Here is a 56343-nt window from a genome sequence, read left to right as displayed (position 1 = left end):
CTCGATGTCCTGGAGGACGGCTCGTACCTCGCGAGACCGGCCGCCTGGAGGCACGGGGAGGTCCGGGTGGTGGACTACTCCCTGTCCCTCCCGGGGCACGAGGGCGGGTTCACCCGCCGTTAGAGGGTCCGCCAGTAGGGCACTGGCGGACGCTCTCAGTGCGAGCGGTGGTCGGTGGAATCGATTCCGGCCGGCGGTGGCCCCGCTATGCTCCGGCCGGCCGCAGCGAGGTGAGGCGTGCCATCTCGTCTTCCGAGAGCCGCAGTGCGCCGGACGCCACGTTCTGCGCGAGGTGGTCCGGATCACCGGTACCCGGGATCGCCAGCACGTGCGGCCCCTGCTGCAAGGTCCAGGCCAGCCGGACCTGCGCGACGGACACACCGTGCGCGCGGGCGACGGCGCACACCGCCTCGCGGTCGCTGGCAGCCGGACCCGCCTCGCGCCCGGGACCGGCGATCGCGAAGAACGGGACGAAGGCGAGGCCGAGTTCACCGCAGAGCCGCAGGATTGCCCGGGCCTCGCTCGACGCACCGATCCCGTAGGGGTTCTGCACGCAGACGACCGGGGCGATGGCCCGGGCCTCGACCAGTTGCTCGGACGTGACGTTGGAGACGCCGAGGTGGCGGATAAGCCCGGCATCGCGCAGGTCGGCCAACGCACCGAAGTGCTCGCCGATCGAGCCGGTCCGCCGGCTCGGCGGCACGCGCAGGTTCACCACGTCCAGGTGATCGCGACCGAGTTGGCGCAGGTTCTCCTCGACCTGGCCGCGCAACTGCGCCGGCGTGGCCCACCACCACGCGCCTGAGGGATCGCGGCCCGGCCAGACCTTGGTGGTGATGACCAGATCCTCCGGGTATGGCGCCAGCGCCCGGCTGATCAGCTCGTTGGCGGAGCGCGTCGCCGAGAAGTAGAACGCGGCGGTGTCGATGTGGTTCACGCCGAGCTCGATCGCTCGCCGGAGCACGCCGATCGACCGATCGCGGTCACGCGGCACGCCGCGGTCGAAGGGCGCGGTGCCCGTCAGCCGCATCGCGCCGAACCCGATGCGGTTGACGGTCTGGTCACCAAGTTGCCAAGTACCCGTGGCAGGACCGGTGTTCGTGTGTGGGCTCATGACGTGGATCTCCTCTTGCGGCTAGGAACAAAACCGATGGTGGGGCGCGGCGTTCAGGTCGCTCGGCAGGGCGAGGACCTCGACGCGGCTCCACCGGTGTCGAGGCAGACGGGCCCCGGGCATGAAAAAAGCCTCCCCGGCGGATTGGGATCCGCACCGAGAAGGCCTACGTGATGACCAGCATTCTAGCAGGGCAAGGCGTCCACGAGCAGGTCATCGGATACGAGGGCTTCGAGAGCGGGTATCCCAGCGGTAGAGGGACCAGGCGCGTCGGATGAGGCAGCGGACGGTGATGATGACGCTGGCCGGGGCGATGAAGAACTCGATCGGAGCTTCTCGTCGCTCGGTTGCAACGGCGGACCTTGCCGAGTTTGTTCATCCACGAGTTCGTGCGTTCAACCACCCAGCGCCCGCCAGCCTGGATGGGAGTCTTCGCGCCGCGCTTGGCGACCTGCCCGGTGATCCCTCTTGCCGGCAGGTCCTGGTGGACTCGTCGTGGCCTCCCTGATCCTGTGGCTCCGGGAGCCCGCGTGATCATCGGCTCAGTGATGCGGAAGGACTACTCCTCGAACCAGACGACCAGCCGGACGTTCTGGTCGCCGTGAACCCCGGCGAGGGTACGCATGACGGTCCACACCGGCTGCCATGGACCGTCGGCGGGGACGACGTCGCGGCGCCTGGCGCGTTCAGCACGGAAGACCGTGGTGCCCGTGTCCCATTCAGTGCCCTCCGCCCACAGTTCCCCGATGCGGTCGGGGTCGACGCTCAGGGTGTCGATGCCGCTTGCCCTTGCGAACCCTCGACTCCAGTCCTCCTGGTGTACCAGCTCCAGGGTGCCGTCCAGCAGCCGCCGATACCGGGCGATGCTGGTTGCGCGGGGGATTGCCGGCTCGTCCCAGTCGATGGCGAGGATCTCGTTCCAGCCCAGCCAGGTGGCGCCGAAGGCTGTCTCACCCCATGACGCATGCTCGGCACGGGCACTCTCCGAGACGTCAGCAGGCAAGCCGCGGTCGGCAGCGACTGGTTGCCAGTGGCCACTGATGTCACGGACGCCGAACAGGCAGGCGAAGGCGCTGTAGTCCCTGGTCATGCCAAGCATGGACAGCTCGATGGCCGAGTACCACGCCGACTCTCCAATGCTGAGGCCAAAGCCCCAAGTGCGGCACTCCACGGATCCTCGAATGGTCGTTCCCACGGCCCGATTGTGCCGTACCCCACCGATCCACGTACAGAATGATCATTTGTCAGACACGGCCTACCGGGGAGCGGCCCCAGGGATGCTTGAAGGTCGGCGAAGCGGACGAGGGCGGCGGGCAGCAGAGCGTGGTCGCGGGTGTTGGCGTCTCTGTCACCCCGGCGGCGATCCACTCGTCGCGGCGGCGCCGCAGCGTGGTGGCGGAGGCGGAACAGTCCTTGTCAGCCGCGCGCTCGTATCCGCAGCCGACGACCAGGACCTGCACCAGCCGGTCGAAGACCACGGCGTTGCTGATGCGCAGGTTGTGGCAGCCCCACGGATGACGGTCCGTCTGGGGCTCGCGGCCGACCGGCCGACGCGCGTCGGCTCGGGCTGGAGTGTGATCCCGGTTGCGGTCTCGGCCCGGGCGGTGAGGTCGGTGAGGGCCGTCGAACCCCCTGGCCTTCCCATGAGCGGTGACCGTAAGGGTCCTGAGTTCCGAGCAGCGCACGCCGTCGGCGATGGCCCAGCCAGTCGGCGGTCGATGGGCCGGTAGCCATCCGGCGCTGGCACGGAGCTGGCCGTTGCTGTCCTGGCGGATCGGGCAGCCGAAGTCGGGCCAGCTCGCGGCCTGGGTGGTGGTGACTCGTGGGTTGAGGAAGACCGATCCGACCTGCCGGGTGTCCGGGCCGCTCGGGCCGAGGGGCGGGCCCCGCGGCCGGTGGCGAGCACGGCCGCGGTGACCTCCGGTACGGCCGAGCGGGCGCCGACGGAGACGTCGAGTTCGTCCGCGAGTGGGCGGTAGGCGATCGGAGCCGCAGGGGCGTGGGTCAGGCGGAGCGTGGCGCCGACGGTGCCGGTTATCCCGGGGCGTCGTCGGCCTCGCTGATTGGTGCCCGGTGCCCCGGGTCAGGGGTGGACGGCGGTGATGACGTGGTAGTCGAGGAGGCCGTCGCGGTAGGCGGTGAGGAAGTTGCGGGTCCAGTGGGAGGTGGGGACGGTGTCGGTGAGGTAGCGGTCGAGGCCGGGCCAGACGTCGGCGCCGATGGATTCGGTGTGGAGGTCGGTGAAGCCGGCCTTGGTGAGGTCGGTGGTGAAGGCGGTGAGGGGGTGGGGGACGTCGAGGCCGTCGGCGAAGCTGGCGAGGAGGAGGCTGAGGCGTTCGGCGGCGTCGGGGCCGTCGGCGGTGAAGAAGGTGGTGACGGTGAGGCGGCCGCCGGGGCGCAGGACGCGGGCGGCTTCGTGGGCGAAGCCGGTGAGTTCGCGGAAGTGCTGGGCGGCTTCGACGGAGTAGAGGCCGTCGAGGGAGGCGTCGGGGAAGGGGAGTTGGTCGGCGGCGCCGAGGGTGTAGGCGAGGCGGTCGGGGTAGGTGGCGAGGGCCTTGGCATTGACGGCGCGGGCGCGCTCGATCTGGTCGGGGTGGATGTCGACGCCGGTGACGGCGGCGAAGCGGAACTCACGCAGGGCGAGCGCGGCGCCGAGCCCGCGACCGCAGCCGACCTCGGCGAGGCGTAGCTGTTCGCGTGGTTCCGGGAAGGTCCGCAGGACGCGGCGGTAGAGCTGCTCCTGGCTGTGCACTCGGTCCTCGGCGGTCGGGGCGGTCAGGTCGATGCCGTGCCAGTCACCGAAGTTGATGAAGCCACCGGCGAACGACGGCGCCTCGCTGAGGTCGTCGGCGCCGTAGGTCCGGCGTACGGGTGCGGGAATGCGGTTCTGGTCCATCGGTCGCTCGGTCTCCTCCTGCGCATGCGCCCGTCCCTCGGGCGCGCCGAGGTACGTACCCAAACCTGTGTGGTTCCGAACACATTCCGTGACGACGGGGCCGGGGATTCGCTACAGTCCGGCTTCTGGAAGCCGTGAGAGGGAGCGAGGGGGCGAGGGTGGGGATTTCGGATGAGCGGCCGGTTCCGCCGTTGGTCGGTGGGGAGCGGGAGATGTTGCGGGGGTTCCTGGACTTTCACCGGGCGACGCTGGCGATGAAGTGTGCGGGGCTGACGGACGAGCAGTTGAAGGAGCGGTCGAGTCCGCCGTCGACGTTGAGTCTGTTGGGGCTGGTGCGGCACATGGCCGAGGTGGAGCGGGTGTGGTTCCGGCGGGTGATCAACGGGGAGGACCTGCCGTTGGTGTGGTCGGCGGGCGGGGACTTCCAGGAGGCGTACGAGGCGGAGGGGTCCAGTCGGGCGGAGGCGTTCGCGGCCTGGGAGGCCGAGGTCGAGCATGCCCGGCGGATCGAGCGGGAGGCGGAGTCGCTGGATGTGACCGGGTACCAGCCGCGTTGGGAGGCCGAGGTCTCGCTGCGGTTGGTGATGCTGCACCTCGTGCACGAGTACGCGCGGCACAACGGGCACGCCGACTTCCTGCGGGAGGCCATCGACGGGACGGTCGGGGCGTAGCCGGCGGGGGTGGGCGGTGGGCGGCGCACGCGTGCCCACCGCCCGGTGGCGGGCCGGTCACCAGCCGAGCAGGTGGGTGCCGTTCGTGAGGGCGGCGAGCAGGGTCTTGGTGGTGGTCTCGGGGGTGAGGTCCGTGGTGTCGACCGTGTGGGGGGAGCCGGTCGCCGGGCCGGGGTGGAGGACGGCGTAGTGGAGGGCGGCGCCGGTGGCGCGGCTCTCGCGGCGGAAGGTGTCCAGGGCGGGCGGGGCGGCCGCGCACTCGACGACCACCTGGTAGCCGCCGGTGGCGTAGGCGAAGGCCGCCTGCGCGGCGGCGGCGAGGGCGGTGACGTTCTGCCGCTCGGCCTCCGGGAGGTGGGGCGGGAGCTGGCCGCGGCGGATGACCCGCAGGAAGTCGTGCGCGCGCAGGTGGACGCTCGGGTGCAGCTCGGCCGCGAGCAGCGCCGCGACCGGGCTTTTCCCGGCCCCGGACGGGTCGACGAGGACGACGACGCCGCCGGCGCCCCGGCCGCCCCCGAGCTCCGGTCCACCTACGGTCGTACGGTTCACAGCTGCTGATCCCTTCGCGGGCCGGGGACGGGGGAGTACCCGGGGCGAGGCGGCCGGAGCGCGAAAGGGCCGGTCGGACCCGGATGCGGACAGCCGACCGCCTCGTCCCTACGACTGATGCTTTCGAGGATCAACCTAGTCCACGCCGGTGCCCCGAGTCGTCCCCCTCCTGGTCCGGACCGGAACCTAGCGTTCCCGGCGACCCTCGGGGCGGTCCCCGGCGGGGCGGTCCCCGGCGGGACGCTCCCCGGCGGGACGCTCCCCGGCGTCGTCCTCGGTGCGCAGGACGATCGGGTTGGTGAGGGCGGCCATCGGCCCCCAGGGGAGGTCCGGCCCCATCGCGTTGCCCTTGCCGCCCGTGCCGTCCGCCTTCGGGTGGCGCACCTCGGCCCGGACGTACGCGGCCAGCGAGGCGGTGGTCCGCCACACCACGGTGCCGGAGCCGTCGGCGGGCAGCGGCTCCTGGTGCAGCTGGCCCTCGTCGGTGATCAGCCGGACGGTGCCGCCGGGCACCCCGGAGACGGTGAGCCGGACGTCCAGCGGGGCGCCCGCGGGGACGGTCAGCTCCTCGCCGATGCCCGCCCGGCGGCCGTGCCCGGTGACGGTGAACTCCAGGTGAACGGTGGAGCTTTCGGCGAGCCAGCTGCGCCCGGCGCGCAGCCCGTCGAGGACCGCGTCCCGGGTGAGGTCCTCGGCGAGGACCACGTTGTGCGGGGAGCCGATCACCTGCGGGACGCTGTGCGCGTCGCTGTTGCCCATGGCGGGCAGCCAGGAGCGGCCCTCGCGCAGGGCGACGGCGAGCCTGCCGTCCCAGGTGTCCACCGCCGACTCGTCGTCGTACGTCCAGGGCCCGTTCCACACCTCGACGGCGTCGGCCTGCTCGTAGCCGAACTTCCACTGGCAGGCGACGTACGGGCAGTACGGGTGCGCGGGCACCACCAGGCCGCCGGCGCGGTGGACCTCGCGGACGAAGCGCGGGTAGGCCTCGTCGCGGGAGCGGTAGCGCCAGTCGACGAACTGGCCCGGTTCGAGGCCGAGGGCCAGCCAGTGGCCGTTGCGGGTGGTGACCTCCTCGCCGGGGAGGATGAGCAGGTCGGGGCCGGCCAGCGGGCCCCAAACGGCGTGCGAGGAGCTGGTGTTGTGGTCGGTGGAGACGATGAAGTCCAGGCCGGCCGCGCGGGCGCCGGCCGCCACCTCCTCGGGCCGGCGCTGCCCGTCGGAGTGCACGGTGTGCAGGTGGCAGTCGCCCCGGTACCAGGCGCGGCCGCGGCCGCGGGCCCGCTCCGGCGGGTAGGACGGGGCGAACTCCGGCCCGGGCGTGCCGAATCGGAGGGTGACCTGGACGTGGTAGTCCAGCCCTTGCGGCGCGACCTGGTAGGGGCCGATGGCGATGTGCCAGGTGCCGGGGTTGATCGGGCCGGGCAGGTAGCCGGGGGTCGCGGTGTCCCGGGCGAGGCTGAACTCGGTGCGGAAGCCGCCGGACCAGCCGCGGAAGCCGGGGCCGCCGAGGTCGGTGCCGCGCTCGTCGAAGATGCCGATGTCGCAGGAGTTGCCGGGGGTGCCGGCCGGGACGGGGGGCTTGTCGTAGCCGTAGGAGACGGCGATCTCCCGGACGCCGTCGGGGACTTCGAAGGGGAGGTGGACGAAGTCGGGGGCGCCGGTGGGGAGATGGCCGGTGAGGGTGAGGGTCTGCTCGCCACCGGGTGGGGTGGTCGGGGTGGCGGCTGCTCCGCTGGTCGAGGCGAGGCCGAGGGCGGTGGCGGCGCCGGTGGCGAGGCCGGTGCGGAGGAGGTCGCGGCGGGCGGGGTGGGGAGTGCGGGGGTCGGTGGGCATCGGGGCCTCCGGGCTGGGGCGGGCGGGTCCGCTCGCGTGCCTACCCGTGGGGGTGAACCGGGGGTGAGGCAGGGCCCACGGGGATGGGGCGGGTCGGTGAAGGGGGGCGGGGAGGGGCCGGAGCCGGGGAGGGGATGGGGCTGAGGCGGGGGCGGGGGCGAGTTGCGGGGAGCCATGAATGGTCGGTTCATATTCATGGAACCCGATCGGATCGTGGAGCGGAGACGGGCGTGGCACTGAGTCGGCGGGCGCTGCTGGCGGCGGTGGGCGGGAGCGCGCTGGCGGGGTGCAGTCCCTCGGCGCGGGGCCCGGCGGCGGGCTCCATAGCCCCGGCACCGTCCGCGATGCTCGCCGCCCCGTCGGCTCCGGCCTCGGTCACGGCCTCGGCCTCCGCCTCGGCACCACCGGCGGAGAGCGCCGCGCCGACCGAGAGTGCCATGTCGACCGGCAGTGCCGCGCCGACGCCGACCCCCACCGCGAGCGCGGGCAAGGCCGCCGCGCCCCGGGAGCCCACCCGGGCGGAGGTGGTCGACCGCTACGGCGGCGCCGCGCCGGCGGAGTGGGGGCTGGAGGTCGCCGGGGTGATCACCGAGCTCCCCGAGGGCGAGCGCGCGACGGCGCTGACCTTCGACGCCTGCGGCGGCCCCGGCGGGAACGGCTACGACGCCGCACTGATCGACTTCCTCCGGGCGCACGCCGTCCCGGCCACGCTCTTCCTGAACGCCCGCTGGATCGACGCCAACCCGGACGAGTTCGAGCAGCTCGCCGCCGACCCGCTGTTCGAGATCGGCAACCACGGCACCGTCCACCGCCCGCTCTCGGTCACCGGCCGCTCGGCCTACGGCATCGCCGGCACGCGCGACGTCGGCGAGGTGTACGACGAGGTGGCGGGCAACGCGCACAAGCTCGCCGGGCTGCTCGGGCACCCGCCGCGGTTCTTCCGGTCCGGGACCGCCCACTACGACGACGTCGCCACCCGGATCGTCGCCGACCTGGGGGGACGGGTGGCCGGCTTCACCGTCAACGGCGACGGCGGGGCGACGCTCAGCGCCGCCCAGGTGCGGCAGGAGGTGGCGGCGGCCCCGGCGGGGGCGATCGTCATCGGGCACCTGAACCACCCGGGCGGCGGCACCGCCCCCGGCGTGGCGGCGGCGGTGCCGGGGCTGCTGGCGGCGGGGCGGCGGTTCGTCCGGCTGTCGGACGTCCTCGGGTGAACAGCTCCCCGGACGAGGACGGGACCTGAGCCAGCCGAGGACGGGACCTGGGCCAGCCGACGAGGACACGCCCTAAGCCAGCCGGAGGCCCTTCGGGAGCTCCTCCTCGATGATCTCGACCAGCCAGTCGAAGACCGTCGGCCCCTGCCCGGCCCGGGCGGCGGCGAGCTTGGCGGTGACCGTCTCGCGGTGGGTGGGGTGGCAGCGGGTCAGGCGGTCCTCCAGCTGGCGGACCGTCTCCGGGTAGCCGAGGTTGCGCCGGGAGACCTCGTGGTCACGCCACTCGATCTCGTAGTCGCCGTCCTCGGGCGTGCCGAAGCCGCCGCGCAGGCAGTCCGCGAAGGCATCGAGGTTGCGGCCGAAGTAGCCGCCGCAGCCGATGGACTGCCCGACGACCTCCCAGAAGTCCTCCAGCGAGCCGACACGGGTGCCATCGATCACATAGGTCACGGTCACATGGTCGAGGATAGGGCGGGGGTGCGACAGAGGGAGCCCCGGGTGTCAGGACCCGTCCAGCGGAACGGCGATGGCGGTGGCGAGCAGGCCGTCGCGGACCGTCCAGCGGCCGTCGAAGCCGTCCAGGCGGCGGCCGCCGACGACCGGGCCGGGGACGAGCAGGCGGGCGGTGAAGGTGCCGTCGGGGGAGAGGACCAGATCGGCCTCGTCGAAGTCCAGGAACACCTGCATGAGCGGGAACCAGGCCTTGTAGACCGACTCCTTGGCGCTGAAGAGGATCTTGTCCCACGGGGTGTCGGGGTGGTCGGCGAGCAGCTTCTCGAGCCGCTGCCGCTCGTCGGGCAGGGCGACGAGGTCGAGCACGTCCGCGGGCAGCGGCTGCGCGGGCTCGGCGTCGATGCCGACCGAGGCGAGGTCGCCGGCGCGGGCGACGGCCGCGGCGCGGAAGCCCTCGCAGTGGGTGAGGCTGCCGATCACGCCGTCGGGCCAGCCCGGTGCGCCGCGCAGGCCCGGGAGCAGCGGGCGGTAGGGGACGCCGAGGCGGGTGAGGGCGGCGCGGGCGCAGTGCCGGACGGTGGTGAACTCGCGCCGGCGCTTGTCGACGGCCCGGGCGACGGCGGCTTCCTCGGCGGGTTCCAGCCGGGCCTCCGGGGGGTCGTCGTAGGCCACTTCGGTCACCACGACGTCCGGCAGCAGGTCCCCGATCACGTACTCCCCCTCGGTCGGCCGCGCGGGCGGTCATGCGGTCGGCCGCGCGGGTCGTGCGGGCGGTTCGCCGCGCGTGTCGAGCCTAACCCGGGGGCGGGTGGTGCGGGAGGGGCCCGGCCTCGGCCGCCAGGTCGTGCGACCCGGCGGGCGAGGACGGGCCCTCGGTCACTCGAACGCCGCGGCCGCTTCGCGCAGCGCCCGCGCGACCGTCTCCGGGTCGTACGGGGCCGGTTCGCCCGGGAGGTAGGTGACCGCGCGCAGGGCGCCGGTGTAGCGGAACGAGCGGTGTCGTTCGTGCACCGGCCAGGACACCGGTGACTTGCGGTCGATGCCGACGCTGATGCCCTGGAAGGGGGCCATGCCGATCAGTTGGTGCACCGGCCCGAGCCGGCCGCCCTCGACGCCGTCGACGAGCAGCCGGAACTCCCACTTGAGGTCGGCGACGGCGGTGGCCTCGACGGTGACCAGCCGGGCCCCGGCCGGGAGCGGTCCGGCGTCGGCTTCGAGGAGTTCGCCGTACTGGTTGTAGGCGAAGCGCAGTCGGCCGTCCTCGACGTAGAGGCTGTACCCGCCACCCTGGTCCCCGTGCGAGACCAGGACGCCCTGGTCGCCGTCCTGGTGCCGGTCGAGCGCGACCTCGATGACGAAGGAGCGGAAGGAGATCAGCCGGGAGGAGCGGTAGCGCTCCAGTTCGGGCGTGCCGGCGAGCAGGGTGACCGGGCGGCGCAGCCGTTCGGCCTCGGGGCCGCGCAGGGCGAGGGCGCCGCTGCCGTCGGCCAGCGGGAAGACCCCGTCGCGCCAGGCGGCGGCCTCCCAGGCGGCCGACAACTCCTTGACCAGGCCGGGGTGTTCGGCGGAGACGTCATGGATCTCGGTCGGGTCGGTGCGCAGGTCGTAGAGGGCCCACTCGCCGTCGTCGTAGGGTGCGCCGAAGCGGTGCAGGGTGACCAGCTTCCAGCCGTCGCGGTAGTAGCTGCGGTTGCCGGTCATCTCGCAGTACTGCTCGGGGTGGGTGCTGGGCGCCTCGGCGGAGCGCAGGACGGCGCCGAAGCCGATCCCGTCGAGCTCCTGCACGGGCTGCCCGCCGCGCTCGGACGGCCTTGCCACGCCCGCGAGTTCGAGGAGGGTGGGCAGGATGTCGGTGACGTACTGGTACTGCGGGCGGACGCCGGTGTCGCCCTCGGCGCGGGGCAGGCCGGCCGGCCAGGACAGGACGAAGGGGACGCGCACGCCGCCCGCGTAGGTCTGGCCCTTGTAGAGCCGGAACGGGGTGTTGGAGGCCATGCCCCAGCCGCGCGGGTAGTGGACCAGGCTCTGCGGGCCGCCGATGAGGTCGATCTCGCGCTGGACGTCCGGGTTCCAGTCCGCGGGGAGGTTCGGGTGGTGGACGAAGCGGCTGAAGTAGCTGCGGGTGCCCTCGGCGCCGCCCTCGCCGGTGCCGCCGTTGTCGGAGGTGAAGACGATGACGGTGTTGTCGAGTTCGCCGAGCGCGGCCAGGGTGTCGGTGAGCCTGCCGAGGTTCTGGTCGACGTTGTCGACCATCGCCGCGTACACCTCCATGTAGCGGGCGTACAACTTCTGCTGGACTTCGGTGAGTTCGCTCCACGGGCCGACCTCGTACCCGGCCTCGGAGTTGCGTTCGGGCAGCTGCGTGCCGGGCGGGAAGTGGCCGGCGGCCAGCTGGCGGGCGAAGCGGGCGGCGCGCAGCTCGTCCCAGCCGCCGTCGTAGCGACCGCGGTGCCGGGCGAGGTCCGCGGGCTTGGCCTGGAGCGGTCCGTGGACGGCGTTGTGGGCGAGGTAGAGGAAGAACGGCTTCTCGCCGTCGTGGGCGCGCAGCGACTTGACCATCTTGATGGCCTGGTCGGTGATGTCGTCGGTGTAGTAGTAGTCGTCGGGGAACTCGTCGATGTCCAGCGGGCTGTTGTCGCGGACGAGTTGGTGCGGGTGGAAGAGGCTGGTCAGGCCCTCCAGGACGCCGTAGTACTGGTCGAAGCCCTTCTGCAGCGGCCAGTTGGCGCGGTGGTCGGCGGCGTTGGAGGCGGAGTCGCGGGTGAGGTGCCACTTGCCGACGGCGTAGGTGGCGTACCCGGCGTCGTGCAGCAGTTCGGCGAGGGTGGGGATGTCCCCGGCGACCTCCATGCCGTAGCCGGGGAATCCGGGGTCGGCGTTGGCGACGAAGGAGTAGCCGACCCGGTGCGGGTTGAGGCCGGTGAGCAGGGCCGCCCGGGCGGGCGAGCAGAGCGGCATGGTGTGGTAGTTGGCGAGCCGGACACCGGTGGCGGCGAGGCGGTCCAGGGTCGGGGTGGGGATCTCGGAGCCGAACGGGCCGATGTCGCTGTAGCCCATGTCGTCGATCAGCACGACGACGATGTTGGGTGCGCCCTCGCGGGGGCGCACCCGCTGCGGCCAGGCGGGGACGGACTCGCCGAAGGTGCGGCCGACGGTGCCGGAGAAACCGGCGTACGGGTCCCGGCGGTGCGGGTCGGGCTGATGAGGGTTCGAGGGCGTGGTCATGCGGTGCTCCGGGTGGTGGGTCGGGAGGTGGGCGATTCCGAACGCGGTCGGCGCGCCAGCTGGTCCAGGCTCGGCACTGCGGACAACAGCTCGGCGGTGTAAGGATGTTGTGGATCGGTGACGACGCGGTCGGCCGGGCCGGTCTCGACGATCCGGCCGTGGTGCAGCACGGCGATCCGGTGGCTGACCTGCCGGACCACCGCCAGGTCGTGGGCGATGAACAGGATGGCCAGGCCGAGTTCGCGTTGCAGCCGGGCGAGCAGCTCGATCACCTGGGCCTGGACCGAGACGTCGAGCGCGGAGACCGGTTCGTCGCAGATCAGCACGCTCGGTTCGGGCGCCAGCGCCCGGGCGATGCCGATGCGTTGGCGCTGTCCGCCGGAGAAGGCGCGCGGGTGGCGGTCGGCCATGTCCGGGTCGAGGCCGACCTGGCGGAGCAGTTCGGCGACCCGGGTGGCGCGCTGTGCGCGGTCGCCCAGGCGGTGGGCGATCAGCGGCTCGGCGATGATCTGCCCGGCGGTCATCCGGGGGTTGAGCGAGGAGTACGGGTCCTGGAAGACCAGCTGGATCTCCCGGTGCGGGGTGCGCCCCAACTCCTCGCCCCGGAACCGGATCCGGCCGGCCGAGGGCGGGTGCACCTGGACCAGCGCCCGGGCCAGCGTGGACTTCCCGGAGCCGGACTCGCCGACCAGGCCCAGGGTTTCGCCGGGGTGCAGGGCGAGGTCGACGCCGTCCAGCGCGGTGACGGTGCGCCGCCGCGGGCCGTAGGTCTTGCGCAGCCCCTCGACGGTGAGCAGCGGCTCCGCGCTCGGCGTGCTGTTGGCGGCGGCCGAGGAGGGCTCCTCCAGTCGGGGCACTGCCGCCAACAGTGATTGCATGTAGGGGTGTTGGGGATTGCCGAGGACCTCGGCGACGGTGCCCCGCTCGACCACCCGGCCGGCCCGCATGACCAGCAGCCGGCGGCAGGTCCGGGCGATCACCCCGAGGTCGTGGCTGATCACCACGAGCGCGGTGCCGGTCTCCCGGTTGATCCGGGTGAGCAGGCGGAGGATCTGCTGCTGGACGGTCGGGTCGAGCGCGGTGGTCGGCTCGTCGGCGACCAGCACCTCGGCGCGGTGGGCGAGCGCGAGGGCGATCATGATGCGCTGGCGCTGGCCGCCGGAGAACTGGTGCGGGTGGTCGCGCAGCCGGGCGGCGGCGTCCGGGATGCCGACCAGGTCGAGCAACTCGACGGCGCGGGAGGCACGTTCGGCGCGCGGGGTGCTGCCGTGGGCGCGCAGCGCCTCGTCCAGCTGCTTGCCGACGGTGAGCACCGGGTTGAGCGAGGACATCGGGTCCTGGAAGATCATCGCGATCCGGCGGCCGCGCAGGGCGCGCAGCCCGTCCTCGGGCAGGGCAGCGAGGTCCTGGCCGGCGAGTTCCACCGCGCCGGCGGTGATCCGGCCGCCGGACGGCAACATCCGCAGCAGGGCGAGTGCGGTGGTGGACTTGCCGGAGCCGGACTCGCCGACGATGCCCAGGGTGTCGCCGGGGGCGAGGGTGAAGCCGACGCCGTCCACGGCCGGGGCGGCACCTCCGGCCGGGTCGGAGGAGACGGCGCCGGAGGAGACAGCGCCGGAGGAAGCGGTGTCGAAGGAGACGGTGAGGTCGCGGACGTGCAGCACGGGCGTCATCGGCGGATCCCCCGGTTCAGGGCCTCGGCGATCAGGGTGAAGCCGAGCACCAGGGCGGTGGTGGCGGCCAGCGGGGCGGCCGCGAAGGTGGGGTTGGTGGCGAGGTAGGCGACGGACTGGCTGAGGATGCTGCCGAGGGTGGGCTCCGGGGGCCGGACGCCGAGGCCGAGGAAGCTCAGCCCGCCCTCGATGAAGACGCCGATGGACAGCGCGACGGCGCTCTGCACGATCAGTGGGTCGACGGCGTTGGGGACGACGTGCCGCAGCAGCACCCGGGCCCGGGAGGCACCGCCGACCCGCGCCGCCAGGGCGTACTCGCGCTCCCGCTGGACCAGGAGGCCGGCCCGCAACTGCCGCCCGAAGCCCGGGATTTCGGCGAGCGCGATGACGATCACGACCGGCCAGCGGCCGGGGCCGAGGACGGCGGTGACGGCCAGGCCGAGGATCAGCCCGGGGAAGGAGAGCAACAGGTCGAAGAGCCGTTGCACGGTGAGGTCGGCCCAGCGGGAGGTGGCGGCGATCAGCGCGGCCGAGCAGCCGAGCAGGGCCCCGAGCGGGACGGCGGTGAGGATGATCGCGAGGTCGGTGCCGATGCCGTGCAGCACGCGGCTGAACAGGTCGCGGCCCAGGTCGTCGGTGCCGAAGGGGTGTTGGCCGCCGGGGCCGGCCAGCGCCAGCGCGCTCTGGGCGTTCGGGTCGGTGTCGGTGAGCAGCGGGGCGAGCAGCCCGGCGAGGGCGACCACGCCGACCAGGGCGAGGCCGGTCAGGCCGCGCCAGGTGCGCAGGCCGGCCAGGTAGCGGCTGCGCGGGCGGCGCCGGGAGTCGAGGGGCAGGGCGAGGACGGTCATGAGGTCACTCCCACCGGATCCGGGGGTCGAGCCAGGCGTACACCAGGTCGGTGAGCAGCTGGACGGCGACGTAGACGGCGACGACGAGCAGCAGCAGGTCCTGGACCACCGGGTAGTCCCGGCGGAGCACCCCCTGCTCGATCAGCTGGCCGAGCCCGGGCCAGGCGAAGATCCGCTCCACCAGCACGGCCCCGGCGATGAGTTGGCCGATCTGGAGGCCGAGCACGGTGACCGCGGAGGGCAGTGCGTTGGGCAGCGCGTGCTGCCAGACGATCCGCCGCCGGGAGACCCCGAGCGCGGTCGCGGTGCGGACGTAGTCCTCGGCGAGGGCCCGCTCGATGCCGTCCTTGAGGTAGCGGGCGAGGACGGCGGCGCTGGGCAGGGCGAGGCAGACGGCGGGCATCAGCAGGTACTGGACGGCCAGGTCGGGGGCGTCGAGCAGGGACTCGTGCCCGCCGGCCGGGAGCAGCCCGAGCGAGACGGCGAAGACCAGGACGAGGACGATGCCGGTGACGAACGGCGGGACGGCGAGCACGGCGGTGGTGACGGCCTGGACCGCGGCGGCGACCGGTCGGCGCCGGGCGGTGGCGCCCAGCACCGCCAGCGGAAGTGCGATCAGCACCACCAACAGCAGGGCACCGGCGGTGAGTTGGGCGGTGGCGGCGAGCCCGTTGCCGATCAGGTCGGCGACCTGGCCGCCGATCGCGTAGCTGGGCCCGAGGTCGCCGCTCAGCAGGTGGCCGAGCCAGCTCAGGTACTGGCCGAACAGCGGTTGGTCGAGCCCGAGTTGGGCGCGGATCGCGGCGACGGTGGCGGGTGAGGCGTCCGGGCCGGCCAGCGTGGTGGCCGGGTCGCCGGGGATCAGCCGCAGGAGGAGGAAGACCGTGAAGGAGGCGAGGGCGAGGACGAGCAGCCCGCTGGGTAGCCGTTTGAGGAGGAAGGAGCGCATTGGCCGGGGCCCTTTGGTTTCTGTCAGATGCTTCTGGCCGGTGTTTCTGTCGGGGAGTTCGGTCAGGCCGTCAGATAGGCGTCGTCGAGGTTGAGATAGCTGAACTTGTTGAGGGTCGCGCCCCGCACCTTGCTGCCCGCGACCTCGACCAGGCCGGCGATGGCGAGGTCGATGACGAACTCCTCGTCCAGCAGGGTGTCGGTGATCCTCTGGTAGAGGGCCGCGGCCTCGGGGCCGTCGCTGTCGGTGCGGTTCCAGGCCTGCTGGACGATGTCGGTGTAGGCGGGGGAGCTGAAGTGCGAGCTGTTCTTCGCCTCGTTGAACGGGTAGGCGCTCACCGCCAGGGTGGCCGGGTGGAGTTGGGCGAAGCCGTGGCTGAGCGTCCACAGTGCCGGCATGGTCTGCGAGATGAGCTGCTTCTGCATGGTCGGCGAGTCGACGGGCTGGAGGACCAGCTCGATGCCGACCTGCTTGAGGTCGTACTGGAGGATCTGCGCGATGGCGGTGGCGCCGGGCTCGCTGGAGTGCGCGAACGGCAGGGTGATCGACTCCAGGCCGGCCTCCTTGAGCAACGCCCGTGCCCTGTCCGGGTCGTGGCGGTAGTGGCCGGCGGCGGCCTCGCTGTAGGCGGGGGAGGACTTGGGCCACGGGACGGCGGAGACCGTGCCGTAGCCGCCGAGCGCCTGCTGGACGAACCGCTCGCGGTCCACCGCCCAGGCGATCGCCTGCCGGACGCGCTTGTCGCCGACGTGCTCGGCGGTGAGGTTGACGCCGATGTAGTAGGCGCCGGAGCCGGTGTCGTACTGCCTGATCCGGAACTGCGGGTCGTTCTTCAGAGTGGCGACGTCCTTGCCGCGGACGCTGTAGGACAGGTGCGTCTGGCCGGTCCTGAGCGAGGAGAGCAGCGATTCGGACTGCGGGACGACCCGGATCTCCACGCCGTCGAGGTAGGGGCGGCCGGGGTTCCAGTACTTGTCGTTGCGGGCGAAGGCGAGCGAGGAGCCGGGCTTGCGGTCGCTGAGGGTGAACGGGCCGGTGCCGATGAGCCTGGTGCCGGAGACGGCGTCCTCGACGGTGGCCGAGTCAGGGATGATCATGAACTCGAAGAGGTCGAAGAGGTTGCTCACCGGGTGGGCGAGGACCAGGGTGAGCTCGAAGTCGCCGTTCTTGCGGAACTCGGTCACGGTGGCGGCGGTCGAGCGCAACTGGGCCGAGCGGGCCGGGTTCTGGAGGTTCTTGACGGCGAACACCACGTCGTCGGCGGTGAATCTGCGGCCGCTGTGGAAGAGGACGTCCTCGCGCAGCTTGAGCGTGACGGCCTTGCCGTCCGGCGCGACCTGCCAGGAGGTGGCCAGTTCGGGCTGCGGCTGGAGCCGGTCGTCGTAGCGGGTGAGGGTGTTGAACACCAGCCGCTGGACGAGGGTGTTGGCGCTCTGCGCGAACAGCAGGCTCGGCGTGAAGTCCACCCCGGTGGCCACCGAGAGGACGCCGCCGCGGCGCGGGCCGCCCGAGGCGTTCGCGGGGTCCGCGGCGGAGGAGGCGGTGTCGGCGGCCGACCGGCAGGCCGCGAGCGCCAGCAGGCCGACACCGGCGAGGCTCCCGCGCAGCAGGGCGCGGCGGGAGGGGCCGGGGGCGGAGGGTGGGGTGAACGCGGTCATGGCGGGTCCTTCGGTGGTTTGGGGTGGTGCTGCGGGCGGGCCGGCGGGCGTGGTGCGGGCCGGCGGGTGCGGGCTAGCGGATGAGGGGCCGGCGGGTGAGGGCGTGGACGGGGCGGGCGTAGAGCTCGGCGAGCACCGGAGCGCCGGCCGCGACGGCGAGCGCGTCGGCGCCGCGCCGCTGGGCGATCAGTAGGTCGGCGTCCCGGTGCAGGTGCGAGCGGAGCGCGAACTCCTCGCGGACGACGGTGAGGAAGGCGGGGTCGAGGACGGCGAAGGTCTCGGTCAGCACCAGCAGGTCCGGGTTGACCACGTCCGCGAGCAGGGCGAGGGCGCGGCCGATGACCCGGGCCCGGGCGCGGACCAGCCGCAGGGCCCCGGGGTCGCCCTGCTGGACGGCGGCGATCAGCTGGGCGCGGTCGGCGGTGGCGGTGACCCCCTCGGCGACGGCCGCCTCGAACAGGGTGGTGTCCGAGGCGGCGACCGAGAGGCAGCCGAGCCAGCCGCAGTGACAGAGCGCGTCGCTGTCGGCGACCGGCAGGTGCCCGAGGTCGCCGGTCGCCGAGGGCGGCCCGAGGTGGACCGTCCCGGCGACCGCCAGCGCCGCGTCCACCACGTGGCCGACGAACAGGTGCACCATGCTCCGGCGGGCCGCCGGGTGGCCGAACAGGATCTCGGCCTGGGTCAGCGCACGGGCGTGGTTGTCCACCTGGACGGGGAGTCCGGTGGCCGTCTCCAGCAGTTCGCGCAGCGGCAGGTTGGTCCACCGGAGCGGGCCGTGACGGATCGTCAGGCCGCTCGCCGGGTCGACGGCGCCACCGGTGACGGCGCCCAGGCCGACGATCGTCCGGCCGCCGCGCAGGGCGGTGAGCAGCCGGGGCAGCCGCTCCAACAGTGGCTTCAGGACGGCGAATCCGGTGCGGCCGCGGTTGGAGATCTCCTGTCGGTGGAGCACCCGGCCGCGCAGGTCGAGCAGCGCGAAGGTGGTGTACGGGACGCCGATGTGGAGCCCGGCGACGGCGAGCCGGTCGGGGTCGACGTCCAGCGGGAGCTGCGGGCGCCCGAGCGTTCCGGCACCGCCGCCGGCCGCCAACTCCGGTCGCTCGCGCAGCAGTCCGAGCCGGACCAGGTCCACCACCTGCCGGGACACCGCCGAGGCGCTGAGCCCGGTGCGGGCGGCGACCCGGCTGCGGGCGACCGGTCCGTGGTCGAGCACGGTGCGCAGCACGGCCGAGGCGTTGGCGTCCCGGCGGTCGTCCCCGGCGCGCGGGGCCGGGCGGGGAGCGATGGTGGTGGTCATGGTCGTTCCAACTCGGGTTTCCGGTAGATCAGTTGGCTGCTTCGAGCTCGGCGGCGGGGACCAGGCCGGCCACCCGCGGCGGGTCGGCGGGCTCCAGCAGCCGGCTGGGGGCGCCGTGCACGTCCACCGGCAGGTCCCCGTCCAGGGTGATCCGGCGGACCAGGCGCGGCTCGTCGCCGTAGTCGTTGACCGCGTAGTGCTGGGTGGCCCGGTTGTCCCAGAGCGCGACGTCGCCGACCTGCCAGTCCCAGCGGACGGTGTTCTCCAGGCGCTCGACGTACCGCTGGAACAGCTCGATCAGCGCGCGGCTGTCGGCCCCCGAGACGCCCAGGATGCGCTGCGCGAACGCGCCCAGCAGCAGGGACTTCTCGCCGGTCACCGGGTGCACGCGCACCACCGGGTGCTCGGTCTTGAACGCCGTCGAGACGAAGACCTCCCGGAACAGCTTCGCCACCTCGGCGTTGTCGGCGAGCTCCGGCCGCAGGGCGAGGCTGGCGGCGTAGTCGTAGTCGTTGGTGTGCACGGCGCGCAGGCTCTCGGCGAGGGTCTTCAGCGGCGCGGGCAGGTCCTGGTAGGCGGCCGCGGTGTTGGCCCACACCGTGCTGCCGCCGGCCGGCGGGAGCTCCAGCGCGCGCAGGATCGAGGCCTTCGGGTAGGACGGGACGAAGGTGACGTCGGTGTGCCAGTTGTTGGCCCGCACGCCCTTGGTGGCGTCGAGCTCGAAGATGTAGCGGCCGTCCGCGCTGGGGACGGTCGGGTGGCCGACCGGGTCGCCCAACAGGCGGGCGAACGCCTCGTGTTGGGCGTCGTCCAGGTGCTGCTGGCCGCGGAAGAACAGCACCTTGTGCCGGTGCAGCGCGGCCTCGACGGCGGCCACGGTCTCGGCGGGCAGGTCGCCGCCGAGGCGGACGTCGTGGACGAGCGCGCCGATCCGGCCGGCGACGGGCGTGAGGCGCAGTTCGGTCAGGGCGGTGGTCATGGTGCAACCCCTTTGCGGGTGTGGGTGAGTGGCGCCGACCGGCGGATCCCGGGCGGCGTGCGGTCAGGCGTGCAGTCAGGCGAACGAGCAGGCGGACGGGCACTCGGACGCGGATGCGGACGAGCAGGCGAACGGGTGGCCGAACGGCACGGCGGGGCCGTGCGGGGGAGGGCCCGGCCGCGGTGGGCGCGGACGGGTCAGAGCACGAGCGCGCCGCGACAACAGCGGCGCGCGCAACGGGCGGGGGCGGGGCACGGGACACGGCGGACAGCGGTGTGCATCGGCCCTCCTTCCGGCTCGTCGCGAGTGGGCTCGGCGCTCATCGTGCTGAAGGGGCCGGGGTGCTGTCAATCGCCATCTTGGCTGCTGGGAGCGGGTGTTGCCGGTCCGTTGCGGCACGTTGCGGCGGATGACGGGGGTGCTTCAGCCGGGCGTTCGCCCTTGTGACGGGGGCGCGGCGGTGACTAACGTGCGGAGCGGAAGTAAGTCCGGCGACCGCGGCGCGGACCGTGCGCGGGCATGTCGAACGGGCGGACGCGACACAGCGCGTCCGCCCGCTTCGTCGTGCCGGGGGCGGGGGCCTACTGTCCGAGCAGGCGGGCGAAGTCCAGCCCGAGGCTGCCGAGTACCGGCAGTGCGCCGAGGTCGGTGACGGCGCCGACCGGGATGCTGTAGCCCTGGTTCACCTCGCGGGTCGCGGCGGTCGCGGTGGCCGCGGTGGCCGCCTCGCCGACCGGGAGCAGGACGGCGGCGAGCAGCAGGGCGGTGAGGGCGGTGCGCATGGGGCGGGGCCTCCTGGGCGGCGTGACGGCCTGTCAACACCGTCCCAACACCGTCCGTGGTGGTGCGGTCACGTATCTTCGCTCCTTCGGCCGCATTGGTAAAGCTTCTTGCCCTGTGTCCATGACAACAGGCTGGAGGTCTGGACCACATGGGTCCCGGGCGCATACGTTCGCTCCATCCAGGTGGGTGTGCGGTCGCCGAACTGACGTCCGTCCTCGGCGAGTTAGATCTGTCATGCCCACGACGATCCGGCATTCGCCACCGTATCGGAGGGACCCATGCGCGCCATCGCCATCGGCAAGAAGCTCAGGATCCTCGCCGGCGCCCCGCTCGCCGCCGCCGCCCTGATCGCCCTCACCGCCGGCACCGCCAGTGCCGCGATACCGATCAACAAGCCCATGTCCGGCAAGGCCACCTACTACACCGACGCCGGCTTCGGCGCCTGCGGCACCCAGATCAACGCCTCCACCCAGCTGCTCGTCGCCGTCTCGCACACCTGGTGGACCACCGCCAACCCCAACAACGACCCGGTGTGCAAGGGGATTTCGGTCAAGGTCAGCTACCAGGGCAAGACCATCACGGTGCCGGTCAAGGACCAGTGCCCGTCCTGTGACGCTACCCACATCGACCTCAGTCAGCCCGCCTTCGCCCGGCTCGCCCCGCTCGGCAAGGGCGTCATCACCGGGCTCACCTGGCAGTTCGTCAAGACCGGCCTCAACGGCAAGACGGTCGAACTCTCCGAACCCATCGCCGGCTCCACCCTCGGCTGAGCCGACCGGACGCCGCACGCCCGCCCCGCGCACCCGCCGGGGCGGGCGTTCTACTGTGCTGGGATCGCCGAAACGGAGGAGTCGAGCAGTGGGCGAGCAGCGCAAGCGGATGCTGTACGTGGTGGTCTGTGCGGCGGGGGTCGCGGGTGGGGTCGGGGAGCTGATCGCCGCCGCGCAGGAGGAGGGCTGGGAGGTGGGGGTGGTGGCGACGCCGCTCGCGATGGGCTTCATCGACGAGGAGGCGATCGCGGCGCAGACCGGGTACCCGATCCGCTCGGCCTGGCGCCGGCCCGGGGAGCCGCGCCCGCTGCCGGATCCGGACGCCGTCGTCGTGGCGCCGGGGACCTTCAACACGATCAACAAGTGGGCGGCCGGGATCTCGGACACCCTCGCGCTCGGGATCCTCTGCGAGTCGTACGGCTGGGGGATCCCGGTGGCCCTGCAACCGTGCCTGAGCGCGGCGCAGGCGGCGCACCCGGCCTATGAGCAGAGCCTGGCACGGCTGCGCGGGATGGGCGTGCGGGTCGCGGAGTACGTCCCCGGGGAGTACCGCTGGACCCGGGTGCTGGAGCTGGTGCAGGGCCCGTCCGGTGCCTGACAGGGTGGCTGGCCGGGCGGCCGGATCCTGGCACTGTGGCGGTGTCCGGCGGGCGACGGCGGGAGGTAGCGTCCGGGCAGGTCGGCGAGGGTGCGGGAGGTTCCGGTGGCGGTCAACGGCGAGGTGTCGTTCTGGTACGCGGCGAGCGGGCTGCCGGAGCCGGGCCCCGCGCTGCCCGGGGACACGGACGTGGACGTCTGCATCGTCGGCGGCGGCTACACCGGGCTCTGGACGGCCTACTACCTGAAGCGGGCGGAGCCGTCCCTGCGGATCGCCGTGCTGGAGCGCCGGTTCTGCGGCTACGGCGCCTCGGGGCGCAACGGCGGCTGGCTGTACAGCGGCTTCGCCGGCCGCTCGGCCTTCGCGCGGCGGTACGGCCGCGGCCCGGCGGCGGCGATGCAGCGGGCGATGGACGCCGCGGTCGGGGAGGTCGTCGACACGGCCGCCGCCGAGCGGATCGACGCGGCCGTGCTGCGCGGCGGGGTGCTGGAAGTAGCCCGCAACCGTGCCCAGTTGAGCAGGCTGGCGGCCTTCGCCGAGGCCGAGCGGGCGTACGGCGCGGACCGCGTCGAGCTGCTGGGCGCGAAGGAGACGGCCGAGCGGATCAACGTCGCCGGTGCCGTCGGCGGCACCTGGTCGCGGTACGGGGCGCGGATCCAGCCGGCCGAGCTGGCCCGCGGGCTGGCGCGGGTGGTGCGGGAGCTCGGGGTGGCGGTGTACGAGGAGACGGCCGTCACCGGGATCCGGCCGGCCCGGCCGGGCGGGCGGGCCCGGGCGGTGACGCCGCACGGCACGGTCACCGCCGAGTACGTGCTGCGCGCCACCGAGGGGTTCACGGCCGGGCTGCGTGGCGAGAAGCGCACCTGGCTGCCGATGAACTCGGCGATGATCGCCACTGAGCCGCTGCCCGCCGCCTTCTGGGCCGAGACCGGCTGGGCGGGCCGCGAGGTGCTCGGCGACTTCGCGCACGCCTACATGTACGCGCAGCGCACCGCCGACGACCGGATCGCGCTCGGCGGGCGCGGCGTGCCGTACCGGTTCGGCTCGCGGACCGACTCCGACGGGAGCACCCAGGTGGAGACGGTGCGCCAGCTGCGCGCGATCCTGAACAGCTTCTTCCCGGCCGCCGCGACCGCCCGGATCGACCACGCCTGGGCGGGGGTGCTCGGCGTCCCCCGGGACTGGTGCGCCACTGTCGAGCTGGACCGGGCGAGCGGGCTCGGCTGGGCCGGCGGCTACGTCGGCAGCGGGGTGACCACGGCCAACCTGGCCGGGCGCACCCTGCGCGACCTGGTCCTCGGACGCGACACCGAGCTGACCCGGCTGCCCTGGGTCGGGCACACCGTCCGCCGCTGGGAGCCCGAGCCGCTGCGCTGGATCGGCGTGCACGCGCTCTACGCCGCGTACCACGCGGCCGACCGGCAGGAGGCGGCCGGGCGGGCGACCACCTCGCCGATCGCGCGGGTGGCTGACGTGATCTCAGGGCGGCACTGACCCGGGCGGGGTACCGACCCGAGGGCGGTGCCGACCCGGGCGGGGGTGCCGCCCCGGGCGCGACGCCGGCCGGTGCCGGCGTTGACCCGGGCGTGGCACCGGCCGGACCCGGCGTTGACCCGGGCGTGGCACCGGACCTCTGCCATCTGGCGGTTCAGCACTGGTGGAGCGGCCCGGCGCCCGACACCGTGGGGGCGTGCTGAGGACCCCACTGGCGGCCGTGTCCGCCCTGCTGCTCTGTGCGCCCGCCGCCGGCGCGCAGGCCACCTCGCCCTCGCCCGGGTGGGCGGTCGTCGCGGTGGACCAGGCCTCGCGCCGGGTCCTGGTGCTGGACGGCGCGCGGGACCTGATGCCCTACCAGGGGCCGGAGCGGCTGCCCGTCGTCTGGCGCTGGAGCGCCGACACCGCGGCCGACCTCGCCGACCTGGCTCCCGCCCACAGCTGGACCTTCCCGGACGAGGCGAAGAGCCGGGTCCGGCAGGGGCGGAGGTACCTGATCACCACCGCCTCCGGCGGCCTGGCCGCCGTCGTCGACACCGCCACCGGCACCACCCGCTGGGCCGCCGACGTGGGCCGGGCGGCCAACCCGCACAGCATCGAACTGCTGCCGGACGGCAATGTGGCCGTCGCCGCGAGCGACGGCGGGTGGGTGCGCGTCTACGCCGCCTCGCAGGGCCCGCGCGCCACCGCGTTCGCCGCCCACCGGCTCCCGGGCGCGCACGGTGTGCAGTGGGACGAGCGGACCGGCCTGCTCTGGGCCCTCGGTGACGAGGAGCTGACCGCGCTGCGGGTCGGCGGCACCCCCGCCGCGCCCACCCTCACCGTGGCCCGGACCACCCCGCTGCCCGAGAGCGGCGGGCACGACCTCGCGCCGGTCCTGGCCGCGGCCGGGCGGTTCTGGATCAGCACCTCGACCGGGCTCTGGCGCTACGACCCGGCCGCCGACCACTTCACCCCCGTGCACCTGTCGGACCCGGACGCCGAACGGAACGTGAAGAGCATCGGGGACGAGCCCGGCACCGGCCGGCTGCTCACCACTGCCCCCGACCACCGCGGGCCGTGCGACTGGTGCACCTCCTCGCTCACCCTGCACCGGCCCGACGGCACCCGGCCGCTCCCCGGCACCGCGCTCTACAAGGCCCGGTGGTGGGGTGGTCGGCCGCCCACCAGCGGTCACGGTGCGTGACGAAAGCGCGGTGGCCGGGCGGTGATCGTTGGTGATACCAGCAGATCTCCGGACGGCATTCGGCTGACGGGGCATATTGTGTGCCCCGGCAAACTACTCCAATGGTGGTGAGTTTCCGCTCACCGTCCGCAAACCATCCATCGACCGTCCAGGCTGGGATAGCGTCCGTTGTGCCGGGGGGTGCCGACACCGATCCGGTGCATTCGAACACGACCTACTGAGCCGTAATGGCCGTGAAAGTCCTGGGAGAAACACATGCGCAATTGCCTTTCCGAAAACCAGCCGGACACCGTGGCGGATCTGCGGTTCGCGGTGGACTCGCTCGCCGCGTTTCCGGCCCGCAACGCCGCGGGCGGAGCCGATGTGACCGAGCGCCTGGCGGCCGTCGCCGACCTCTGCCGTTCGGTGGACGCGGTGCTCGACAGCCTGGTCGTCCAGGCGGCCGCAGAGGCTGCCGAGGAAGGCTGGACCGCGGCCCGGATGGCGGCCGAACACTCCGGCTACTACGCCCGGTTGCAGCGGGCGCTGCTGCCCGCGGCGGTCGGCGCGCGGCTGACGCAGCAGTGAGCGCGCCGCGCCCGGGCGCGCACGTGCTGTCCTGTCCCACCCGGTGGAGCGACGTCGACGAGAACGGGCACATCAACAACGCCCGGCTGGTGGGCTACGTGCAGGAGGGGATTTACGACCTGTTCTGCCACCACGCGACCGCCGTCCGGGAATCGCTGTTCCCGTCCGGATTCCTTATCGCGCGGCACGAGATCGATTACCTGGAGCAGTTGCACCACCGCCCCGAGCCATTGTCCGTGCAACTGACCGTGGAACGGCTCGGACGGAGTTCCGCACACGTCGTGGTGAATGTCTGCCGGGATCCGCTCACCTTTATGCGGGCCCGTACCGTGGTGGTCGCGCGGGACCGGGAATCCGGCCGTTCGCGCAAACTCAGCCAGAGTGAGCGGCGATTCCTGGCGGCGTTTATGCCGGACGCGGTGCGGGTCGACACCGCGTCACCCGTGGCGCCTTCCGCGGCGCCCCCACTGCGGGTGCCGGTACGGCTCGGCCCGGCGGCGCCGGGGCGCCGCGCCCGTCGGCGGTGTCGGGCCTCGGCGGCCTGAACCGGACCGACGGCAGACCGGTGGCGTGGTCGACAACGGCGTCGATCCGCCCCACCGGGCCCCGTACGGACCGCGGCGGCCTGGGCGCACCGGTGGTCCGGCAGTACGCTGAGCAGCACGGGCGCCGGTTCGTGCTGCGCCGCCCGGGCCGGACCGTGCCGACGGGTTTCGAAGTGTTCCGGAGCGTTTCGGAGCGTTTCGAAGGGCTTCGACGAGCCCCGGCAAAGAGTTCCGATGAGTTCCGAAGAGTTCCGAACCAGTTCTGACAGTTCTGAAGAGTGCGGCACCCCGCCAGTCCGGGTGGCGGCCCCGTCCGGCGGGACCGGAAGGAGGACGCGATGACCATCTCCTGGGGCGACTTCCTCGCCCGCGTCGTCGAACGCGGCGAATACCGGAGTGAGGCGGAGGCGGACCACGCCGCCCGCGTGGTGCTGGCCCTGCTCGGCGAGCACCTGGTCGGGGCGGAACGGAACGAGCTCGCCGCGCTGCTGCCGGGCACCTACGCCCCGCTGCTGCGCGACGCCCGGCCCGCCGCCGAACCGCTGACCGCCGAGCGCTTCGTGCAGGGCGTGGTCGGCTGGATCGACGGCGCGACCGAGGCGACCGCGCAGTGGGACATCGGGGCGGTGCTCAGCACCCTCGCCGACCTGGCCCCGGCGGAGCTGATCGACGGGGTGATCGAGCAGCTGCCGGACGGCTACGACATGCTGTTCGGGCACCCGCTGCCGGCCTGAGCCCGGACGGCGGCGACGGCCCGGGCGGCGGCGACCGCCCGGGCGGGTACCCGGCGCGGACCTCGGCGGACCGGGCGCCGTGCGGCTTCGGTACGGCCGCCGTGCGGCGCTGCCACGCCTCGGCGTCGGGCCCCGGGGGAGGTCAGCGGCAGAGCCCGGCCGCGGTCACCGGCAGAGCGCGGCCGCGCCGATCAGCCCGGCGTCGGTGCCGAGTTCGGCGCGGCGGACGTCCAGGCCGCGGATGTAGGACAGCGCGGCGTAGCGGTCGAGGTGCCGGGCGAGCGGGGCGAACAGCAGCTCGCCCGCAGTGGCGACCCCGCCGCCGATCACCACCCGGTCGAGGTCGACCAGCGCGGCGGTCGCCGCGATCCCGGCGGCCAGGGCCTGGGAGGCCCGGTCGAAGGCGGCGAGCGCGACCGGATCGCCCGCCTCGGCGTCGGCGGCGACGGCGCGGGCCGAGCGGTCCTCCCCGGCCGGGTGCCAGCCCTCGGCGAGCGCCCGCCGCGCGATCGCGGTGCCACTGGCGATGCCCTCCAGGCAGCCCCGGGAGCCGCACGGGCAGGGCTCGCCGTCCAGGTCGACGGTGATGTGGCCGAGGTGGCCGGCGTTCCCGCTGGGGCCCGGCCGGACGGCGCCGTCCAGCACCAGCCCGGCGCCGACCCCGGTCGACACCACCAGGCAGAGCGCGTTGTCCGCGCCGCGCGCGGCGCCCCGCCAGTGCTCGGCGGCCGCCATCGCGACGCCGTCCCCGGCCAGCCGGACGGGCAGGCGCCGCGCGGCCACCGCCGGATGCGCGGCGACCTCGGCGACCAGCGGGAAGCGGCGCCAGCCGGGGATGTTGACCGGGCTGACGGTGCCGTCGGCGAGGTCGACCGGCCCGGCGCTGCCGATCCCGACGGCCGTCACGCCGGCCCAGTCGGCGGTGCCGGCGAGCTGGTCGAGCACCTTGTGCACGACGGCGAGGACGGCGGTGCCCGGCTCCCGGGCGGGGGTGGGCAGCTGGAGCCGGTGCCGCAGCTCCCCGTGCCCGTCGACGAGCGCCCCGGCGATCTTCGTCCCGCCGATGTCGACGGCGGCGAACAGCGGGGTGGCGGCGGGCTGCGGGGCGAGGGTCATCGCGGCGGGCTCCAGACGGGTACGGGCGGGGCGGGCGGCGCCCCCGGCGGGTGGGCCGGGGGCGCCGCTCAGCGTAGTGCGGCGGTCCGGCGGGCAGCGGAGGGCCGTGGGCTGCCCAGCCGCACAAGGGTCAGCCCGCGGCGCGCAGCCGCAGGGTGACCAGCTCGAACGGCCGCAGGGCCAGCCGCACCCCGCCGTCCGCCACCGTCACCTCGCCGCGGGTGCCCGCCCAGGGGCGTTCCAGCAGGTCGCACGGGACGGCGTCGGCGAGCGGGAAGGAGGTGGTGAGCCGGCCCCGGGCGCGCCCGCCGCCCGCCTCGTAGACCCGGACGACCAGGTCGCCGCTGCCGTCGTCGGCGAGCTTGACCGCACTGACCACCAGCGCGTCGTGGTCGAGTTCGACCAGCGGCCGCACCTCCTCGGTGCTGCCGGTGATCCGCCGCTCGGGCAGGCCGATCCGGTAGCCCTCGCGGACGGCGTCGCCGATCGTCGCGCCGGGGACGAGCGCGTGCCGGAAGCGGTGCAGCCCCTGGTCGGTCCGCGGGTCGGGGAAGCGCGGTGCGCGCAGCAGCGAGAAGCGGACGGTGGTGGTCGTCCCGCCGTCGGTGTCGCGCACGGTGCGGGTCACGTCGTGGCCGTAGGTGGAGGCGGTGACCAGGGCGACGCCCCAGCCGGGCTCGTCCAGGTGGACGAAGCGGTGGTTGCAGGCCTCGAACTTGGCGGCCTCCCAGCTGGTGTTGGTGTGGGTGGGCCGGTAGAGGTGGCCGAACTGGGTCTCGGCGGCGTACCGCTCGGTGTGCAGGTCGAGCGGGAACGCGGCCTTGAGGAACTTCTCGGTCTCGTGCCAGTCGACCTCGGTGTCGAGGTCGAGCCGCCGCTCGCCGGCCCGCAGGGTGAGGGCCTGGACGACGGTGGAGGAGCCGAAGGAGCGGGCCACCCGGACCGTGACCCGCCCGGCGGCGGACTCGGCGGTGAGCGTGTCGACGCCGGTCAGGTCGGTGACGGTGTTGCGGTAGAACTGGTCGACGTCCCAGGCGTCCCACATGTTGGGGAAGTCGGGGTGCAGCTGGAGCAGGTTGGCCCGGCTGCCGGGGGCGAGGGTCTCGCGGCCGCTCGCGGTGTCCACCACCGAGGCCACCAGGCCGTCGCCGTCCACCACCACCTCCAGCAGCCCGTTGCGCAGCACGAAGCCGCCGTCGGGCCGCTCCGCCACCTCGCAGCCGCCGGCCGCAGTCGCAGTGGCCACGGTCGCGGCCCCGCCCGCCGGCACCGCCGAGCGCGGGTGCGGCGCCGCGTTGAACACCAGCTCCCGCCCGCCGGCCGGATCCCCGGCCAGCGCCTGCTGGGCCCGTCCGATCAGCGCCTCCAGCTCCTCGGCCAGCGCCGCGTACGTCGCCTCGGCCTCGCGGTGCACCCAGGCGATGGACGAACCGGGCAGGATGTCGTGGAACTGGTGCAGCAGGACGGTCTTCCAGATCCGGTCCAGCTGCTCGTACGGGTAGGCCGCGCCGGTGCGCAACGCGGCGGTGGCGCACCAGAGTTCGGCCTCGCGCAGCAGGTTCTCGCTGCGCCGGTTGCCCTGCTTGGTCCTCGCCTGGCTGGTCAGGGTGGCGCGGTGCAGCTCCAGGTAGAGCTCGCCGACCCAGACCGGCGGGTTCGGGTACTCGGCCTCGGCCTTGGCGAAGAACTCGGCGGGCTTCTCCCAGTGGACGGTGGCCGAGCCCTCCAGGTTCGCCAGCCGGGCGGCCTTGGCGACCATCTCGCGCGTCGTCCCGCCGCCGCCGTCGCCCCAGCCGGTCGGGGCGAGCGAGTGCCGGGCCACCCCCTTGTCCTTGAAGTTCCGTGCCGCGTGGGCGATTTCGCTGCCCTTCATGGAGCAGTTGTAGGTGTCCACGGGCGGGAAGTGGGTGAAGATCCTGGTCCCGTCGATGCCCTCCCAGAGGAAGGTGTGGTGCGGGAACCTGTTGATCTGGCTCCAGGAGATCTTCTGCGTCAGCAGCCACCTGGAGCCCGCGTTGCGGATGATCTGCGGCAGTCCGCCGGTGAAGCCGAAGGTGTCCGGCAGCCAGGCCTCGTGGTTCTCCACCCCGAACTCGTCCAGGAAGAACCGCTTGCCGTGCACGAACTGACGGGCCATCGCCTCCGAGCTCGGCATGTTGGTGTCGGACTCCACCCACATGCCGCCGGCCGGGACGAACCGACCCTCGGCCACCGCCTTGCGGACCCGCGCGTACACCTCGGGCCGGTGCTCCTTGATCCAGGCGTACTGCTGCGCCTGGGACATGGCGTAGCGGAAGTCCGGTTCGTCCTCCAGCAGGGCGGTCATGTTCGCGGTGGTGCGGGCCACCTTGCGGACGGTCTCGCGCAGCGGCCAGAGCCAGGCCGTGTCGATGTGCGCGTGGCCGATCGCACTGATCCGGTGCGCCGACGGCACGGCGGGTGCGGCCAGTACCGCGGTGAGCTGCGAACGGGCCTGCGCGGCCGTGCCGTTGACGTCCTGGAGGTCGACCGCGTCGAGGGCCCGTTCGACGGCGCGCAGGATCTCCCAGCGCCGGGCGCCGTCCACCGGCAGCTCGGCCATCAGCTCGCCGAGCACCTCCAGGTCGACGACCAGCTGCCAGACCGTCTCGTCGAAGACCGCGAGGTCCATCCGGGCCAGCTCGTACTGCGGCTCCGAGCCGGCGGTCTCCCGGTCGCCCAACTCGGTGGGCAGAAAGGGGTGGTAGTCCAGGACGACCGGGTTGGACGCGGCCTCGACGTGCAGCAGCACCGGCTCGCCGCCGGCCGCCGGGGCGGCGATCCGCACCCACTGGTTCTGCGGGTTGAGGCCCTTCACCGGGGTGCCGTCAGGGCGGTAGACCAGGCCCTCGCACTGGAAGCCGGGCATGTTGGCGTCGAAGCCGAGGTCGATCAGCGCCTCGACGGTGCGCCCGGCCCACGCCTGCGGCACCGTGCCGGTGACGGTGATCCAACTGGTGCCCCAGGGCGCGCCCCAGGCGTCGCCCACCGCGATCGGGGTGCGCGGGGCGGCCAGCCCCTCGGCGACCGGCACGGGCTCGCCGGGCGCCGTCCAGATGCCGACCTCCAGCGGGACGGACTCGGGGTAGACGGCCGGGCGGATGCGCTCGTCCAGGACGCGCTTGAGGCGGGACTCGACCAGCTTGCGGTCATCGTGCATGTCAGCAGGCTCCGTTGCATGGCTGGGGATGACTGGGGCGGACGGTGGGGCGGACGGTACACGGGGATAACGGTCAGCGGCGGAGGACGTCCTCCGGATGCACCACCTCGGTGATGCCGCGGGCGGCCAGATGGCCCTCGTCCCCGGCGCGCTCGGCAAGCACGGTGGTCGGCCGGGCGCCCTGCCCGGCCAGCCGCATGAACGCCTCGTACACCGCGCCGCCCGGGCCGCAGACCGAGCGTTCGGGGGCGGTCACCTCGTCGCCGGTGGTCACCACCAACGCCGTGCCGCGCGGTGCCGGCGGCCGCCAGGAGCGGCGGACCTCGGCGGCGGCCTCGGCGAGCCGGGCCCCGGCCGGCTTCACGGCGCGGTCGACGGTGAGCAGGCCCAGGCTGTACTCCAGCTCGGGGAAGTCGGCGAGCGAGCGGTCGACGTCGTGCGAGCACCACCAGGTGACGCCCCACAGGTCCGGGCAGTCCAGCACCGCCTCGACGGTGGCGGCGGTGAAGCGGGCGGCGTCCGCGGCGGCGATGTGCGGGGCGGGGGCGCCGACCTCCTGGAGCCAGACCGGGCGGTGCGGGTCCTGCGCCCACGCCTTGGAGAGCTCGACCAGGTACGCGGCGTGCTGCGCGCTCGCCGTGGAGCGGGCACCATAGCGCTGGGCGGTGCCGTTGAACACCCAGGAGTGCACGGCGGTCGCGGCGCCGATCCGGGCCGAGTGCCACGGGGTGAAGGGGTGCTCGTCGAGGTACCAGGCGGCGTCGTAGGAGGCGTGCAGGTGGAGCCGGCCGGGCGCGCCCTGCTCGCAGGCGGCGAGCATCCGGCGCAGCCAGGCGTCGGCCTGGTCGGGGGTGATCCGGTCGGGGTCGGGGTGCGGGTCGCCGGCGAACTGGTTGATCTCGTTGCCGACCGTCATGCCGAGGAAGTTGGGCCTGCCGTGCAGCGCCTCGGCGAGGGTGCGCAGGTAGGCGGCCTGGCCGTCGACGACCTCGGGGTCGGTGAAGAGGTTGCGCCGGTGCCAGGTCTGGGTCCAGGACGGCTGGAAGTCGAAGCTGGACAGGTGGCCCTGGAGCCCGTCCACCGCGACGTCCAGACCGCGCTCCCCGGCCGCGTCCACCAGGGCGGCGAGCTGCTCGACGGCGCGCGGGCGGATCATGGTGCGGTTGGGCTGGAACAGCGGCCAGAGCGGGAACACCCGGACGTGGTCCAGGCCGAGCACGGCGACGGAGTCGAGGTCGGCGCGGACGGCGTCGAGGTCGAAGTCGAGCCAGTGGTGGAACCAGCCGGCGGTGGGCGTGTAGTTGACGCCGAAGCGGGGGCGCTGCGGGGCGGTGGCGGTCATCGCGGTGGTCATCGCAGGGCTTCCTCAACGCGGTTGGGGGAACGGGACGGTGTGCTACCCCTTGACGGCCCCCTCCTCGACGCCCCGGAAGAAGAAGCGCTGGCAGACGGCGAACACCACGACGATCGGCAGGAAGGCGATCATGGTGCCGGCCGCGATCAGCCGCGGGTTGGCGGAGAAGGTGCCGTTGAGGTACTGGAGTCCGACGGTGAGCGTGTACTGCTGCGGGTCGTTGAGCACGATCAGTGGCCAGAGGAAGTCGTCCCAGGCGCCGATGAAGGTGAAGATGACGATCACGCTGAGCATGCCGCGCACGTTCGGCAGGCCGACGTACCACAGCCGCTGCCAGACCGAGGCGCCGTCGACCAGGGCGGCCTGGTCGAGTTCGGCCGGGACGGCGGCGAAGGCGGTGCGCATCAGCAGGACGTTGAGCATGGCGATCGAGCCGGGCAGGGCGACGCCGACCAGCGAGTCGGCGAGGCCGAGGCCGCGCACCAGCACGTACTGGGAGACGATGGTGACCTCGCCGGGCAGCACCAGGGTGGCCAGGAACAGGCCGAGCACCAGGCGGGCGCCGCGGAAGCGCAGCCGGGCCAGGGCGTAGCCGGCCAGGGTGCAGCCGATCACGTTGCCGGCGATGCAGATGGCCGCCACCACCAGGGAGTTGAGGGCGTAGGTCCAGACCGGGATGGTGGCGGCGACCTTGCCGTAGTTGGCGAAGGTGAACTGCTCAGGGAGGAAGTTCGGGGTGCGGGTGTAGACGTCCTCGTCGGGGCCCTTGAGGGAGGTGGAGAGCTGCCAGAGGAACGGGCCGAGGACGAGCAGCAGGACGAGCAGGAGCAGCAGGTAGCGGGCGGCGTTCTGGGCGGGGGAGGGAGTGTTGAAGCCCCGTGCGCGGCGCTGGGTCATGGGTTCGGGCCGGTTCACGGGTTCACGCCGCCTTCCGGTTCAGACGGAGCAGGAGCAGCATCGGGCCGAGGGTGATGACGAACAGCATCAGGCTGAGCGCGGAGGCGTAGCCGAGGTGGCCGGTGAAGCCGCGGCTGTACATCTGGATCAGCATCACCACCGACATGTCCCGGCCGCCGGGCCCGCCCTGGCCGTTGGAGAGCACGTACAGCTCGGAGAAGACGCGCAGCGCGCTCACCGAGATCAGCACGGAGATCAGCATCATGGTGGGCCGCACCCCGGGCAGTGTGACGTGCCAGAAGCGGCGGACCGGGCTCGCGCCGTCGACGGCCGCGGCCTCGTGCAGTTCGCGCGGGACGTTGGCGAGGGCGGAGAGGTAGATGACCATGTAGTAGCCGAGCCCCTTCCAGGCGGTCAGGGCGATCGCGCTGAACAGCAGCAGCCAGCGGTCGGTGAGGAAGGGGACCGGGGAGTCGGCCAGGCCGCTCTGCCGGAGCAGGCCGTTGACCAGGCCGCGGTCGTCCAGCGCCCAGCCCCAGATCAGCGCCACCACGACGGCGGAGGCGACGACCGGGGTGTAGAAGGCGGTACGGAAGAAGGTGATGCCGGGGAGCCTGCGCTGGACGAGCAGGGCGAGCAGCAGCGGGAGGAACGTCAGCAGCGGCAGGCAGACCAGCATGAAGACGATGCTGTTGAGCAGGGCGTCGGCCAACTGCTCGTCGTCCAGGATGCGTTGGAAGTTCTCCAGGCCGGTGAACCGCCCGCCGCCCAGGGGCTTGGCATTGGTGAAGGACAGGATCACCGTGTTGACGGCCGGCCAGAGGTTGAACACGGCCAGCCAGACGACGGCCGGTCCGGCGAGCAGCCAGGGCGTGAACCAGCGCCGGTGGGTCATGCGGTTGCCTTCCTGGGGGCTTCCTGGGGGCTTCCTGGGGCGGCGGGGCGGTCGTTCCCGGGGGCGGTGCAGATCGTCTGACGATGCGTCAGCCCTTGAGCAGCTTGTTGCACTGCTCGACGGCGGAGTCCAGGGCCTGCTTGGAGCTCGCGTCGCCGCTGATGGCCAGGGCGATCTGCTGGTTGACGATGGTGCTCATCGCGTCGTTGACCTGGACCGGCTGGATCATCTTGGCCTTGCCGAGCGAGGTGAAGGCGATCACCTTGGCGTCGCCCGCGTTGGTGCCGTCGCTCCTGCTGAAGAACGGGTCGTTCGCGGAGGCCTTGGTGGACGGGAAGACGCTGGTCAGGTGGGCCAGCGCGGCCTGGTTCTCGGGGCTGGTGACCCAGCGGGCGAGGGCGACGGCGGCGGCCGGGTTCCTGGTGCTCTTCGGGATGGACACGCCCTGGACGTAGAGCGGCGGGGTGCCCATCGCCGGGGAGGAGACGATCTTCGGGGCGAGGGAGGGGTTGTCGGTGGCGATGCTGGTGATGAAGTTGCCACCGCCGGTGGTCCAGGCCGCGGTACCGGCGTTGAACAGCTTGGAGTTGCCGGCGTAGGTGTTGGTCAGCACGTCCTTGGGGAGCAGGCCCTCCTTGAAGGCGTCGCGGTACTTGTCGAGCAGTGCGGCGGCCTCGGGGGTGTTGAAGGTGAAGGACTTGCCGTCGTCGGACATGATCTTCACACCGGCGTTGTAGAGGTCGCCGAGGCCGGGTTTGCGGCTCATCAGGTAGGTCTGGCCGCCGGACTTCTCCTTCATCGTCCTGGCCTGGGCGATGAGTTCGTCGAGGCTGGCCGGGAGCTTCTTCGGGTCCAGGCCGTACCTGCCGAGGAGCTCCGAACTCCAGTAGTTGACATCGGTGTTGAGGTACCAGGGGTAGCCGTAGACGCCGTCCTGGCCGGCGAAGCGGTAGGCGTCCACGCCGCCGGGGACGTACTCGTCGGCGAGCTTCGGGTCGGCCTTGGCGACGTCCAGGAGCAGGTTCTGCTTGGCCAGCGGGAGGGCGAAGTCCGGCGGGAGGTTGACCACGTCCGGGAGGGTGCCGGCGGCGGCCTGGCTGAGCACCTTGTCGGAGTAGCCGTCGCCGGGCTGGTCCAGCCACTCGACCTCGACGCCCGGGTACTTCTTCTTGAAGCCGTCGATCACGCCCTGCACGTAGTCGGTGAACTTCGGCTTGAGCGCCCAGGTCTGGAGCGAGACCTTGCCCTTGACCTCGCCGGTGGCGGCCGCACCGGCCACGCTGTCGCTGCTCTTGCCGTCGTCGGAGCCGAGTCCGCAGCCGGTGAGCGCGGTGGCGGTGAGGACCGCCGTCGTCAGTGCCGCCCAGATTCTTCGCATGAGGGTCTCCCGGTCCTTTGGGTGGGTGGGGAAGGCGCGCGAGGGGTCTTGGGAACCTGATGGACAAAAGCCGGATGCACTAAACCGGTCTAGCTCTGGCAGGGACTATGCTCCCGGCTAAACTTGGCTGTCAAGAGAGGGTCCGGTGCAGTGGGCAGACCGACGATCGCCGACATCGCGCGCCAGGCCGGTGTCTCCAAGGGCGCGGTGAGCTTCGCGCTGAACGGGCGACCCGGGGTGAGCGAGGCGACCAGGGCCCGGATCCTGCGGGTCGCCGAGGAGATGAACTGGCGCCCGCACAGCGCCGCGCGCGCCCTCGGCGGTGCCCGGGCCGACGCCGTCGGCCTGGTGATCGCCCGTCCGGCCCGCACCATCGGGGTCGAGCCCTTTTTCAGCCAACTGCTTTCCGGCCTCCAGGCGGTGCTCTCGGCCGGCTCCGTCGCGCTGCACCTGATGGTGGTCGAGGACACCGCCGCCGAGATCGAGGTCTACCGGCGCTGGGCCTCCGAGCACCGCGTCGACGGCTTCATCGTGGTCGACCTCCAGGTCCGCGACCCACGGCCGGCCGTTCTGGACGCACTCGGGCTGCCCGCCGTGGTGCTCGGCGGGCCCGGCAAGGGCGGCAACCAGCTGCGGATCTGGGCCGACGACCGGGAGGCGATGCTCTCGATCGTCGACTACCTGGCCGCCATCGGCCACCGCCGGATCGCCCACCTGGCCGGGCTGCCGCACTTCCAGCACACCCAGCGGCGGATCCGCGCGCTGCGCGACGCCTCCCGCCGGCTCGGGCTGGAGGAGGCCGTCTCGGTGCCCACCGACTTCAGCGACGCCGAGGGGGCCGCCGCCACCCGGACGCTGCTCTCCCGGCCCCGGCGGCCCACCGCGATCGTCTACGACAGCGACGTGATGGCGGTGGCCGGGCTCGGGGTCGCGGGGGAGATGGGCGTCTCGGTGCCGGGCGAGCTGTCCATCGTCTCCTTCGACGACTCGGTGCTCGCCCGGATCGTCCACCCGCCGCTGACCGCGCTCAGCCGCGACACCTTCGCGCTCGGCGAGCAGGTGGCGCGCAGCCTGCTGGAGATCGTGGACGAGGCCGGGCCGGGGCGGGACCTCCAGATGCCGACGCCGCGGCTGACCGTGCGGGAGTCCACCTCCCCGCCGGGGGTGGTCCCATCGGCTTCAGCGGTTCCGCCGGTCTCGCGGTTTCACCGTCCGGGGTGATTGCTGCGCGGGTCGTTGACAGGGGTTCTGAACCGGTTTAGCCTCGCTGCGCCATCAGCACCGGCACGTTCGCATGCACCCGGGTCCCCGTCCGCCACGGCGCGGGCCCGGCCCACCCACCTCCGCTCGATCGGAGTCACCGCATGTCACGACGGATCCCCCTGCTGCTCAGCGCCGCCCTCGCCGCCGCCGCGCTGGGCGCCGCACCCACCGCGCACGCCGACGCCCCCGGCGCACCGCCGCCGTTATCCGCACCGGCCGCCGCTGCCACTCCCACCGCCGGGAGCCAGCCCTACGCCTCGTACTGGTACCCCAGCACCATCCTGAACTGGGACCCGGCCACCGACCCGGACGCCCGCTTCAACCGCTCCCGCGTTCCGCTCCAGCCGCGCACCAGCGACCCGGCCCTCAAGGCCAACCCCAACGCCCGCACCGGCGAAGGGAAGATCGTTTCCCTGGTCTCCTTCGGCCCCACCTCCAACAACCCGTCCCAGGGCTCCGCCGACCCCAACTACTACGCCTTCGGCTACTGGCAGTACGTCGACAAGCTGGTGTTCTGGGGCGGCTCCGCCGGCGAAGGCCTGATCCTCGCCCCCAACCCGACCGTCATCGACGCTGCCCACCGCAACGGCGTCAAGGTCTACGGCACCGTCTTCTTCCCGCCCGCCGCGTACGGCGGCCAGCTCCAATGGGTCCGCGACTTCGTGCAGAAGTCCGGCAGCCGCTACCCCGTCGCGGACAAGCTCACCCAGGTCGCGCAGTACTACGGCTTCGACGGCTGGTTCATCAACCAGGAGACCGGCGGCGGGGATTCGAGCCTCGCCACCGAACTGCGCAACCTCATGCAGTACACCAAGGCACAGAGCGGCACCGAGTTCATGTGGTACGACGCGATGACCACCTCCGGCGCGGTCGACTGGCAGAACGCCCTCACCTCCGCCAACTCCCCGTTCCTCCAGGACGGTTCCAAGCGCACCGCCGACTCGATGTTCCTGAACTTCAACTGGGACGCCGCCGGCCTCTCCTCCTCCCGTGCGCTCGCCCGCCAACTCGGCCGCAGCGAGTACGAGTTGTACTCCGGCATCGACACCGAGGCCAACGGCTACAACACCGGCGTCGACTGGAACACCCTCTTCCCGGCCGGGCAGCCGCACACCACCTCGCTCGGCCTCTACCGGCCCGAATGGACCTGGAAGTCCGCCACCGACCGGGCCGACTACTACGCCAAGGACGCCCGCTACTGGGTCGGCGCCAAGAGCGACCCCTCCCGCGCCGACACCGCCGACAGCTGGCCCGGCCTGGCCGGCTACGTCGCCGAGTCCTCGCCGATCACCGCCAAGCCCTTCGTCACCAGCTTCAACACCGGGCAGGGCGACTTCTACAACGCCGCCGGCACCCGGGTGGCCACCGGCGGCTGGAACAACCTCTCGCTCCAGGACGTCCCGCCCACCTACCGCTGGGTCGTCGACTCCACCGGCAGCCGGCTCACCCCCTCCGTCGACTTCACCGACGCCTACCAGGGCGGCTCCTCGCTGCGCCTCTCCGGCACCCTGGACGCCGTCAACACCGTCCGGCTGTACCAGACCAGGCTGCCGGTCGCGGCCGACACCAGACTCGACCTGGTGGTGAAGACCCCGGCGGCCGGGCCGACCAGGCTCAGGGCCGCGCTCTCCTTCACCGACGCGCCGACCACCTTCACCACCCTCGACCTCGGCGCCAACTCCGGGACGGGCTGGGAGCGGCACACCCTCGACCTGTCGCCGTACGCGGGCCGGACGGTCGCCCAGATCGCGCTCCAGGCGGACGGGACGGACCCGGCGTACGACGTGCGGATCGGTCAGATCGCCCTCTACGACGGGACGGTGGACACCCCGGCCGCGCCCGGTGCCCTCACCGTCCTGGGCGCGAGCGACGTGGTGGCGGGCGTGAGCCAGTCCCTGCGGCTCTCCTGGACGGCGGCGCCCGGCGGTGGCGTCCACCACTACGAGGTGTACCGGCGCAACGCCGACGGCAGCCGCACCTTCCTCGGCGCGACCCCCGACGACGCGTACTACGTCGGCCGCCTCGACCGGGCCGGCACCGAGGCCAGCACGGCGATCGAGGTGGAGGCCGTCTCGCCAGGGTACGGCCGCTCCACCGCCGCGACCGCCACCGTCCCGTGGAACGGCGCGCCCTCCGGCAGCAACCTGGCGCTCAACCGGCCCGCGACCGCCTCCGGGCAGTGCAACGCCAACGAGGGCCCGGCGAAGGCCGTCAACGGTAGTGTGAGTGGCGGCACCAGCGACAAGTGGTGCACGCTGACGAGCAGCAAATGGCTTCAGGTGGACCTCGGTTCGGCGAAGCAACTGACCGAGTTCGTGGTCAAGCACGCCTCGGCGGGCGGCGAGAGCGCCTCCTACAACACCCGCGACTTCTCCCTCCAGGTCCGCTCCAGGACCACCGACCCGTGGACCACGGTCGCCACCGTCACCGGCAACACGGCGGGGACCACCACCCACCCGGTGAGCACCACCGCCCGCTACGTCCGGCTGGTCGTCACCAAGCCCACCCAGACCACCGACCCGGCCGCCCGCATCTACGAGTTCGAGGCCTGGGGCCAGTAGCCGCGTCCCCCTGCGTTGAGAAAGGACCCTCCCCGTGCCGGTCACCATCACCGCCGTCGAGAGCACCGACCTCTTCACCGGGCCCGAGGATGCCCCGCGGCAGCTGTTGCGGGTGACCCTCGACGGGCCGGCCGCTGCCCGGATCACCGTCAGCGGACCGGGCGTGCACGGCGAGGCGACCGGCACGGGGCTGGTCGAAGTCCCGCTGGAGATCACCGGCGCCGCTCCCGGCTCCCAACTCCACATCACCGTACGGGCGGAGGGAGCAGTCGCCGCGGGCGTCATCGAGGTCGCCGAGCCCGGCTGGACGATGTTCCTGGTCTCGCACTTCCACTACGACCCGGTCTGGTGGAACACCCAGGCCGCCTACACCTCCCCCTGGGACCTGCTCTCCGCCGACGCCACCACCCGGCCGCGCTGGGAACGCAACGCCTTCGCCCTCGTCGACGCGCACCTGGACCTGGCGCTGCGCGATCCGGTGTACAAGTTCGTGCTCGCCGAAGTCGACTACCTGAAGCCGTACTTCGACCAGCACCCGGAGCGGCGCTCCTCGCTGCGCCGGCTCCTCGACCGCGGGCAGGTCGAACTCGTCGGCGGCACCTACAACGAGCCCAGCACCAACCTCACCGGCCCCGAGGCGACCATCCGCAACCTCGTCCACGGCATCGGCTACCAGCGCGACATCCTCGGCGGCGACCCCCGAACAGCGTGGCAGCTGGACGTGTTCGGGCACGACCCGCAGTTCCCCGGCCTCCTCGCCGCCGCCGGCCTCACCGGCAGCGCCTGGGCCCGCGGCCCCTTCCACCAGTGGGGCCCGATCCAGAAGAACTTCCGTGAGGCCAAGGACGACGCCCGGGTGATGCAGTTCCCCAGCGAGTTCGAGTGGATCGCGCCGAGCGGAGACGGCGTGCTCACCCACTACATGCCGCACCACTACTCGGCCGGCTGGTGGATGGACGCCTCCCCGGACCTCGCCACCGCCGAGCAGGCCGTCTACGACCTGTACCGGAAGCTCAAGCCGGTGGGCGCCACCAAGAACCTGCTGCTGCCGGTCGGCACGGACTTCACCCCGCCGAACCGGTGGGTGACCGGGATCCACCGCTCCTGGGCGGCGAAGTACCTGTGGCCGCGCTTCGTGTGCGCCACCCCGCGCGACTTCCTGGACGCCGTGCGGGCCGAGCTGGCCGCGACCGGCCGGCGCCCCAGCCCGCAGACCCGCGACATGAACCCGGTGTACACCGGCACGGACGTCTCCTACATCGACACCAAGCAGGCGCAGCGGGCGGGCGAGGTCGCCGCCGTGGACGCGGAGAAGCTGGCCACGCTGGCCTCCGTCCACGGGCTCGGGCAGTACCCGGCCGCCGCGTTGGACAAGGTGTGGCGCCACCTCGCCTGCGGCGCCCACCACGACGCCATCACCGGCTCGGAGTCCGACCAGGTGTACCTGGACCTGCTGGGCGGCTGGCGGGAGGCGTACGACCTCGCGTCGGCCGTCCGGGACTCGGCTCTGGACGCCCTGGTGGGGCGGATCTCGACGGTGGGCGGGGTCGGCGTTCGTGCGGCGGTGGTCGTCACCAACACCCTGTCCTTCGACCGGACCGACCTGGTCGCCGTCCAACTGCCGCCCGGTGCACGGTCGGTGCGGGTGCTGGACGACCGGGGCGAGCCGGTGCCGTGCGCCGTCGACCGGGGGACGCTGCGGTTCCTGGCCGTTGACGTCCCGGCGCTGGGCTGGCGCACGTGGCGGCTGGTGGACGGCGAACCCGACACCGTCTGGACGGCGGCCGAGGGGCACACGATCGCCAACGGGCGGTACCGGGTGCGCGCCGACGCGGCGCGTGGCGGCGGGCTGTCGTCCGTCTACGATCTGTGCTTTGAACGGGAGTTGATGCAGGACGGGCGGATCGGCAACGAGCTGCGGGTGTACGAGGAGTACCCGCAACACCCGGACTTCGGCGAGGGCCCGTGGCACCTCGTGCCCAAGGGGCCGGTGGTCGGCTCGGGAGACGCGGTCGCCGAGGTCCGGCGCGAGACCGGCCCGCTGGGTGAGCGGCTGGTGATCGGCGGGACGGTCGACGGCCTGCGCTACGAGCAGACGGTGACCTTGTGGCACGGCCTCGACCGGGTCGACTGCCGCACCCGGGTCCTCGACCACTCCGGCGCCGACCGGCTGCTGCGGCTGCGCTTCCCGGTCGACCTGCCGGGCGCGCTGCCCGTCAGCGAGGTGGCGGGGGCGGTCATCGGGCGCGGTTTCGCGCTGCCGGACGTCGACTCTGCGGAGGCGCCGTGGACCCTCGACAACCCGGCCAACACCTGGTTCGGGCTCGGGTCCACCGCGGTGGCCGTCCTGGTCGATCCGGCTGGATCGCCCTTGGGCGAACGGGCGTTGGGCGTCGCCGAGGTGGTCGTCCCGTCGGTGGACGATGGCGCCGACGCCCGGGAGCTGGTGGTCGCCCTGGCCCGGGTCGGCGTCACGGCCACCACGTCCGGGGCGGACTGGGCGCGGTACGGGTGGCTGGAGGTGGACTCCAACCTGCCCGACTTCCGCATCGTCGTCGGCGGTCCGGAAGTCAATACCGTGGCACGGGAGTTGATCGAGCAGGCGGGGGAGGAGTACGCGGCCGTGCTGAAGGCGTACGGCGCGGTGTGGGTGCCCGCCCGCACCCCGCTCGCCGAGGTCTGGCAGCCCGGCGCCGACCTGCGCGACCTGCGGGCCCTGCCCGCGCTGGTCGTCCTTGATCCGGCTGCGCTCGCCGCCGACCTGGCCGACGCCCGGATCGCTGTGGTCTGCCCGTCGCCGGTCTCGGATCAACTGGTGGACCATACGGTGGCGCTGCTCACCGTCGGCCTGCCCGGCTTCGCGGTCGACGCCGGAGGTGCACTGCACCTGTCGCTGATGCGATCCTGCACCGGCTGGCCGTCGGGCGTCTGGATCGATCCGCCCCGGCGTACCCTGCTGGACGGTTCCTCGTTCCAGCTCCAGCGCTGGACCCATGAGTTCAGCTATGCCTTGGTCAGTGGACCCGGTGACTGGCGGGCGCAGCAACTCCCTGCGCAGGGGCAGGAGTTCAACCACCCGCTGTACGCGCGGCCGGCGCCGGCCGGGCAGGGCGGCCCGCTGCCCGGCGCGCTGTCCTGGCTGCGGGTCGAGCCGCAGCGGGAGGTGCTGCTCGGGGCGCTCAAACCGGCCGGCAACCCGATCGCGCACGGCTCGGCGGCGTCTGCGGGGCCTGAACTCACTGTCCGGCTGGTCGAGTCCACCGGCCTGGGGACGACGGCATCCCTCGGCGGTGCGCTCGGCCTCGCCGACCTCCGTCGCGCCGACCTGCTGGAGCGGCCCCTCGGCCCGGCCGACCTGAACCTCACCGGCTCCCAGATCGCCACCGTTCTCGCCGACCCGGCCGTCACGGCTCCCGGCGGCGGCCCGATCCTCGGCCCCGCCACCGAGGCGGCCCAGCCCGTCCACGCCCGCTACTGGCTGCACAACCGGGGCCCGGCGCCGCTCGGTTACCTTCCGGTGTCCATCGGGGTCTCGCCCGGGCTGCTGCGGACGGGCGGGGAGGCGGTGGAGCTGTCCGTGGTACTCGCCTCCCAGCTGTGCGACGTCGCTGTCGAGGGCACGGCCCTCGTCCTGCCGCCCGAGGGCTGGGCGACGAGCCTCAGTAGCCACCCGTACCGGCTCGATCCCGGCGGCCACCTGCGCTTCCCGGCCACCCTGACCCCGCCCGCGTCGGTCGAGCCGGGCCTCTACTTCGCCGCCGTCCGGATCGAGCACGACGGCCAGCAGATCGAGGACGTGGTGACGATCGCCGTCGGAGACCTCCCTGAGCTGCTTCCCGTGAACGGGGACGCCCCCGAGGACTGGACGGCCGCCCAGGGCACCAAGGCGACGACCGGCCGCGACACCGGCCTGTCCGTTTCCGTCGCTGACGACACCCTCCACCTCACCCCCGGCGGCCGTACCACCCTCACCCTCGCCCTCACGAACCGCACCCGGGGCGAGATCCGGGGCGAGCTCCAGCTCGTCTCGCCGTGGGGCACCTGGGAGGCGATCGCCGCCCCTGTCCAGGGCTTCCGCGTCCCACCCGGAGCCGCCGAGACCGTGTCGTTCGTCATCACCACCCCCGAGGACGCCGACCCCGGCACGTACTGGGCGCTGGCCAAGGTCATGTGGTTCGGCCGCTGCCAGTACGCCCCGACCGTCGCCCTGGTGGTGGAGGCATGACCGAACTCTTCGGCCCGCCGCAGGCAGTGAACGACAGCCGCCCGCTCGCCCCAAGTAAGGCTTATATGTTTGGTCCTGCTGAGTGAAATTCCTTATATTGAGGTTCCAGCGGCGAACTCGATGCCGCTCGGAGTCGATGTGAGGGCGTGGCGATGAAGACGATCGGGCTGATCGGTGGGATGAGCTGGGAGTCGACAGCGGAGTACTACCGGTTGTTGAACGAGTTCACGCGTGACCGCCTCGGTGGACTCCACTCGGCGCGGTGCGTGCTCTACTCGGTGGACTTCGCGGAGATCGAGCAGTTGCAGGTCCAGGGCCGCTGGGTGGAGGCCGGCGAGATCCTGGCTGCGGCGGCCCAGGCTCTTGAGGCAGCCGGGGCGGACATGCTGCTGATCTGCACCAACACCATGCACAAGGTCGCCGACCGCGTCGAGGCGGCGGTCTCCATCCCCCTGCTGCACCTGGCCGACGCCACCGCAGAGGCCGTACGGGCGGCGGGCCTGCACCGAGTCGGCCTGCTGGGCACCGCGTTCACCATGGAGCAGGATTTCTACCGAGGCCGTCTCGAAGCCGGCGGACTCGATGTGCGGGTCCCGGACGCTGACGGGCGCGCGATCGTTCACCACGTGATCTACCAGGAGCTCTGCCTGGGCATCGTGCGGGAGGAGTCACGTGCCGCCTACCAGAAGGTCATCACGGACCTGGTCGCCGGCGGCGCGGAGGGCATCATTCTGGGCTGCACCGAAATCGAGCTCCTCATCGGTTCTGATGACAGCCCCGTCCCGGTCTTCCCCACCGCACGACTCCACGCTGCGGCCGCCGTACACGCCGCACTGTCCGGCGCCCAGACCGACGAGCCAATGACCGGTGATCAGGCAAGCGGCTTGCGGTAACGGACGTACTCGTTCTGCCGCCGGAACCCCACACTCTCGTAAAGGTCGTAGGACCGGTGCTGGTTTGCCGTGCCGGTGAACAGCCGGGCGGTCGTCGCACCCTGCTCGCGAAGGCTCCGCAGCCCTTCCAGCAGCAGGACCCGGCCGATTCCGAGGCGTCGCTGGTCCGTCCGGACGCTCAGCTCGTCCACCTCGCCCACGGTGCGGTCGTGGCGGCGGATGGAGCAGAGGGCGACGCCGACCATGTGCTGCCCGTTCCAGGCAGCCCTCCAGCATGCCGGGTCGGCGGTGTCGACGAAGTCCTGGAAAGGCCATCTCTGAGCGAAGCGGGTGTCCGCGTACGAATCGACGACCGTCCTCCAGGCTGCGCGGTAGTGGCTTGTCCCGATCGGCCCTGTCCGTATCCCGGCCCGCAGCTCGCCGCCCGGCTCGGGCACCTGCTGCAGATCGCCCAGCTCCAGCTCGACCAGGCTGAAGACACGTCGGTAGCCGGCTGCGAGCAGAAGTGCCGTGGCGTCCTGCTCGGAGGCCACGGCGTTCGCGCCGATCACTGCCGTCCGGGCCGTTCCGTGCTGTTCGACGAGCCGACGGATCCGCTCTTCGGCCCAGCTCAGCATGGCTGAGCCGATGCCCTGGCAGCGATGCTCGGGCAGTAGGTAGCCGCGGTGCAGGTACAGCCACGTGCCGTCCCGCTCTTGCCACCACCGGATCGTCGAGTAACCGACGACGCTCCCGTCGAGCACCACCAGGATCTGGTTCCTGGACGGCTCCTCCAACTTGGCCGAAGCCTCGGCGATCTCGGCCGCTGTCGGGAGCCCTTCCACAACCGAATGGACATCGACCCGGTCCCGTTCAACACACCCCAGCCGCACCGCGGCCATGGCGCCGTGGTCGTCGTCGCCGCGATACGGCCGGAATCCGAAGCCGACCGGAAGGTCCTGCCCTGCCGTGCCATCCACCATGACCGGATGATCTCGAACCTCGAGGCAGGCCCGCCACCCTATTCACGCCGCGGTCGTCTGCGGCCGTTCAACGAGCTGACCGCGTTCAACGCCGGCCCCGGCGCGGTGTCCACTTCCGGGATCGGCCCCTCGCTCTGGCGGAGCGAGGGGCCGACGGGTTCAGCTGGGGGTGTTGGCGTGGTGGTCGAACTCGCCGGCCTTGGCGGCTTCGAGGAACGCGGCGAGCTTGGCGGGGGTGGTGCGGACTATGACCTCGCCATCGTCGGACTCGCGTAGCTCGACCAGCCCGTCGGCGGTGCGTACCTCGACGCATTCGTCGTTCGCGCCGGAGTAGCTGGACTTCTGCCACACGGAACTATCCACGCTTGCTTTCCATTTCCTTCTTGATGGATCCGATGAAGTCTCGGGTCTCCTCCTCCGAGAGGGCGCGAGACTCGAACCGGGCGAGCAGGGACCGGAACCTCGCCATGTGGGCCGGGGCATCGAAGATCCGGGTTCCGAGGCCCGTGTCCACCTGCGCCGTATCGAGTTCGGGAATCGGCCCGGCGGCGTAGGTGAAGTTCTCGTTGGAGCTTGGCATCGCGCCGACGTCGAACGGGACCACTCGGATCGAAACGGTCGGTTGCCCGGAGTCTTCGATGAGAGCGTCGAGCTGTTCGGTGAGGACGACCGGTCCGCTGAACTGCATGCGCAGCGCTGCTTCATGGATGAACGCCGAGTAGGGCGTCGCGCCCGATCGGACAACGCGCTGCCGCTGCATCCGGAACGCTGTTCTGAGGTCGATCTCGTGACGGGGCAGGGGCGGGAAGGTCTGAGCGAAGACGGCAGAGGCGTAGGAGCCGGTTTGGAGCAGGCCGGGAATGAAAGCCATCGAGTAGGTGGTGAGCCGTCGGGCCTGGCCTTCGAACTCCGCAACATCAACGAAGTCCGCGGACAGGGTGCCGCGGTACTCCTCCCACCAGCCCGGCTTCTCGCGTTCCGTGATGACGTCCGCGAGGGCGGCGATCAAGGGCTCGTTGACGCACATGCACGTCGCGGCAACTGTGCGCAGCCGCTCCACACTGATGCCGATCCTCCCTGCCTCCATCTGCGTCACCTGCGCCGGGCTCATGCCGACGAGGCGGCCCAGCTCGCTGCCGCCGAAGCCGGCCTGCTCGCGCATCCTTCTCAGCTCGGCGCCGAGCCGACGCTGACGGAGTGTGGGGTTCGCGCGTGGAGCCATGGCTTCCTTCCGGGGCAGGGGGCGACCCCAGTCTGCCGCGCGGCTTGCCGGGCGGTCCATCTGTGGCGGCTGATACCACGATAGGGGGAATATCCCGAAGCAGGGTAAAACTTGATCTGCATCTGGGCTATGGTCACTGGCAGATCGATCCGACGGATCGTCAGTAACGCCTGTTTTCAAGGGCAGTAGGCGCCTGCTGCCCGCGCTCCGCAGAGCAGCCGCGCACGGCATCAACCAGCCTCGCCCAGGCCTGGCTCACGGCGACGGATCCGCTGCTTCGCCTCTCCACTCCACACCACCGCCTCATGGAGGTCTCCATGTGCACCCGTAACACGCCCTCGCTCGCTCTCTCCCGGCAGGCCCTGCGGGACGTCCTGACCCGCGCCGGCTGGGACCCCGAGGTCATCTTCAACGCCGAACTCGCCCTCGCCGAGCTCCTCGTCAACGCCTGGAGGCACGGCGAGACCGCCGCGCCCGTCGTCTACTTCTCCCTCCTCACCTGCACCCTCCGGGTCTGCGTCTCGGACGAGAACGACGCGCTCCCCGAGCGGCGCACCCCCGCCGACCTCGGAGAGTCCGGTCGCGGCCTTCAGCTCGTGGAGGGCCTCACCCACCGCTGGGGCGTCGACCCCCAGAAGCACGGCAAAACCGTCTGGTACGAGCTGGACTTCGCGGCGTGAGCCCGATCCACCCGCCCATCGCGCCGAGCGACCCCCGGATGCGGGACTACACGACGCCCCAGGTCACGAACCTCCTCCGCGAACTGCGCGAGCGCGGGCGCCCGTTCGGGATCCTCTGGGGCTCGGCCGCCGCCACCGAGACGACCCTCGACGGCCGCGTCCTGGTCGACTTCGGCAACGCGCCGGTGAGCACTCTGCTCAACCTCCTCCACCTCCTCCGCGACATCGAAGGAGACGAGCCAGGATGAGACCGGGTCTCGCCACCTTCCTGATCGGCGCGGCCTTCGCCGTCCTCCTGGCGCTCGCCTTCGCCACCGTCGTGCTCGGCGTCATCACGGCCCTCCGGATGCCCAAGCCCGACGAGACCACCGACCTCGACCCTCGGGACCAGGGTCCAACCCGGGGCACACCCACCTGACCGCGCCCAGCGCGGGCCGAGCCGAGTCCTCCAACTCGGTTCGGTGGGGCCCGACCGGGGCGTGCTCCCGGTCGCCGTCGTGGCTCGTCGGCCGGGTGGTGTGGGGAGCGGGTGAATAGGGTGGGGGTGCATGGTGTCGGCGCCCGAGTATGGAGATGTGCATGAGTTCGACCGCTGTTCCTGACGACCTTCTTCCGGTCGGTGTCATCGGGCTCGGTGACATCGCGCAGAAGGCGTACCTGCCGGTCCTCACCGCGCTGCCGGGGTTGGACCTGCGGTTGATGACCCGGGACGGGGTGAAGCTGGACCGGATCGGTGAGGCGTACCGGATCGGGGCGGAGGCGCGGTTCACCGATCTCGGGGCGTTGATCGGGAGCGGGATCCGGGCGGCGTTCGTGCATGCCGCGACCAGCCAGCACGTGCCGATCGTGGAGCAGTTGCTGACGGCCGGTGTGGACGTGTACGTGGACAAGCCGCTGGACTACACCCTGGACGGCTCGCGCAGGCTGGTCGACCTGGCCGACCGTGCGGGCCGCTCGCTGCTGGTGGGCTTCAACCGGCGCTACGCGCCCGGTTACGTCCAGGCCAAGGAGCGTCCGCGGGATCTGATCGTGCTGCAGAAGAACCGCGAGGGCCTGCCCGAGGCGCCGAGGACGATGGTCTACGACGACTTCATCCACGTGGTGGATGCGCTCCGGTTCCTGGCGCCGGGGGACATCGAGCACGTCGACGTCCGCTCGCGGGTGCGCGACGGCCTGGTCGAGCACGTCGTGCTCACCCTGGCCGGGGACGGCTTCACCGCGCTGGGCATCATGAACCGGCTGTCCGGCTCGACGGAGGAGGTGCTGGAGGTCTCCGGCGGCGACTCCAAGCGCGAGGTCCACAACCTCGCCGAGGTCATCGACCACCGTGGCCAGCCCACCATCCGCCGCCGCGGCGACTGGGTCTCCGTCGCCCGCCAACGCGGCATCGAACAGGCCGTCCTCACCTTCCTCGACGCCGTCCGCACCGGCAAGACCCTGGATGCCCACGACGCGCTGCGCACCCACGAACTGTGCGAACTCATCGTGGAGCGCATTGAGACAGTCTGACAGCCCCGGCCTCGTGCAACGGGGGTGGCGGTCATCAACCCAGTCCGACAACCTGCACCGTCACTGACACCCCGCAGATGCCCGCCGCGCTCGGCACCCGAGCGCGGCGGGCAGGCCACCTCGCTGGGCTGCGCCCATGATTCGTGCAGTGGTGTTCGACGTCGGCGAGTGCCTGGTGGACGAGACCCGGGAGTACGGGACCTGGGCGGACTGGCTGGGCGTGCCCCGACACACCTTCGTGGCACAGCTCGGCGCGGTGATCGCCCAGGGGCACGACTACCGTGATCCGCCGGGGGCCGTGGGGCTGGATCCAACAGCACGACCCGGCGGCCGGTCAGGCGACGTTCCGGATCGACTCGCTCGCCGAGCTCCCGGGCCTGGTACCGAAGGCGAACTCGCACCACCCGGCGGCTACCTGACGGCCCCCGCCAGCCACAGCACCTGCACCGGGACACCGAGCCCCCGCGCATACGCCACCAAATCGGCCGTCCCGCCGTAGCCACGGGCGGGACGGCCGTCCCAGACGGCGATGAGCCTGTCGACGAGCCCCACCAGGACCTCACGTTCCTGGAATCCTGCGAGACGCCGCCGTGCTGCTGCTCGACTCCGTCAAGGCGACCCCGCCGGCCGAGGAGCCCGCGACGATGGATGCTCAGCGTCCGGGTGGGGTATGCGTTCGCAGCCACCTGGAGAACCTCCGGATCAAGGGCTAGAGCCCAGTGGTGAAGCGATTGTGAGCGCTGCTCTGACAGAGGCCGGTGTCGCACCCTCCCGCACTGTTGAGACCGGCCACTGCTGACGGTCAGACGGGCCGGGTCTGCTCGATGTACTGGCGGATTGTCGACAGCGGAGCGCCGCCGACAGCCCGGCGAAATGCGAGCCGGACCACAGGCGCTGTGCGCGCCAGTAGTGCTTGACCAGGTCGGGGAACTCCGGTCGTATGCGTTGGGTGCTGACACCCTTGAGGCTGTCGACCAGTTTCGACAGGGCGGCCTTTGGTGGGAAGTTCACAGGAGATGGACGTGATTGTTCTCGCGTTGCACACGACCAATTCCACCTCGAAGTCCTGGCAGACGCTCCGCGTGATCTCTTCCATGTGTGTCAGGTGCCCGTCGGTGAACACCTTGTGCCGGTACTTCGTCACGAAACCAAGTGCGCGTGCAGGGCGAAAGTGCAGTGACGACCAGTGTGGATGTTCTGATACTCAGCCATAAACCAACACGCTACGGTGGTCAGCATGCAGCTTCGGTACGCCTTCCGGCTCTATCCGAATGGGCCTCAGCGTTGCGCGCTGGCCCGTGCGTTCGGGTGTGCACGGGTGGTGTACAACGACGCGTTGCGTTCCCGTGAGGATGCCCGTGCGGCCGGGCTGCCGTTCGTGCCGTCGGCCGTGCTGTCGAAGGCGCTGACGGAGGCGAAGAAGACGCCGGAACGGGCGTGGCTAGGCGAGGTGTCGGCCGTGGTCCTGCAACAGGCGTTGCGCGACCTGGACACCGCCTACCGGAACTTCTTTGACGGGCTCAAGGGCAAGCGCCCGCGTATGGGGGCGCCGCGCTTCAAGTCGCGGAAGGACAATCGGCAGGCCGTCCGCTTCACCGGGAACGCCCGCTGGTCGATCACGACTGGCGGAGATCTGGCGTTGCCGAAGATCGGCGATGTGCGGGTGAGGTGGTCCCGGTCGCTGCCGTCGGTGCCGTCCACGGTGACCGTGGTCAAGGACCCGGCCGGACGGTACTTCGCCTCGTTCGTGGTGGAGACCGACCCGGGCGCCGACCTGGCCCGGATGCCGGAGACGGGCGCCGTGGTCGGCATCGACCTGGGGCTGACCCACTTCGCCGTCCTGTCCGACGGCACGAAGATCGAATCCCCGCGTTTCCTGCGCCGTGCCGAGAAGCGGTTGAAGAAGGCGCAGCGGGCCTTGAGCCGTAAGGCGAAGGGGTCGAAGAACCGTGAGAAGGCCCGTGTCAAGGTCGCCCGCGCTCATGGGCGTGCGGCGGATGCGCGGCGTGAGTTCCACCACCAGCTGTCCACGAAGGTGATCCGCGAGAATCAAGCGGTCGCCGTGGAGGACCTGGCGGTCAAGGGACTCGCCCGCACTCGCATGGCGAAGTCCGTGCACGACGCGGGATGGTCGCGGTTCGTGGCCATGCTGGAGTACAAGGCCGCTCGGTACGGACGAGCCTTCCACCGTATCGGCCGTTTCGAGCCCACCTCTCAGGTGTGCTCGCGCTGTGGTGTCCAGGACGGCCCCAAGCCCCTCGACGTTCGCGCGTGGACGTGTGGGGCGTGCGGGGCCGTCCTGGACCGGGACATCAATGCGGCGGTCAACGTCGCCAAGGCCGCCGGACTGGCGGTGACAGCCTGTCGAGCGCGGGTAAGACCGGGAGCTGTTCCGGCGCAGCGCGAAGAAGCAGGAACCCACCGAGACGGTCAGTCGACCGTGGTAGGAATCCCCGGTTTAGGCCGGGGAGTGGAAGTCAATGGAACTGGGACCGGGTGTGGTGCTGTCCGGAGATGACCCAACCGTGGGTCGACCGGTGGAACGCTCTCGCCTCCGGCGCGCAGCCCCAGGAGGTGCTGCCGTGGCCGGCTCGGCAGACGTCCGGCGCTGCTGAACCGTGTCCACATCGTGGTGACCGCCGGTGGCACTGAGCCGGCTGCCGGTCTTACGACCGTGGGCCGAGCGTCACCTGGAAGGCCAGGCTGCCCAGCAGCGTGTAGTCGCCGTAGAGGTCGCAGCGGGCGGCGGTGAGCATGCCGCCCGGGCAGGCGAGGACGGTGGGTGGCCGGAGCCCGTAGCCTCGGCGGCGGTCCGTGCCGGGGGCGCCGTGGGAGAGCGTGCTGGTGGCGCCCGGGAAGAGGATGGCGGTGCCGTCGGTCCGGTCGCCGTAGGGCGGCGGGAGGAGGGTGCCGGTGTCGTCCTCGGGGACGAAGAACAGGGTCCAGAACGAACCGGCGGGCTCGTCCCCGAGGAGCAGGTTGAAGGTCGCGTCGCCGGTGACGACGTCGCCGAGCACCTTCACGCCGGAGAAGGAGAGCGGCAGCGTCGTGGGACAGCCGGAGTTGTCGATCTCGGCGAGCAGCCGATGCAGGGCGGGGGCGGTGTCGGGCGTGGCGTACTCCCTCAGCGAGATGAGGGCGTCGTCCTGGGCGGGCACAACCTGCTCTTCATCCATGGCGTCTCCTCCGAAACCGCCCTCCGCATCCCCGGAGGGCCGACCGGGGTCACGGATGCCCACGCCGGCCGAGCGCCGCACCGGGAGCACCACGTTGTCCCCCGGACGGCGGACGGACGGTGACCAGTACGGTCCAGCGGCGGCCGGCCGCCGGTTTGACTCGGTGACCGTTCCCTCGCCAGCATCGCGGCCATCAACGAGGAGGGGTTGTGAGGGGAACAGTTCGGCTGCCGCGCCCGTCGAGGCGCATGTGGGTCATCGCTGCGGTGCTGCTGAGCGTCGTGGCCGTGGAGGTGGCGCTGGAGACGTGGTGGCTGCCCGCGAAGTGGCGCGGCTACGACGCGGCGGCGACCGGGCAGGTGCTCGTCAGCGAGGACGGCCGGACCATCACCCTCGCCGTCGACTGGCGGTGCGAGCAGCAGCCTGTGCTGGTGACGCACGAGAGCGCCGACCGCGTCACCGTGCTCATGCACCGCAAGGCGTTCAAGGGGCCGGACTACCAGTGTCCGGAGGACTCCGTCGGCTCGGCGCGCATCAGCGCCCGCCTGGACGCGCCGCTCGCCGCGCGGCAGCTCGTCGACGGGGTGACCGGTCAGCCGCTGGCGCACCTCTGAGACCGCAGGGCGGGAGGCCCGGGAGGCCCGTCCTCTCTTTGATCTTCATGCCGCCGGGGGGTGAAGAACAAGACTCCAATTTCTTCGCTGTGGCGCCCACCATGAGGGCCATGACGTCCGCATCTTCCGACCTCGCAGACCGACTCGCCCACGTGCGCTGGATCGCCGGCGGTACGGGTGCCGGCAAGAGCACGCTGACCCGGTTACTGGCCGATCGGTACGGTGCCGCGGTCTACCGTGGTGATCGCGCCGAGCACGGCTGGCTCGAACGGTGCACTCCGGCCCGGCACCCGCACTTCACCGCTCTGCGGGACCTGCCACCGGGAGGCATGTGGCGGGACCGGACGCCACGCCAGGTGTTCCGGGCGATGCCGGGCCTGCACGGGGAGGCCGTCGGCTTCCTGATCGAGGATCTGCTCGCGCTGCCCGGTGACCGGCTCGTCCTGGTCGACTACTTCGGGATCCTCCCGCGGCACCTCGCGCCGCTGCTGCGCCGCACCGACCAGGCCGTCCTCCTCCTGCCCACGCCCGAGTTCCGGCGGCGCGCACTCACCACCCGGTACGCGGACGCCGCCCGGGCCCGGGCCACCTGGGGCACCGAGGACCGGGCGGACGTCCTCGCCAAGCGGCTCGCCCGTGACGCGCTCTGGGACGAGGAGGTCCGCAGGCAGGCTCGACTGCACGGTCTCGACGGCATCGTGATCGACGGGACGACGCCCGCCCTGGAGCTGGCGGACCGCCTCGCCACGCGATTCGGTCTGGGGCTTCGGTGACGGTTAGGGCTGCGGCCGCGCAGGTTCGTTCTCGGCCCCCGGCCCTTCGGTGGGCCGGGGTGCCGGGCCTGGTGGTGCGTCAGGCGGCCCAGGGGTCGGTGAAGGCGCGGCCGGGGACGGGCTTGGCGACGAGGGCGATCGCGGTGAAGAAGTTGACCTGGCCGATGGCGAAGGTCAGGGTGGTGAGCGCGGTGTCGTCGTAGTGCTCGGCGACCTGGGCGTAGAGCTCGTCGGGCACCCGCTCCCCGCCGGTGGACGGCTGGAGGACCGCCTCCACCAGGGCCAGAGCGGCGCGCTCGGCGCTGCTGAAGTACGGCGAGTCCGGCCAGGACGCCACCGAGGTGATCTGCTCCTCCGGCACCCCGGCCTGGCGCAGGAACCCGGTGTGGAGCACGGTCAGGTAGCTGCTGCCGGCGATCTGGCCGGCCCGCAGCTGGACCAGGCTGATGGTGCTCCGCGGGACGGAGCCGTTGCCGACGGCCTTGAACAGGGCGGCCGACACGTCGGCGAGTTCGGGCACGAGCTGTCCCGGGTCCTGCGCCAGCCGCGGGCGCAGCGGGATTTCCGTGGTGATCGAGGGGGAGGTTCCCATGGCCGTATGCCTTTCGGGTCGCACGGTGCTGTTACCGACCCGACGGATGGCGGCGGAGGAATGTGACAGCGGGCTCTCAGCCGTCGTCCACGACGAACCGCGGCCGGCGGCGCCACCACCACCGGTCGGGGTGGGGGAGGCGCCGGTACCGGCCGAGGAAGAGGCCGTCGTCGGGGGTGGTGGCGGCGCGGAAGCGGGTGTCGAGGGCGAGGATCCGCGGCGTCCACAGCTGGACGACGTGGTCGGGCAGCCGGAGCCACGCCTGGTGCAGCCAGTCGCGGCAGGCGAGCTCGTTGACGTACTCGTCGACGTCCTCGTCGTAGCCCTGTTCGACGGCGGCGACGGTGGCACCCCACCACGTCACCTGGTCGGCGACGGTGAACGGGTCGCGCCAGCCGGGGAGTTGCAGCGGCTCATCCAGCACGGCGTCAGGCCCCCAGCACCGCCGGCGTGGGCCCGTCGGGGCGGACGGTGATGCTGTAGGCGGCGCCGGTGGGGGCGGCGAGGAAGCGGGGGGCGTAACTGGGGAGCAGCAGGTCGAGGAGCGCGGTGGTCTCGCGGACGGCGAACTGGGTGCCGAGGCAGGCGCGGGCGCCGAGGCCGAAGGGGAAGTAGGCGCCCAGGTGGGCGGGGCGGGTGCCGCCGGGGGTGAAGCGGGTGGGGTCGAAGCGCTCGGGGTCGGGCCAGAGGGCCGGGTCGCGGTGGGTGAGGTAGGGGCAGACGAGGACGTCGGTGCCGGCGGCGATGTGGTGGCCGGCCAGGGTGTCGTCCTCGACGGCGTGGCGGGGGAGGATCCAGGCGGAGGGGTAGAGCCGCAGGGTTTCGCTGACCAGGGCCTGCGGGTCGGCGGTGCGCGCCTCGGGGTGGCGGTCGAGGAGGAGGAAGAGCCAGGTGAGGGTGGTGGCGGTGGTCTCGTGGCCGGCGACGAGCAGGGTGACGAGTTCGTCGCGGATCAACCGGTCGGTGTACTCGGGGTGTTGGGAGCTCGCGTCGAGGAGGGTGTGGAGCACGCCGGGTTCTTCGGTACCCGAGGAGGACCGCGCCGCGTCGATGGCGGCCTGGGCGACGGCGTCGATCCGGGCGAGGTCCGCGGCGACGGCGTCGCGGGCGTCGGCGGCGTCGGTGGGCAGGGTCGGCATGGCGGCCACCACCCGTTCCACGGAACGGAGTTCGCGGTCGGTGTGGTCGTCCAGCGGCTGCCCGGTGAGGGCCCGCCAGACGGTGTCGAGGGCGAAGCCGCGCATCTCCTCGGCGAGGTCGAAGGTTTCGCCGGTGCGCGCGTACCCGGCCCAGCGGTCGGCGGTGCGCTGCGCCGCGGCGGCGATCCGCTGCTCGTAGCGGCGCATCCCGGTGCCGGTGAACTGGGACTGGAGCAGCCGCCGTTGGCGCTTCCAGGCGTCGCCGGTGGCGGAGAGCACGCCGTCGCCGACCAGCATCCGGGCGCGGTGGGAGCGCTTGACGTACCGGTCGGGGTGGCGGCCGAGGACGTGCTGGACAGCGGCCGGGTCGGTGACGAGCACCGTCGGGGTGGGGCCGAGGCGGAACGCGGCGATGCCGCCGATGCCGCGCTGGGCGCGGGCGAGCAGGTCGACGAGCTCGGCCTCCTCGGCCCGCCACTGTTCGACGACCTCGGCCGCCAGTTCGGGGACGGGCTGCGCTTCCGCGGTGTCCGTGGTCTCCGTGGTCACGTGCTCTCCGTAGGGTGTCGGCGCTCCGGGCGGCCTCCCGCCCCGGCCGACTGTACGTCACACCCGGGCGACGCGGCTGCGCCGCGATCCGTCCCCCTCGACGGACCCGCGGCGCAGCCAGCTGTCAGGCGAGCGTCATAGGCGCTCCCACAGGGCGGGGACGATCGGCGGCTCCCAGCCGACCTGGGCGGTGTGACCCTGGATGCAGCGGTAGCTGACCCCGTCGTAGGTCACCACGTCGCCCGCCTGGTAGGTGGCGCCGGGCGTCCAGGTGCCGCCGGGGTTGCCCGGGTCGGTGCCGACGACCAGCGAGAACGTGGTGCTGTGGGCGGTCGAGCCGGTGCCGGTCACGGTGATGCTGTAGGTGCCGGCCGCCGTGGACGCGGAGGTGGCGACGGTCATCGTCGCGGACCCGCCGGACTGCACCGAGGACGGGCTGAACGAGACCGTCACGCCCGCCGGGGCGCCGCTGGCGGTCAGGCCGACCGTCTGGGCGGCGCCGGAGGTGGTGGCGGTGGAGACGGTCGCGGTGGCGGCGTTGCCGGCGGTGACGGTGGCGCCGGCCGGGTTGACCGCGAGCGAGAAGTCCGGGCCGGGGGTGGTGCCGCCGACGGAGGTCTTCCACAGGGTGTACGCCACGCCGTCGGCGCTGCGGTTCAGCGCGGTCGGGTCGATGTTGCTGCTGGTGTCGCAGGACTGGTGGTAGCAGGAGTCGTAGGAACGGCCCGCGCTGCCGCCCCACTTGGCCGCCTGTGCGGTGGTCTTGGTGGCGCTGGCGCCGGCCGCGTAGCCGGAGGTGGGGATGCCGGCCTGCTGGAAGGAGTAGTCGTCGGAGCGGCCCTGGCCCTCGACGTTCTCCTCCGGCTGGAGGTTGAGCGAGTCCCAGTAGGCCTTCATCGGCGCGGAGGCGCTGGAGGTGAGGTTGTTGATGAAGTAGCCGGCGTTGGGCGAGCCGACCATGTCGAAGTTGTAGTACGCCTTGATCGCGGAGCGCTGGGTGCTGCTCAGCTGGCCGACGTAGTACTGGGAGCCCTGGAGGCCCTGCTCCTCACCGGTCCACCAGGCGAACCGGATGTGCCGGGTGAGGGTGGGGTTCTGCTGGGCGAGGACGAGGGCGTTCTCCAGCAGGGTGGCGGAGCCGGAGCCGTTGTCGTTGATGCCGGGGCCGGCCGAGACGCTGTCCAGGTGGGCGCCGAACATGGTGACCTGGTCGGACGGGCCGCCGGGCCAGTCGGCGATCAGGTTGTTGGACTGGTAGGTGCAGGAGGTGCAGGTCTGCTCGGTCACGGTGTAGCCGGCGGCCTGGAGCTTGCCCTTGAGGTACGCGACGG

49 protein-coding genes and 4 pseudogenes (1 of these 53 running past the window's edge) are annotated in these 56343 nt (G+C 72.4%); 21 read left to right on the top strand and 32 right to left on the bottom strand.

All coding sequences use genetic code 11. The annotated features are described in order from the left end of the window. Positions 1–205: 205 nt before the first annotated feature. The 5 genes and pseudogenes from ABTY15_RS08390 to ABTY15_RS08370 all read right to left on the bottom strand — a co-directional run bounded on the left by ABTY15_RS08390 (position 206) and on the right by ABTY15_RS08370 (position 4010). The gene (locus ABTY15_RS08390; RefSeq protein WP_350578110.1) at positions 206–1114 is read right to left on the bottom strand and encodes an aldo/keto reductase; all 909 of its coding nucleotides are present in this window, start codon (positions 1112–1114) and stop codon (positions 206–208) included. Between the two features lie 213 nt (positions 1115–1327). Then, positions 1328–1610 (bottom strand): annotated as a pseudogene (locus ABTY15_RS08385) (IS5/IS1182 family transposase); the annotation flags it as partial. A gap of 63 nt (positions 1611–1673) precedes the next feature. After that, complete coding sequence (locus ABTY15_RS08380) at positions 1674–2204, bottom strand: hypothetical protein (protein ID WP_350578107.1); 531 nt, start codon at positions 2202–2204, stop codon at positions 1674–1676. Between the two features lie 250 nt (positions 2205–2454). Continuing rightward, positions 2455–2637, bottom strand: a pseudogene (locus ABTY15_RS08375) (IS5/IS1182 family transposase); the annotation flags it as partial. 560 nt (positions 2638–3197) lie between these two features. Next, on the bottom strand, positions 3198–4010 hold the full coding sequence (locus ABTY15_RS08370) for a class I SAM-dependent methyltransferase (protein ID WP_350578104.1): 813 nt from the start codon (positions 4008–4010) through the stop codon (positions 3198–3200). A 164-nt stretch (positions 4011–4174) separates the two neighbouring features. Here ABTY15_RS08370 and ABTY15_RS08365 point away from each other — a divergent pair, with 164 nt between their 5' ends. Beyond that, positions 4175–4681 carry a DinB family protein gene (locus tag ABTY15_RS08365; protein ID WP_350578229.1) on the top strand — a complete coding sequence of 169 codons (507 nt, stop codon included), beginning with the start codon at positions 4175–4177 and terminating at the stop codon, positions 4679–4681. Positions 4682–4738: 57 nt separating this feature from the next. On the opposite strand, the gene ABTY15_RS08360 is transcribed toward ABTY15_RS08365, so the two are convergent. Both ABTY15_RS08360 and ABTY15_RS08355 read right to left on the bottom strand, forming a co-directional pair. After that, complete coding sequence (locus ABTY15_RS08360) at positions 4739–5230, bottom strand: hypothetical protein (protein WP_350578101.1); 492 nt, start codon at positions 5228–5230, stop codon at positions 4739–4741. 186 nt (positions 5231–5416) lie between these two features. Next, on the bottom strand, positions 5417–7063 hold the full coding sequence (locus ABTY15_RS08355) for a CehA/McbA family metallohydrolase (RefSeq protein WP_350578094.1): 1647 nt from the start codon (positions 7061–7063) through the stop codon (positions 5417–5419). Positions 7064–7293: 230 nt separating this feature from the next. Between ABTY15_RS08355 and ABTY15_RS08350 the strand changes: the two genes are divergently transcribed. Next, the gene (locus ABTY15_RS08350; protein ID WP_350578091.1) at positions 7294–8277 is read left to right on the top strand and encodes a polysaccharide deacetylase family protein; all 984 of its coding nucleotides are present in this window, start codon (positions 7294–7296) and stop codon (positions 8275–8277) included. 72 nt (positions 8278–8349) lie between these two features. Here the strand turns inward: ABTY15_RS08350 and ABTY15_RS08345 are convergent, their stop codons facing one another. From ABTY15_RS08345 to ABTY15_RS08300, 10 genes are all read right to left on the bottom strand, one after another. After that, on the bottom strand, positions 8350–8733 hold the full coding sequence (locus ABTY15_RS08345; RefSeq protein WP_350578089.1) for a barstar family protein: 384 nt from the start codon (positions 8731–8733) through the stop codon (positions 8350–8352). Positions 8734–8778: 45 nt separating this feature from the next. After that, positions 8779–9441, bottom strand: a complete 663-nt coding sequence (locus ABTY15_RS08340) for a 4'-phosphopantetheinyl transferase family protein (RefSeq protein WP_350578086.1) — start codon at positions 9439–9441, stop codon at positions 8779–8781. 165 nt (positions 9442–9606) lie between these two features. Beyond that, positions 9607–11955 (bottom strand): arylsulfatase, encoded by a 2349-nt coding sequence (locus tag ABTY15_RS08335; protein ID WP_350578083.1) that lies wholly within the window; start codon positions 11953–11955, stop codon positions 9607–9609. Further along, complete coding sequence (locus ABTY15_RS08330; RefSeq protein ID WP_350578081.1) at positions 11952–13628, bottom strand: ABC transporter ATP-binding protein; 1677 nt, start codon at positions 13626–13628, stop codon at positions 11952–11954. The genes ABTY15_RS08335 and ABTY15_RS08330 overlap by 4 nt, the downstream gene beginning before the upstream one ends. Further along, positions 13625–14476 carry an ABC transporter permease gene (locus ABTY15_RS08325; protein ID WP_350578079.1) on the bottom strand — a complete coding sequence of 284 codons (852 nt, stop codon included), beginning with the start codon at positions 14474–14476 and terminating at the stop codon, positions 13625–13627. Before ABTY15_RS08325 ends, ABTY15_RS08330 begins: the two co-directional genes overlap by 4 nt. Before the next feature lie 4 nt (positions 14477–14480). Next, a complete protein-coding gene (locus ABTY15_RS08320) occupies positions 14481–15425 on the bottom strand; it encodes an ABC transporter permease (protein WP_350578076.1) in 945 nt (314 codons plus the stop codon). 62 nt (positions 15426–15487) lie between these two features. Then, on the bottom strand, positions 15488–17083 hold the full coding sequence (locus ABTY15_RS08315; RefSeq protein ID WP_350578073.1) for an ABC transporter substrate-binding protein: 1596 nt from the start codon (positions 17081–17083) through the stop codon (positions 15488–15490). 73 nt (positions 17084–17156) lie between these two features. Further along, positions 17157–18380 (bottom strand): ROK family transcriptional regulator, encoded by a 1224-nt coding sequence (locus ABTY15_RS08310; protein WP_350578071.1) that lies wholly within the window; start codon positions 18378–18380, stop codon positions 17157–17159. Positions 18381–18408: 28 nt separating this feature from the next. Beyond that, complete coding sequence (locus ABTY15_RS08305) at positions 18409–19359, bottom strand: TauD/TfdA dioxygenase family protein (protein WP_350578068.1); 951 nt, start codon at positions 19357–19359, stop codon at positions 18409–18411. Between the two features lie 581 nt (positions 19360–19940). Then, positions 19941–20141 carry a hypothetical protein gene (locus tag ABTY15_RS08300; protein WP_350578065.1) on the bottom strand — a complete coding sequence of 67 codons (201 nt, stop codon included), beginning with the start codon at positions 20139–20141 and terminating at the stop codon, positions 19941–19943. 279 nt (positions 20142–20420) lie between these two features. Between ABTY15_RS08300 and ABTY15_RS08295 the strand changes: the two genes are divergently transcribed. The 7 genes from ABTY15_RS08295 (at position 20421) to ABTY15_RS08265 (ending at position 26036) form a co-directional block, all read left to right on the top strand. Then, positions 20421–20912, top strand: a complete 492-nt coding sequence (locus ABTY15_RS08295; protein WP_350578062.1) for a cysteine/serine endopeptidase inhibitor — start codon at positions 20421–20423, stop codon at positions 20910–20912. A gap of 88 nt (positions 20913–21000) precedes the next feature. Continuing rightward, entirely contained in the window at positions 21001–21510 is a 510-nt protein-coding gene (locus ABTY15_RS08290) for a flavoprotein (protein WP_502893451.1), read from the top strand. Positions 21511–21615: 105 nt separating this feature from the next. Further along, positions 21616–23004 carry an NAD(P)/FAD-dependent oxidoreductase gene (locus tag ABTY15_RS08285; protein ID WP_350578059.1) on the top strand — a complete coding sequence of 463 codons (1389 nt, stop codon included), beginning with the start codon at positions 21616–21618 and terminating at the stop codon, positions 23002–23004. Positions 23005–23200: 196 nt separating this feature from the next. After that, entirely contained in the window at positions 23201–24190 is a 990-nt protein-coding gene (locus ABTY15_RS08280) for a DUF6528 family protein (RefSeq protein WP_350578057.1), read from the top strand. Between the two features lie 255 nt (positions 24191–24445). Further along, entirely contained in the window at positions 24446–24757 is a 312-nt protein-coding gene (locus tag ABTY15_RS08275) for a hypothetical protein (RefSeq protein ID WP_350578055.1), read from the top strand. After that, the gene (locus ABTY15_RS08270; protein WP_350578053.1) at positions 24754–25302 is read left to right on the top strand and encodes an acyl-CoA thioesterase; all 549 of its coding nucleotides are present in this window, start codon (positions 24754–24756) and stop codon (positions 25300–25302) included. The genes ABTY15_RS08275 and ABTY15_RS08270 overlap by 4 nt, the downstream gene beginning before the upstream one ends. Positions 25303–25640: 338 nt before the next feature. Then, a complete protein-coding gene (locus ABTY15_RS08265; RefSeq protein ID WP_350578051.1) occupies positions 25641–26036 on the top strand; it encodes a DUF2267 domain-containing protein in 396 nt (131 codons plus the stop codon). Positions 26037–26201: 165 nt separating this feature from the next. Here ABTY15_RS08265 and ABTY15_RS08260 read toward each other — a convergent pair whose 3' ends face one another. The 6 genes from ABTY15_RS08260 to ABTY15_RS08235 all read right to left on the bottom strand — a co-directional run bounded on the left by ABTY15_RS08260 (position 26202) and on the right by ABTY15_RS08235 (position 34854). Beyond that, positions 26202–27152 (bottom strand): ROK family protein, encoded by a 951-nt coding sequence (locus tag ABTY15_RS08260; protein ID WP_350578048.1) that lies wholly within the window; start codon positions 27150–27152, stop codon positions 26202–26204. 130 nt (positions 27153–27282) lie between these two features. Then, positions 27283–30330, bottom strand: coding sequence for an alpha-mannosidase (locus tag ABTY15_RS08255; RefSeq protein WP_350578047.1), 3048 nt, complete (start codon positions 30328–30330; stop codon positions 27283–27285). 73 nt (positions 30331–30403) lie between these two features. Beyond that, complete coding sequence (locus ABTY15_RS08250; protein ID WP_350578044.1) at positions 30404–31684, bottom strand: glycoside hydrolase 5 family protein; 1281 nt, start codon at positions 31682–31684, stop codon at positions 30404–30406. 42 nt (positions 31685–31726) lie between these two features. Continuing rightward, the gene (locus ABTY15_RS08245) at positions 31727–32581 is read right to left on the bottom strand and encodes a carbohydrate ABC transporter permease (protein WP_350578042.1); all 855 of its coding nucleotides are present in this window, start codon (positions 32579–32581) and stop codon (positions 31727–31729) included. Between the two features lie 22 nt (positions 32582–32603). Continuing rightward, positions 32604–33476 (bottom strand): carbohydrate ABC transporter permease, encoded by an 873-nt coding sequence (locus tag ABTY15_RS08240; RefSeq protein ID WP_350578039.1) that lies wholly within the window; start codon positions 33474–33476, stop codon positions 32604–32606. A gap of 88 nt (positions 33477–33564) precedes the next feature. Further along, positions 33565–34854, bottom strand: coding sequence for an ABC transporter substrate-binding protein (locus ABTY15_RS08235; protein ID WP_350578036.1), 1290 nt, complete (start codon positions 34852–34854; stop codon positions 33565–33567). Positions 34855–35004: 150 nt separating this feature from the next. Here ABTY15_RS08235 and ABTY15_RS08230 point away from each other — a divergent pair, with 150 nt between their 5' ends. From ABTY15_RS08230 to ABTY15_RS08215, 4 genes are all read left to right on the top strand, one after another. After that, positions 35005–36075 (top strand): LacI family DNA-binding transcriptional regulator, encoded by a 1071-nt coding sequence (locus tag ABTY15_RS08230; protein ID WP_350578034.1) that lies wholly within the window; start codon positions 35005–35007, stop codon positions 36073–36075. 143 nt (positions 36076–36218) lie between these two features. Then, positions 36219–38678 carry an endo-beta-N-acetylglucosaminidase gene (locus ABTY15_RS08225; protein WP_350578031.1) on the top strand — a complete coding sequence of 820 codons (2460 nt, stop codon included), beginning with the start codon at positions 36219–36221 and terminating at the stop codon, positions 38676–38678. 34 nt (positions 38679–38712) lie between these two features. Continuing rightward, positions 38713–42903 (top strand): glycoside hydrolase family 38 N-terminal domain-containing protein, encoded by a 4191-nt coding sequence (locus ABTY15_RS08220; RefSeq protein ID WP_350578029.1) that lies wholly within the window; start codon positions 38713–38715, stop codon positions 42901–42903. Between the two features lie 152 nt (positions 42904–43055). After that, positions 43056–43796: an aspartate/glutamate racemase family protein gene (locus ABTY15_RS08215; protein WP_350578224.1), complete on the top strand. Its 741-nt coding sequence runs from the start codon at positions 43056–43058 to the stop codon at positions 43794–43796. Here ABTY15_RS08215 and ABTY15_RS08210 read toward each other — a convergent pair. The 3 genes from ABTY15_RS08210 to ABTY15_RS08200 form a co-directional block, all read right to left on the bottom strand. After that, positions 43775–44758: a GNAT family N-acetyltransferase gene (locus ABTY15_RS08210; protein ID WP_350578027.1), complete on the bottom strand. Its 984-nt coding sequence runs from the start codon at positions 44756–44758 to the stop codon at positions 43775–43777. The two genes, ABTY15_RS08215 and ABTY15_RS08210, sit on opposite strands and share 22 nt — an antisense overlap. A 159-nt stretch (positions 44759–44917) precedes the next feature. Beyond that, on the bottom strand, positions 44918–45121 hold the full coding sequence (locus ABTY15_RS08205) for a DUF397 domain-containing protein (protein WP_350578025.1): 204 nt from the start codon (positions 45119–45121) through the stop codon (positions 44918–44920). After that, on the bottom strand, positions 45114–45980 hold the full coding sequence (locus tag ABTY15_RS08200) for a helix-turn-helix domain-containing protein (RefSeq protein ID WP_350578022.1): 867 nt from the start codon (positions 45978–45980) through the stop codon (positions 45114–45116). The genes ABTY15_RS08205 and ABTY15_RS08200 overlap by 8 nt, the downstream gene beginning before the upstream one ends. 317 nt (positions 45981–46297) lie before the next feature. Here ABTY15_RS08200 and ABTY15_RS08195 point away from each other — a divergent pair, with 317 nt between their 5' ends. The 5 genes and pseudogenes from ABTY15_RS08195 to ABTY15_RS08175 all read left to right on the top strand — a co-directional run. Beyond that, positions 46298–46660, top strand: a complete 363-nt coding sequence (locus ABTY15_RS08195; protein WP_350578019.1) for an ATP-binding protein — start codon at positions 46298–46300, stop codon at positions 46658–46660. After that, positions 46657–46908 (top strand): hypothetical protein, encoded by a 252-nt coding sequence (locus tag ABTY15_RS08190; RefSeq protein WP_350578006.1) that lies wholly within the window; start codon positions 46657–46659, stop codon positions 46906–46908. The genes ABTY15_RS08195 and ABTY15_RS08190 overlap by 4 nt, the downstream gene beginning before the upstream one ends. Then, a complete protein-coding gene (locus ABTY15_RS08185) occupies positions 46905–47078 on the top strand; it encodes a hypothetical protein (protein ID WP_350578003.1) in 174 nt (57 codons plus the stop codon). The genes ABTY15_RS08190 and ABTY15_RS08185 overlap by 4 nt, the downstream gene beginning before the upstream one ends. A gap of 161 nt (positions 47079–47239) precedes the next feature. Continuing rightward, positions 47240–48169, top strand: coding sequence for a Gfo/Idh/MocA family protein (locus tag ABTY15_RS08180; protein ID WP_350578000.1), 930 nt, complete (start codon positions 47240–47242; stop codon positions 48167–48169). A 136-nt stretch (positions 48170–48305) separates the two neighbouring features. Continuing rightward, a pseudogene (locus ABTY15_RS08175) lies at positions 48306–48455 on the top strand (haloacid dehalogenase); the annotation flags it as partial. A 516-nt stretch (positions 48456–48971) separates the two neighbouring features. Here the strand turns inward: ABTY15_RS08175 and tnpA are convergent. After that, positions 48972–49381, bottom strand: a pseudogene (gene tnpA / locus ABTY15_RS08170) (IS200/IS605 family transposase). 25 nt (positions 49382–49406) lie between these two features. Between tnpA and ABTY15_RS08165 the strand changes: the two are divergent. Then, positions 49407–50687, top strand: a complete 1281-nt coding sequence (locus ABTY15_RS08165; protein ID WP_350577998.1) for an RNA-guided endonuclease InsQ/TnpB family protein — start codon at positions 49407–49409, stop codon at positions 50685–50687. A gap of 148 nt (positions 50688–50835) precedes the next feature. On the opposite strand, the gene ABTY15_RS08160 is transcribed toward ABTY15_RS08165, so the two are convergent. Then, on the bottom strand, positions 50836–51345 hold the full coding sequence (locus tag ABTY15_RS08160; protein WP_350577996.1) for a hypothetical protein: 510 nt from the start codon (positions 51343–51345) through the stop codon (positions 50836–50838). A 248-nt stretch (positions 51346–51593) separates the two neighbouring features. Between ABTY15_RS08160 and ABTY15_RS08155 the strand changes: the two genes are divergently transcribed. Together ABTY15_RS08155 and ABTY15_RS08150 are read left to right on the top strand one after the other, a co-directional pair. Beyond that, the gene (locus tag ABTY15_RS08155; RefSeq protein ID WP_350577993.1) at positions 51594–51959 is read left to right on the top strand and encodes a hypothetical protein; all 366 of its coding nucleotides are present in this window, start codon (positions 51594–51596) and stop codon (positions 51957–51959) included. A gap of 110 nt (positions 51960–52069) precedes the next feature. Further along, the gene (locus ABTY15_RS08150; RefSeq protein ID WP_350577990.1) at positions 52070–52732 is read left to right on the top strand and encodes a hypothetical protein; all 663 of its coding nucleotides are present in this window, start codon (positions 52070–52072) and stop codon (positions 52730–52732) included. Between the two features lie 79 nt (positions 52733–52811). Here the strand turns inward: ABTY15_RS08150 and ABTY15_RS08145 are convergent, their stop codons facing one another. The 4 genes from ABTY15_RS08145 to ABTY15_RS08130 form a co-directional block, all read right to left on the bottom strand. Next, positions 52812–53324, bottom strand: coding sequence for a carboxymuconolactone decarboxylase family protein (locus tag ABTY15_RS08145; protein WP_350577987.1), 513 nt, complete (start codon positions 53322–53324; stop codon positions 52812–52814). Positions 53325–53400: 76 nt separating this feature from the next. After that, complete coding sequence (locus ABTY15_RS08140) at positions 53401–53748, bottom strand: hypothetical protein (protein WP_350577984.1); 348 nt, start codon at positions 53746–53748, stop codon at positions 53401–53403. A gap of 4 nt (positions 53749–53752) precedes the next feature. Beyond that, the gene (locus tag ABTY15_RS08135) at positions 53753–55012 is read right to left on the bottom strand and encodes a cytochrome P450 (protein ID WP_350577981.1); all 1260 of its coding nucleotides are present in this window, start codon (positions 55010–55012) and stop codon (positions 53753–53755) included. Between the two features lie 135 nt (positions 55013–55147). Continuing rightward, positions 55148–56343, bottom strand: the final stretch of a protein-coding gene (locus ABTY15_RS08130; RefSeq protein ID WP_502893450.1) for a M28 family peptidase. It continues 2014 nt past the right edge of the window; the window shows 1196 of its 3210 coding nt (coding positions 2015–3210); its start codon lies off the right edge, out of view — the gene reads right to left on this strand; it ends in the stop codon at positions 55148–55150.

Origin of the sequence: Kitasatospora sp. NPDC097643 (assembly GCF_040302625.1) — a bacterium.
Taxonomy (GTDB): Bacteria; Actinomycetota; Actinomycetes; order Streptomycetales; family Streptomycetaceae; genus Kitasatospora.
Note: the sequence above shows the minus strand (reverse complement) of the source record. Positions and strands in the feature narration are given on the sequence as shown.

Excerpts from the sequence above, each read along its gene's own strand:
- ABTY15_RS08390 (WP_350578110.1), bottom strand. The coding sequence starts at position 1,114 with ATGAGCCCACACACGAACACCGGTCCTGCCACGGGTACTTGGCAACTT.
- ABTY15_RS08380 (WP_350578107.1), bottom strand. The coding sequence starts at position 2,204 with ATGACCAGGGACTACAGCGCCTTCGCCTGCCTGTTCGGCGTCCGTGAC.
- ABTY15_RS08370 (WP_350578104.1), bottom strand. The coding sequence starts at position 4,010 with ATGGACCAGAACCGCATTCCCGCACCCGTACGCCGGACCTACGGCGCC.
- ABTY15_RS08355 (WP_350578094.1), bottom strand. The coding sequence starts at position 7,063 with ATGCCCACCGACCCCCGCACTCCCCACCCCGCCCGCCGCGACCTCCTC.
- ABTY15_RS08335 (WP_350578083.1), bottom strand. The coding sequence starts at position 11,955 with ATGACCACGCCCTCGAACCCTCATCAGCCCGACCCGCACCGCCGGGAC.
- ABTY15_RS08330 (WP_350578081.1), bottom strand. The coding sequence starts at position 13,628 with ATGACGCCCGTGCTGCACGTCCGCGACCTCACCGTCTCCTTCGACACC.
- ABTY15_RS08325 (WP_350578079.1), bottom strand. The coding sequence starts at position 14,476 with ATGACCGTCCTCGCCCTGCCCCTCGACTCCCGGCGCCGCCCGCGCAGC.
- ABTY15_RS08320 (WP_350578076.1), bottom strand. The coding sequence starts at position 15,425 with ATGCGCTCCTTCCTCCTCAAACGGCTACCCAGCGGGCTGCTCGTCCTC.
- ABTY15_RS08315 (WP_350578073.1), bottom strand. The coding sequence starts at position 17,083 with ATGACCGCGTTCACCCCACCCTCCGCCCCCGGCCCCTCCCGCCGCGCC.
- ABTY15_RS08310 (WP_350578071.1), bottom strand. The coding sequence starts at position 18,380 with ATGACCACCACCATCGCTCCCCGCCCGGCCCCGCGCGCCGGGGACGAC.
- ABTY15_RS08305 (WP_350578068.1), bottom strand. The coding sequence starts at position 19,359 with ATGACCACCGCCCTGACCGAACTGCGCCTCACGCCCGTCGCCGGCCGG.
- ABTY15_RS08300 (WP_350578065.1), bottom strand. The coding sequence starts at position 20,141 with ATGCGCACCGCCCTCACCGCCCTGCTGCTCGCCGCCGTCCTGCTCCCG.
- ABTY15_RS08295 (WP_350578062.1), top strand. The coding sequence starts at position 20,421 with ATGCGCGCCATCGCCATCGGCAAGAAGCTCAGGATCCTCGCCGGCGCC.
- ABTY15_RS08275 (WP_350578055.1), top strand. The coding sequence starts at position 24,446 with ATGCGCAATTGCCTTTCCGAAAACCAGCCGGACACCGTGGCGGATCTG.
- ABTY15_RS08265 (WP_350578051.1), top strand. The coding sequence starts at position 25,641 with ATGACCATCTCCTGGGGCGACTTCCTCGCCCGCGTCGTCGAACGCGGC.
- ABTY15_RS08260 (WP_350578048.1), bottom strand. The coding sequence starts at position 27,152 with ATGACCCTCGCCCCGCAGCCCGCCGCCACCCCGCTGTTCGCCGCCGTC.
- ABTY15_RS08255 (WP_350578047.1), bottom strand. The coding sequence starts at position 30,330 with ATGCACGATGACCGCAAGCTGGTCGAGTCCCGCCTCAAGCGCGTCCTG.
- ABTY15_RS08250 (WP_350578044.1), bottom strand. The coding sequence starts at position 31,684 with ATGACCACCGCGATGACCGCCACCGCCCCGCAGCGCCCCCGCTTCGGC.
- ABTY15_RS08245 (WP_350578042.1), bottom strand. The coding sequence starts at position 32,581 with ATGACCCAGCGCCGCGCACGGGGCTTCAACACTCCCTCCCCCGCCCAG.
- ABTY15_RS08240 (WP_350578039.1), bottom strand. The coding sequence starts at position 33,476 with ATGACCCACCGGCGCTGGTTCACGCCCTGGCTGCTCGCCGGACCGGCC.
- ABTY15_RS08235 (WP_350578036.1), bottom strand. The coding sequence starts at position 34,854 with ATGCGAAGAATCTGGGCGGCACTGACGACGGCGGTCCTCACCGCCACC.
- ABTY15_RS08225 (WP_350578031.1), top strand. The coding sequence starts at position 36,219 with ATGTCACGACGGATCCCCCTGCTGCTCAGCGCCGCCCTCGCCGCCGCC.
- ABTY15_RS08215 (WP_350578224.1), top strand. The coding sequence starts at position 43,056 with ATGAAGACGATCGGGCTGATCGGTGGGATGAGCTGGGAGTCGACAGCG.
- ABTY15_RS08210 (WP_350578027.1), bottom strand. The coding sequence starts at position 44,758 with ATGGTGGATGGCACGGCAGGGCAGGACCTTCCGGTCGGCTTCGGATTC.
- ABTY15_RS08200 (WP_350578022.1), bottom strand. The coding sequence starts at position 45,980 with ATGGCTCCACGCGCGAACCCCACACTCCGTCAGCGTCGGCTCGGCGCC.
- ABTY15_RS08195 (WP_350578019.1), top strand. The coding sequence starts at position 46,298 with ATGTGCACCCGTAACACGCCCTCGCTCGCTCTCTCCCGGCAGGCCCTG.
- ABTY15_RS08185 (WP_350578003.1), top strand. The coding sequence starts at position 46,905 with ATGAGACCGGGTCTCGCCACCTTCCTGATCGGCGCGGCCTTCGCCGTC.
- ABTY15_RS08180 (WP_350578000.1), top strand. The coding sequence starts at position 47,240 with ATGAGTTCGACCGCTGTTCCTGACGACCTTCTTCCGGTCGGTGTCATC.
- ABTY15_RS08165 (WP_350577998.1), top strand. The coding sequence starts at position 49,407 with ATGCAGCTTCGGTACGCCTTCCGGCTCTATCCGAATGGGCCTCAGCGT.
- ABTY15_RS08160 (WP_350577996.1), bottom strand. The coding sequence starts at position 51,345 with ATGGATGAAGAGCAGGTTGTGCCCGCCCAGGACGACGCCCTCATCTCG.
- ABTY15_RS08155 (WP_350577993.1), top strand. The coding sequence starts at position 51,594 with ATGTGGGTCATCGCTGCGGTGCTGCTGAGCGTCGTGGCCGTGGAGGTG.
- ABTY15_RS08150 (WP_350577990.1), top strand. The coding sequence starts at position 52,070 with ATGACGTCCGCATCTTCCGACCTCGCAGACCGACTCGCCCACGTGCGC.
- ABTY15_RS08145 (WP_350577987.1), bottom strand. The coding sequence starts at position 53,324 with ATGGGAACCTCCCCCTCGATCACCACGGAAATCCCGCTGCGCCCGCGG.